The sequence below is a fragment of the Anabaena subtropica FACHB-260 genome (genome assembly GCF_014697105.1).
GTDB classification, from domain to species: domain Bacteria; phylum Cyanobacteriota; class Cyanobacteriia; order Cyanobacteriales; family Nostocaceae; genus Trichormus; species Trichormus subtropicus.
Map to the genome: position 1 here is coordinate 1 of NZ_JACJRF010000046.1, position 44,977 is coordinate 44,977.

Annotated in this window: 36 protein-coding genes and 2 pseudogenes; 19 read left to right on the forward strand and 19 right to left on the reverse strand. The window is 40.5% G+C overall.

Features of this window, described 5'->3' with window-relative positions; genetic code table 11:
- Positions 1-96: 96 nt before the first annotated feature.
- From H6G18_RS20240 to sat, 8 genes are all read right to left on the reverse strand, one after another.
- On the reverse strand, positions 97-729 hold the full coding sequence (locus tag H6G18_RS20240; RefSeq protein ID WP_242040420.1) for a TniB family NTP-binding protein: 633 nt from the start codon (positions 727-729) through the stop codon (positions 97-99).
- 37 nt (positions 730-766) lie between these two features.
- Positions 767-2,503, reverse strand: a complete 1,737-nt coding sequence (locus tag H6G18_RS20245) for a Mu transposase C-terminal domain-containing protein (RefSeq protein WP_190408933.1) — start codon at positions 2,501-2,503, stop codon at positions 767-769.
- A gap of 448 nt (positions 2,504-2,951) precedes the next feature.
- The gene (locus tag H6G18_RS20250; RefSeq protein ID WP_190408899.1) at positions 2,952-4,301 is read right to left on the reverse strand and encodes a DUF2254 domain-containing protein; all 1,350 of its coding nucleotides are present in this window, start codon (positions 4,299-4,301) and stop codon (positions 2,952-2,954) included.
- 11 nt (positions 4,302-4,312) lie between these two features.
- Positions 4,313-5,305 carry a mechanosensitive ion channel family protein gene (locus tag H6G18_RS20255; protein ID WP_190408900.1) on the reverse strand — a complete coding sequence of 331 codons (993 nt, stop codon included), beginning with the start codon at positions 5,303-5,305 and terminating at the stop codon, positions 4,313-4,315.
- A 59-nt stretch (positions 5,306-5,364) separates the two neighbouring features.
- Entirely contained in the window at positions 5,365-6,174 is an 810-nt protein-coding gene (locus H6G18_RS20260; RefSeq protein ID WP_190408901.1) for an ion transporter, read from the reverse strand.
- Between the two features lie 35 nt (positions 6,175-6,209).
- Complete coding sequence (locus tag H6G18_RS20265; protein WP_190408902.1) at positions 6,210-7,499, reverse strand: DUF389 domain-containing protein; 1,290 nt, start codon at positions 7,497-7,499, stop codon at positions 6,210-6,212.
- Positions 7,500-8,060: 561 nt separating this feature from the next.
- The gene (locus H6G18_RS20270; protein WP_190408903.1) at positions 8,061-10,184 is read right to left on the reverse strand and encodes a caspase family protein; all 2,124 of its coding nucleotides are present in this window, start codon (positions 10,182-10,184) and stop codon (positions 8,061-8,063) included.
- 230 nt (positions 10,185-10,414) lie between these two features.
- On the reverse strand, positions 10,415-11,593 hold the full coding sequence (gene sat, locus H6G18_RS20275; RefSeq protein WP_190408904.1) for a sulfate adenylyltransferase: 1,179 nt from the start codon (positions 11,591-11,593) through the stop codon (positions 10,415-10,417).
- Positions 11,594-12,097: 504 nt separating this feature from the next.
- Here sat and H6G18_RS20280 point away from each other — a divergent pair.
- The 10 genes and pseudogenes from H6G18_RS20280 to H6G18_RS20325 all read left to right on the forward strand — a co-directional run bounded on the left by H6G18_RS20280 (position 12,098) and on the right by H6G18_RS20325 (position 21,547).
- The gene (locus tag H6G18_RS20280) at positions 12,098-12,319 is read left to right on the forward strand and encodes a hypothetical protein (RefSeq protein ID WP_190408905.1); all 222 of its coding nucleotides are present in this window, start codon (positions 12,098-12,100) and stop codon (positions 12,317-12,319) included.
- Positions 12,320-12,422: 103 nt separating this feature from the next.
- On the forward strand, positions 12,423-12,641 hold the full coding sequence (locus H6G18_RS20285; protein ID WP_190408906.1) for a hypothetical protein: 219 nt from the start codon (positions 12,423-12,425) through the stop codon (positions 12,639-12,641).
- A gap of 159 nt (positions 12,642-12,800) precedes the next feature.
- Positions 12,801-13,064 carry a hypothetical protein gene (locus H6G18_RS20290; RefSeq protein WP_190408907.1) on the forward strand — a complete coding sequence of 88 codons (264 nt, stop codon included), beginning with the start codon at positions 12,801-12,803 and terminating at the stop codon, positions 13,062-13,064.
- Between the two features lie 104 nt (positions 13,065-13,168).
- Complete coding sequence (locus H6G18_RS20295) at positions 13,169-13,444, forward strand: hypothetical protein (protein ID WP_190408908.1); 276 nt, start codon at positions 13,169-13,171, stop codon at positions 13,442-13,444.
- A 72-nt stretch (positions 13,445-13,516) separates the two neighbouring features.
- Complete coding sequence (locus H6G18_RS20300; RefSeq protein WP_190408909.1) at positions 13,517-15,667, forward strand: peptidase domain-containing ABC transporter; 2,151 nt, start codon at positions 13,517-13,519, stop codon at positions 15,665-15,667.
- A gap of 17 nt (positions 15,668-15,684) precedes the next feature.
- Entirely contained in the window at positions 15,685-17,064 is a 1,380-nt protein-coding gene (locus H6G18_RS20305; RefSeq protein WP_190408910.1) for an HlyD family efflux transporter periplasmic adaptor subunit, read from the forward strand.
- A 708-nt stretch (positions 17,065-17,772) separates the two neighbouring features.
- Positions 17,773-18,432: a hypothetical protein gene (locus H6G18_RS20310; RefSeq protein WP_190408911.1), complete on the forward strand. Its 660-nt coding sequence runs from the start codon at positions 17,773-17,775 to the stop codon at positions 18,430-18,432.
- Between the two features lie 109 nt (positions 18,433-18,541).
- Positions 18,542-19,219, forward strand: a complete 678-nt coding sequence (locus H6G18_RS20315) for a response regulator (protein WP_190408912.1) — start codon at positions 18,542-18,544, stop codon at positions 19,217-19,219.
- Positions 19,220-19,606: 387 nt separating this feature from the next.
- A pseudogene (locus H6G18_RS20320) lies at positions 19,607-20,416 on the forward strand (CHASE2 domain-containing protein); the annotation flags it as partial.
- 90 nt (positions 20,417-20,506) lie between these two features.
- A complete protein-coding gene (locus H6G18_RS20325; protein ID WP_190408913.1) occupies positions 20,507-21,547 on the forward strand; it encodes a zinc-dependent alcohol dehydrogenase in 1,041 nt (346 codons plus the stop codon).
- A gap of 41 nt (positions 21,548-21,588) precedes the next feature.
- Here H6G18_RS20325 and H6G18_RS20330 read toward each other — a convergent pair whose 3' ends face one another.
- Both H6G18_RS20330 and H6G18_RS20335 read right to left on the reverse strand, forming a co-directional pair.
- Positions 21,589-22,578 (reverse strand): glycosyltransferase family 2 protein, encoded by a 990-nt coding sequence (locus H6G18_RS20330; RefSeq protein WP_190408914.1) that lies wholly within the window; start codon positions 22,576-22,578, stop codon positions 21,589-21,591.
- A gap of 12 nt (positions 22,579-22,590) precedes the next feature.
- A complete protein-coding gene (locus H6G18_RS20335; RefSeq protein ID WP_190408915.1) occupies positions 22,591-23,253 on the reverse strand; it encodes a TVP38/TMEM64 family protein in 663 nt (220 codons plus the stop codon).
- Positions 23,254-23,585: 332 nt separating this feature from the next.
- Here H6G18_RS20335 and H6G18_RS20340 point away from each other — a divergent pair, with 332 nt between their 5' ends.
- Positions 23,586-24,197: a hypothetical protein gene (locus H6G18_RS20340; RefSeq protein WP_190408916.1), complete on the forward strand. Its 612-nt coding sequence runs from the start codon at positions 23,586-23,588 to the stop codon at positions 24,195-24,197.
- A gap of 175 nt (positions 24,198-24,372) precedes the next feature.
- Here the strand turns inward: H6G18_RS20340 and H6G18_RS20345 are convergent, their stop codons facing one another.
- The 6 genes from H6G18_RS20345 to H6G18_RS20370 form a co-directional block, all read right to left on the reverse strand.
- Positions 24,373-24,717, reverse strand: a complete 345-nt coding sequence (locus H6G18_RS20345; RefSeq protein ID WP_190408917.1) for a DUF760 domain-containing protein — start codon at positions 24,715-24,717, stop codon at positions 24,373-24,375.
- A 242-nt stretch (positions 24,718-24,959) separates the two neighbouring features.
- Positions 24,960-25,916, reverse strand: a complete 957-nt coding sequence (locus H6G18_RS20350; RefSeq protein WP_190408918.1) for an RNA polymerase sigma factor, RpoD/SigA family — start codon at positions 25,914-25,916, stop codon at positions 24,960-24,962.
- A gap of 771 nt (positions 25,917-26,687) precedes the next feature.
- Positions 26,688-29,957 carry a carbamoyl-phosphate synthase large subunit gene (gene carB, locus H6G18_RS20355; RefSeq protein WP_190408919.1) on the reverse strand — a complete coding sequence of 1,090 codons (3,270 nt, stop codon included), beginning with the start codon at positions 29,955-29,957 and terminating at the stop codon, positions 26,688-26,690.
- 707 nt (positions 29,958-30,664) lie between these two features.
- The gene (locus H6G18_RS20360; protein WP_190408920.1) at positions 30,665-31,219 is read right to left on the reverse strand and encodes a DNA starvation/stress protection protein DpsA; all 555 of its coding nucleotides are present in this window, start codon (positions 31,217-31,219) and stop codon (positions 30,665-30,667) included.
- Between the two features lie 642 nt (positions 31,220-31,861).
- Positions 31,862-32,725 (reverse strand): fructosamine kinase family protein, encoded by an 864-nt coding sequence (locus H6G18_RS20365; RefSeq protein WP_190408921.1) that lies wholly within the window; start codon positions 32,723-32,725, stop codon positions 31,862-31,864.
- A 91-nt stretch (positions 32,726-32,816) separates the two neighbouring features.
- On the reverse strand, positions 32,817-34,100 hold the full coding sequence (locus H6G18_RS20370) for a M16 family metallopeptidase (protein ID WP_190408922.1): 1,284 nt from the start codon (positions 34,098-34,100) through the stop codon (positions 32,817-32,819).
- Between the two features lie 229 nt (positions 34,101-34,329).
- Here H6G18_RS20370 and crtD point away from each other — a divergent pair, with 229 nt between their 5' ends.
- From crtD to H6G18_RS20410, 8 genes are all read left to right on the forward strand, one after another.
- Entirely contained in the window at positions 34,330-35,844 is a 1,515-nt protein-coding gene (gene crtD / locus H6G18_RS20375) for a C-3',4' desaturase CrtD (RefSeq protein ID WP_190408923.1), read from the forward strand.
- Positions 35,845-35,936: 92 nt separating this feature from the next.
- The gene (locus tag H6G18_RS20380; protein ID WP_190408924.1) at positions 35,937-36,296 is read left to right on the forward strand and encodes a Dethiobiotin synthetase; all 360 of its coding nucleotides are present in this window, start codon (positions 35,937-35,939) and stop codon (positions 36,294-36,296) included.
- Positions 36,297-36,372: 76 nt separating this feature from the next.
- Entirely contained in the window at positions 36,373-36,816 is a 444-nt protein-coding gene (mutT, locus tag H6G18_RS20385; RefSeq protein WP_190408925.1) for an 8-oxo-dGTP diphosphatase MutT, read from the forward strand.
- 101 nt (positions 36,817-36,917) lie between these two features.
- Positions 36,918-37,376: a CBS domain-containing protein gene (locus H6G18_RS20390; protein WP_190408926.1), complete on the forward strand. Its 459-nt coding sequence runs from the start codon at positions 36,918-36,920 to the stop codon at positions 37,374-37,376.
- A gap of 76 nt (positions 37,377-37,452) precedes the next feature.
- Positions 37,453-38,115, forward strand: a complete 663-nt coding sequence (gene nblB, locus H6G18_RS20395) for a phycobilisome degradation protein NblB (protein ID WP_190408927.1) — start codon at positions 37,453-37,455, stop codon at positions 38,113-38,115.
- A gap of 540 nt (positions 38,116-38,655) precedes the next feature.
- Positions 38,656-40,428 (forward strand): C2 family cysteine protease, encoded by a 1,773-nt coding sequence (locus tag H6G18_RS20400; RefSeq protein ID WP_190408928.1) that lies wholly within the window; start codon positions 38,656-38,658, stop codon positions 40,426-40,428.
- Between the two features lie 972 nt (positions 40,429-41,400).
- Complete coding sequence (locus H6G18_RS20405; RefSeq protein ID WP_190408929.1) at positions 41,401-42,096, forward strand: PEP-CTERM sorting domain-containing protein; 696 nt, start codon at positions 41,401-41,403, stop codon at positions 42,094-42,096.
- A gap of 329 nt (positions 42,097-42,425) precedes the next feature.
- Complete coding sequence (locus H6G18_RS20410) at positions 42,426-43,115, forward strand: PEP-CTERM sorting domain-containing protein (protein ID WP_190408930.1); 690 nt, start codon at positions 42,426-42,428, stop codon at positions 43,113-43,115.
- Between the two features lie 160 nt (positions 43,116-43,275).
- Here H6G18_RS20410 and H6G18_RS20415 read toward each other — a convergent pair.
- The 3 genes and pseudogenes from H6G18_RS20415 to H6G18_RS20425 all read right to left on the reverse strand — a co-directional run.
- Positions 43,276-43,404, reverse strand: a pseudogene (locus H6G18_RS20415) (DUF456 domain-containing protein); the annotation flags it as partial.
- Between the two features lie 74 nt (positions 43,405-43,478).
- A complete protein-coding gene (locus tag H6G18_RS20420) occupies positions 43,479-44,336 on the reverse strand; it encodes a DUF4351 domain-containing protein (RefSeq protein WP_190408931.1) in 858 nt (285 codons plus the stop codon).
- Positions 44,337-44,347: 11 nt separating this feature from the next.
- A complete protein-coding gene (locus H6G18_RS20425; RefSeq protein WP_190408932.1) occupies positions 44,348-44,866 on the reverse strand; it encodes a DUF456 domain-containing protein in 519 nt (172 codons plus the stop codon).
- Between the last annotated feature and the right edge of the window lie 111 nt (positions 44,867-44,977).

A 44,977-nucleotide genomic window follows, 5' to 3' on the forward strand; every position in this document is an offset into this window, starting at 1 on the left:
TTAGATTGTTAGTTTATTATCTTAAACATCGTTGTATTCCAATGCCGAGGCTTTGCCCCCCTGAGAATATGGCGATCGCATAATTCATATTGTGATTCAGCAACGCCGCTTAAAATCTTCGCCTGACATCTTGCCAAAGCGATGACAAGCCCGAAAACGGTTATAAACCTGCTCATCTCGCTTAATTACAGCATCCAGGCGGTCTGTTCCCACCAAAATCACGGCAATTTCTAACTTGTCAAAAATATCGCGCACCTCTGCAAACGTTTTCGGCTTCAAACGGTCAGCCTCATCAACAATCAGCATCTCTACCCCGCAACCCTTGAGAACCCGAAACGTGCGATCGCGAATCTCTGCAACTGTTCCTTTTGTCACCTGATACTTCAAATGCTCCAGAATCACGCCAAACAATTCCTTAGCACCACACTCTTGAGGAATTTGAATATAAGCAACAGGCACAGTTGGCGGTTGTCCTGGTTCTTGCTTGGGTTTATGTCTGAGTCTGTAGGCATCACAACCCATTGTTTTACCAGTTCTTGACTCTCCCACAACCCGTCCAGACTGACGTGCTTGACGTTTTCCCTCCAGCCAGTCATGGAGAATTTTGACTTGTTCGAGTGGAACAAAACTTTTACGATTCAATCTTTGAATTTCTGCTTGTAATTTGTCATCAGTGAGGGCAATATCGCCCAATTCTTGAGCGACTGCTTGGGCTTGTTTTAAAGTCATTTTTTAAAATCCGTAGGGCTTGTTTTAAAGTCATTTTTTAAAATCCGTAGTCTTCGCGCATTTGTTCGTAATCAAATACCTCTGGCATCTCCAATTCTTCCTGAGATTGGGGAGATGCTATTTCTAGCTGTTCTACTTCAACAAGCGATGGTTGTTTAGCTTTTTTAAGTTCCATCTGTTCGGCTTTTTGACGTTCCTTCTTGGTTGGCTTTTGGTTGACAAAAGTTTCACGCTCCCTGAATTCTGCCAAAATTGAGCGATTGCTAATTGTCTTACCAGCCTCTCGAATCTTACGACTACTGGCTTTGGCTTCATCTAAAGACAATTGCTCTGTCTCCAAATCTTGAGCAAATGCCCTAGCAACAAACTCCTCCCGATTTCCTTGTTGGCGGTAAACCAATATAGTTGTGATATCTCTAGGGTCGAATCGTAAAATAATACTTTCCCCTGCGTATCCTGCTAAAAGTTCACCTCGATACATGATGTTTTCAAATTGCAGGTAGCCTCCTCTTTGAATCTGCCGTCGTGTTTGTTTCATGAGGCAGATATCCAAGTCTCGCTCTGATATGGCATCTGGAACTGCAATCAACCCAGATTCCCAGCGTTGAAATCGAGTTTGCTCGCCCATACGTGCATCAATTCGCTGGTTATAGTGATTGACGATATAACGTACTAACTGCTGCTCTAGCTGTCTTAAGGTAAGACAAGCTTCTTTTTCTGCTTCTTCTGGTCGCTCTTGCACATTCGACCCAGTGTATCCTGGTAAATTAGAGAATAATTCGGTGTTAAAGGTCTTAAAAGGACGCTCGACAATACCCCCTTCACTGGGGCGAAGCTCCTTCGGAGCCGCTTCGCTAACGCGTAAATGACAAACAAAACCTAGTTGTACTGCAATTTGTTGCAAGTGATTAGAACGAAAATCTTTACCACCATCTGTATAAAAATGTTCCGGCAAACCATAAGTACCCCATTCTTGATGGAGTCCATATTCTGAACCATACTGTTTGGGCAAAATGGCATGACGCAACGCCAAAGCTACTACCTGAGAACTAGGTGCGTCATAGCCCAAATTAATACCTATAATGCAACGGGAGTAACTATCTACAACTGTTGTCAACCAGGGACGACCTAGAATTTTGCCATGCTGGTCTACCAATAAAGCATCTACACGGGTATGGTCACACTGCCAAACATGGTTACTGTAATCTACAGATAAATCTTTTCCATCACGGGTTTTCATTGCTAGGCGTGACCCCCGCCAACCGGGACTGCGAACGCTTTTAGCTTTCTCTTGCTTCTCAATTAATGGTTGCAAAATGCGGTATACCGTCATGTGAGACGGAGGCTTGACACCGAGTTCATCAGCCCTTGCTCGGACTCTTACAGCCACCTGCTGGCGAGTCATTCTTTTACTACCTTTATTGCCTTCTTTGTAGGTTTTTAAGATAAATTCTTGCCAATTTTCGTTAACTCGGTGTTTTCCTTTGTCTGCACGTTGAGGTTGAGTTAGTCCCGCTAACCCTTCTTGCTCCCATTTATCAATTAGTCGCCGTACCGTTCGCACAGATTTACCCAGCTTTACTGCTGCTTGTTGGAGCTTTTGAGCATATGTTTTGCGATCGCCTGCTTCCAGAAGACTTTGAATCACCTCCATTTTTAACTTTGCCTCATCCGTAAGTTCCGAGACAATTACATTTGCTTCGGTGATACTGCTGCTTGAGTCTGTAATGCTTGTCTTGGTTGCAGGTATGTCAGAAAAATCAGCGTCCTGCATAAACATAATTGTTTCATTGAAACATATATGTATATTGTACCTACACAGTGACATTTAATCTGTTAATTTTTCTAAAATTCAAGAATTTTCTTGTTTCTGTGAAGTGACAGTTAAATTGTGAAATTTCAGGAATTGGACATTTAATTTGTGAATACAGCCAAAATAAAGTTATGAGAATTGAGCTAATCAAAAACCTGCCATAACCTTTGTTAGGAAAGGCTTTTAGCTATTTACCTATTTTGTGACAAGATTTTGTTAATTAGACAAATAATTAGTTAATGTACAACTTGCGGCTTTCTTAGGGTCTTTCTCGATAAGACAAAGAAGTTTATCTACCATCGGATACAAGTGTTTAATATTACTTATATCCACCTTATTTACATTTAAGGGCTATGTTAATGATAATATATTGCTACCCCAGTTATCAATTCAATACCTGTGGTTTCCATTAATCTTTCCAATTTTTAATATCGCTATCATTTTCTAAATTTTGAATAACTCGGTGATATCTTTCTGCTACATCTTTGCGGTCTTGTTCTTGTGAGAGTCCCTCATGACTATCTTGTAAAATCATGTCAGCATGATGCCGTAGGACTGCTTGATAGTGGGAATTTTTAGTATAAGTTGCAATTAAAGCAATAGCTTCTAACAAACGCATAATTACTGCAACATCAGAACGTCCATACTGGCGAATTTGGTTAAAAGCTGTATCCATTAATCCAGTAAACTTTACACCTTCAGCAATGACGCGTAGCTGATTATGATCGTAGCGATAAGGTGAAGGAAACTTTCTTTGCACAAGATGACAGAACCCTGCACCTAATTGATCAATACAGCGAATTGCAGTGAATGGATCATTCACCCCAGGAGAAATAGCACGTAAGGCAATTTCTACTAACTGATTGATGGGAAATTCTACATCCTGTTGTTCTGTACGTTCTTTATCGATAATGAAGGCATTATTAATTTTTTTAGTCAGTTTTGAATGCGGTTTGTGACCAGGGAAAATCAAGACTAAATCACTACCTTGAACTACAAATTTTCCTGGACGAATTTGTAAATGTATGAGTAAATTATAATGACAAGCAATTTTCATTAATTCTTCATTATCAATTGCTTGTAAATAACCAGTGCTATTGGCTCGAATCGGTACAGCTTCTTCACTAAAAGGCGGAGGAATTTCTGCAACTCCAAGGCTGTCCTCTGGTTCACCACGCCCTATTTTTTCGGGAAATAGTCGTTTAATTGCTGAATGTAAATCTGCACTCACATTTTGAATTACATGAGACGCTTGAATGATTGTGGAAGCGTGATGAATAAAATAAATCAAAATACCAATGCTAATAATTGCCAGTAAAATGCCGACTGTCACCGCCAGTTGTGGCACAAATTGGCTGTATCCATCTCCTTCACCTCGAATGGTGCGCAGTACAAATAAGCAGTAGATGAAAGTACCAAGGAATGTGCCAAGTACAACTTGATTTCCCGTATCCTGCATAAAATTACGCAGAAGTCGGGGGCCAAAATTGGCAGCAGCCAATTGCAGTGCGACGATGGTAATTGAAAAGGCTGTAGCAGCAACACTTACCATTGAACCTGCTACAGCTTCTAGGAGCGATCGCGCTCCATCAGCTCCACCAGTATAAACCCACCAATAATCAATTTCTACCTTGTCTGTACGGTCAAGATTCAGCATTGTGAAAGCTAAAGCAGTAGCTAATACCGCCATAACTGCTGGTATGAACCAATAACTAGAGTGGAGCTGATCCCACAGTTTGCTAATCTTGACGTTTTTCATCGTTTGGTGGTTTAAGAATCTACTTTGCCGTTACCATCTTGTGAGGCGCGCGCTTGAGCAAGTAACCTGAGCGAATCACTGACACGGCGAGGCTTTGGTACTTCGCTTTTCCCGGCTGGCCAACCTTCACGCTGACGGGAGCGGTTTCCATCTGTCTCTTCAGTTTGGTCGTGAAATAAAATTTGTTGTGTTGGGAAGGGTAAATCAATGCCGTTAGCAACAAGCGTTTTCTTAATTGCAGAGATTACCTTGTCCCGTGAAGATAAATCATCTGCCCTGCGTGGTGGTTTTATCCACCAGCGCACACGAATGTTGACCGTACTTCCAGCAAGTTCCATCGCCAGTACATCAGGCGCAGGATCTTTTAAAACTTCATCTATGCTATGCACAGCATCTAACATTAACTGCTTGGCTTGGTCAATATCATCGCCATAGCCAATACCGACATCGTACTCTAGTCGGCGGTTATCAAAAGCCGTGTTAACAGTTACAGAATTAGTAAACAATTCCGAGTTAGGAATAACAATCCGCCGACCATCATAAGTTCTAATTGTCGTTGCCCGTGTCTCAATATTCTCTACAGTCCCCTCAAAACCTTTAAATACAATTTGGTCATCAATTTGAAAAGGTTCAGTTAGCAGAATTAAAATCCCAGCGAGGAAGTTTTGCAGAATATCGCGGAAGGCAAAACCAATGGCAACACCACTAATTCCTAACAGTTGCACCAAATCACCGGCTCTAAATGTAGGAATCACAATGGAAAGGGCGATAAATAACCCAATCAAAATTGTTACACCTTGCGCTAACCTTCCTAATACTAATCCTAGATTTCGAGCATAACGACGATGGCGAGTTAATCGCTTGACTAGTGCCTTAATTCTGCTAGCAATAAACAAAAAGAATATAAAGACAATCAACGCTAAGACAATATTGGGTAGCAAAGCGATGAAACCGTTAATCATGCTTTGAACCTTGTCCCACGCTGTGGATATTTCTGCATTCATGAACTTTCCTCACTCAATTTGGGATTTTAGACTTATTTGGTCAACACTTTTTATGATTCTCATTGCTGTGAATTCTGATGCAATAATTGTTGAATTTCCTCCCGTAAGGCTACGATTTCACTCTGAAGTAGTTGGATAGATTTTGCTCCAGCTAATTCGGCTTCATCATCATCAGCATCTCGATCAATAAAGAATGTCGCCAGAGTAGCAGTTACATAACCAAACACAGCAAAGGCATACAACGCCAAGAAAAAACACAGCACCCGACCTTCAGGGGTTTTTGGCCAATAATCAGAACCCATTGTGGTGATGAGCATTGCTGTCCACCATAAAGCAGTGCCGTAGTTGTGCAGTCCAGATTCCACAGGCACTTCATTCTCAAACGCATACATCCCTGCTGCTCCTAATAAAGTAACAATCATGGTTAACGCCACAACATAACCAAACCCGCGACGGCTCACACTTGCTGTTAAAACCCTCATTCCTCGGTTAGCACGGGTCATGACTCGCAATAGTTGTAGTCCTCTTACAGCCCGTGCTGTTCGTAATATTTTGATAACTCGGATAATCCGAAAAGTCCGCAGTGCAGGCAAAAAGAGAGAAATAACTGTTAGCCAGTTGCTTTTGATATAGGAAGGTCTATGAGGAGCGATCGCTAGTTTCAGTAAAAAATCTAATATAAAAATAATCCAGATAGTAATGCTAACGGCTTGCAGTAAAGAATTTAACCCCCAGATAATCTCAATAATGAATAGTGCTAGCCACACAAAACCCAACACCAGCATCGGCGTTTCTAGCCAATCCTCCAACTGTTGCAAAACTTCGCTGCGTTCTTTTTCTAGGGCTTGTTTTTCTGAAAGCATAGTCATTAGTCATTAGTTTTTTCTCTTAAACCCCTACACCCCTAAAGTTCCGTATTTCTTAGAGGAGTTTCTAGCACGTTGACATCAACTAAAGGTGTGACATTAAAATCTTGCTTTAATAATTGAGTTTGAATAGCTTGGGTGAGGCGATCGCGAATTTCTTCACTAGATGCTGTAGCTTGCGGTTGACGCTGCACATAAACAACAGATAGTAAGGTATCTTGACCTGCAATATTGGCTCGTGTGAAGCGTACATTCGACTCGACTAATTTTGCTAACCCAACTTGTTCTACAGTTTTTTGGACTTGGGCGTTAGCACGTTGGGCTAGGCTGGAACGTTGGAGATTAGGAGAATTAATAAACTGCCATGTGAGTAAAGCTGCTAATGCTATGACAGTGATCACTAAGGCAGAAAAGAATACCCGTTTTTTACCACGCTGATAGCGAGTTCCTTGAGCAGACAGCCCGAACATACGAAACAAGAGGGTTGCTGATAAATTGATGCCGCATAGTTGCAAAAACAGCAAAAACACCGCAGAAATTACCATATCCCACCTGCCAACCGCACTGGCCATACCGACAATTCCCGCAGGTGGGGCTAGGGAAGCGGCAACTAACATTCCTGTTGCTGCACCAGATACTAAACTACTGCGCTCTGACTGTACCAAATTGAGTGCGCCTGCTGCTCCGGCTGCAAGTGGTAAAATTACTGCCACGGCTGAAACTTGGCTATTGTCTAACATTAAACTTGTTGGAATTTCTTGCCTGAGTATCAGACTCAGTAACCAAGTAGTAAAAATTGTGACTGCTAAAGCGGCAAAATATCGTAAAATACTCCGCCCTAAGAGTGAGCGATCGCCCCAAGCAGTAGCAATGGCTGTATTCATGGCTGGGCCTGCAAATGGCGCAATCAGCATCGCCGCTACCAGCAAGTAACTTGTATTAGTGTACAAGCCAATCCAGACTACAAAGCCCGCAAGTGCTGCATAACCAAGAAAGCCTTGCCATGAGCCAACGCTTTGTAGCCCGGAAAGCAAAATCTCAATCGGACTACGTTCCTCCACATCCACAACCTGTTGTGGTGCTTCCGATGCAGGTGGTTGTAGAGCTATCACACCAGTTGGTATCAGCGTGATATGTACTTTGGGTAAGTCTTGCAATTCCTCTATAACTTTCCCTACTTCTCGATTAGAAACGTGAACCATCACTATATCAATCGGTTCGTCTGCATTCCCTTCAAATCGTGCCAAATTTGAGCCGTTATGGGATTTGGCAATGTCAATCACTGCTTTTCCGTCGCTTCTTGGCACTTGGATAATAAGTTGACGCATTTTCACCTCCTGCCGCTAACCATCTTGCTTTTTCAGGTAATAACTCTACTATCCAAAGAGATATTTTCTGAAACAGAACATTCGCTCCTCGTTAGCAATGCGTAGATCAAGCAGATTATGCTCAAAGGATATATTGAGTTATTTCCTCGGCTTAAATTAACCCTAGCTGGGTGAATTTTTCTGAAGAAATTAGCTATATTCCTAATTTTTAAACATGATATCTGGAATGAAAAAGGATTTATAATTCGAGCAATTATGGATGCGTATGCTTGTAATTATTGCATTTTTATCATAATTAATTCACCATTAATAGACTTAGCTTTTGATTATGTATGAATTACGTCTAAAGAAATAAGATGATTTCATTCGGTGGTATTAATTTACTTTTTAAAAACCCGAATCCACCAAAAATCCACTATTGACTAATAACAATGGAATCATTAGAAATCAATCGGTATCAGTAAATAATTTTCGGCTTGAGAAATATTTGATAATTTCAATTTCATCTCAAAATTTCTTAATATCTTACTTTTCCACGTTTTCCAGCCATTATCTCTGTGTTTAAACTACTTGAAAACTAAAGTTGAGACTTGCCCAGTTATTGACGTCTAAGACATAAGAATCGGTAGCTGTGGTAGTTATTTCAGATGTGATTGCACTCCCATTGTGCAAATCTTGCAGTAGTGCTTGCCCAATTTCTAGGGGATTTACCAATGTAGCTATCGGTTGTTGGTCACCTGTGGAGTATTTGGCAGTTTCCAATGCTTTTAAGGTAATGCTAAAAGGTGTGGTGCTGAAAATCAACTGGTGTTCGCATTCGTAGCTTGGGCCTGAAATCACCCATCCTGATGCAGGTTTCGCTTGTGGTAAGGTGACAGTCTCATTGGCGGGAATAACTATTTGTCTGAGTTGGGGTTGATTATCTGGATTGTTCGGTTCTTGAGAAGTTTGCCAAGGATAGAAAGCGATCGCAGTTCTATTATTTTTTAATCCCAAGAGCATAAAATATACAGGGCGATCGCCTAAATTCTGCACGCGGTATTGTATCCGGCTACCAATAGGGACAATGTGACTACTGAGTGCTTTTTTCGTGACAGTTTCACTGCGGAGAGTCCGTGATGTTTGCTGCTGCATCACTACCCGTGACGAGATACTATTGACAATCTCTAAATTTACCTTGATGGGTAAGCGGGAAGAGCCTTGATTTTCTGTAAGTCGCCATAACTTTGCTGCTAGGAGCGTTGATAATTTTCCTGATAATCTCTGTGCTGCTACTTTTACAGCTTCCCCAACTCCCCCATCTGTGTTGGGAATTAGCTCACCACCCAAGGTAAAAAGACCGTAGCGACTGGGTATTTGGGTTAGTTTACCAAACAAGTAATCGGCTGGTTGTTCTCCGGCTACTACAGTGGAAATGTGACCAACTCCCGCAAAAGCACTTGTCGCGTCTACTCGCTCAATTCTTTCTAGTTTAGTATCTAAGGCTAGTATCAAATTAATACTTCGGGGTAATACCCGCATAGTTTCTTGAATCAGTTGTCCAACTTGGATAGGAGTCGGATCTCCAACTTGAGAAATTTGGGCTTTTGCTGTTAATCCTGCAAGCGATCGCAATACTAATTGCGCTCCTGTTGCTAGAGTAAATCTAGAATTAACACTGTAATATGGCAAAACTTGAGCAGGTAGTCCCCCTAACCAGATTTGCGCTGTTTTACCGTCTTCTTCTGTAGCCAGTATCGCTCCCTCTGCACCAGTACGGCTGTTTGGCAGTAAATTCTCAACAGTAACTACTTCCTGTTGATTCTTCTTTTTACTCAATAACCCTGGCTGCTGGTTACTTCCCAATTGGTGTATGGAACTTTCTATATGGGAGAGGCTAACTTGAATTGTTGTTGCTGGGGTTGACTCCCAAAGTTGTTGTGTTAAAGCATAGGTCAATAAACCTGCACTAAACCCAGACATCAGCACTTCCCTAGCAGCCTGTTGCGGGTCTGAAGTAGCAGATAGGACTACAGTAGGACTGAGTTCAGGATTTTGGGTTTTGATTTGTTTGAGAAAATCGATTTCAGCTTGTACTAGTTGAGTTTTTGTAGATTCCTGACGGGCGCGGACTCGCAAACTAGTAGGCTGGGTTGTGTTGGGAACAGAGTAACTAGTATCCAATACTGCTGTGACATGATCTGTAGGGAGCGATCGCAATAATTGCAATAAAGTATCTTCTAATAAATAATTAGCTATTTGAGAATTTTGTGGTTCTTGATTTTCATCCGTTGTCACTAAAGCGTTTTGCAGTGTATTTGATTCTACAGCTAACTGAGTACCGTAGCCGCTAAAGTGAAAAACCACCACATCCCCTGGTTTGGCTTGTTTGAGGAGGTGATCTAAAAAAGCTGCTTCAATAAATTCTCTGCTTGCTTGTTCCTCAGTTAACGTCAAAATATCGGCAGCTTGAAAGCCAAACCGATGCACTAACAGTTCTTTTTGCAATTCGACATCGGTGAGACAACCATTAAGTGAAGAACTGTTCCGGTATTGATTGATGCCGATTAATAATGCTAACTTTCGCGGTGTGGGTTGTGCTAAAGCTTGATAGTAGCGATCGCCCATAGTCAACCACTCAGCTTCAGTTAAACCCAACACTGCCAGTATTGAGCCAATCCGTTGTACAAAAGTCCGACGTTTCATAAAAACAATCAGTCCTCAGGTCGTCAGCTAACAGCTTATAGGGCTGAGGACTGGAGTGTAAACATACTTTGCCGATAATCCTGTTGGGGTAGGAAGATAGATGTTGCTGAATAGAGGGATTAAAATTTCTCCCCCTGCTTCCCCTGCTTCCCCTGCTTCCCCTGCTTCCCCTGCCTGCCTTAACCAACCGTACTGGGAGTAGGGGGAGTCAAGAATGTCTCCCCACTCTCCTAAGCTAAGACCTGTACTCGCATTGCCCGCGCTAATTCTGCTGCTACTTCGGGACGGGAAAATTCTGGTGGGGGTAACTCACCGCGACGCAGCATTTCTCTGACTTTAGTTCCAGATAGGTGGACTCTTTCTTCTGGTTTGCTGGGACTGGTTTTGGTTGTCGCCATTTGTTTAGTGCGGGTGCAGTAAAAGGCGTGTTCAAATTTCATGGGTACAATGCCTAACTCACCAGGCTCAAATTCATCAAAGATATATTGAGCATCATAAGTTCCGTAGTAGTCACCCACCCCGGCATGATCTCTGCCGACGATAAAGTGGGTGCAGCCGTAGTTTTTGCGAACTAAAGCATGGAAAATTGCTTCGCGGGGGCCTGCGTAACGCATAGCGGCGGGATTAATTGCCAAAATCACCCTGTCTTCAGGATAGTAGTGTTCTAGCAAAATTTCATAACAGCGCATCCGCACATCGGCGGGAATATCATCTTCTTTAGTTGCGCCTACCAAGGGATGTAAAAATAAACCATCCACCGTTTCTAAGGCACACTTTTGAATGTATTCGTGGGCGCGGTGAATAGGATTGCGGGTTTGAAAGCCGACGATGGTTTTCCAACCCTGCTCTCTAAACATCTGCCGTGAAGCAGCTGGGTCAATTTGATAATCGGGGAATAGAGGATGAGAATTGCGTTCTAGTAGCCAGATATCACCAGCCAGATTTACAGCGCCTTGGTTATATACTACTTGCACCCCTGGATGTTTGGCTTCATCTGTGCGATAGACATTGATGGCTTCACGGGTTTTATCGTAGCTATATTTTTGCGTGAGTTGCAAAACCCCGATGTATTCGCCTTTGGGGTTATCCAGACGAATTAAGCTACCTTCCTGTAAAGGAGAAGCCACTTCTTCGCTGACTGAGAGTGTAATTGGTATTGACCATACAAGACCGTTAGCCAAGCGCATTTCTGCAACCACGCGATCGTAGTCTTCCTGGTTCATAAACCCTGTCAGTGGGCTAAAACCACCGATTGCAATCATTTCTAAATCAGAAACGGCTCGTTCATCAAGTTGCACGCGGGGCAAGAAATCAGATTTGGAAAGAAACTCTGCTTTTTGTTCTGGTGTGGCTATGCGATTAACCAACTGTCCACCGTGTGCGGCAATGGCATCTGGATGCTGACTCAAATTCAATCCCCTCTTAGCGATAACTACAATTGTTGCAAACTATGTACTCACTAACTTATCAAAATGCTGTTACACAAAGAAAGAGATTTTGGCAAGTGAAAGATGATGCTTGTCAGAATAACCTATGGAAAACTTTGATTTTCTCATCATCATGTACTCATACAGGAAAAAATCTCATCTCTCCGTGGGTGTGATTTTGCTAGCAGTATGGTGATTGTAAAAGAAAAATAATTCACAAATAGATAATTAATTTCATGTAGAGATGTGATTCTCTCAATTTAGAGTAAGACGTGAATTCAAATTGTATTTTTCAGAAAAATCACTGACTTAATTGAGTATTTGCGTCTCCCAAGTCAGGCAAGCAAATTTACACAAATTGCGAATGAATTAACTATTGACCACTCGATATTGTAGTAAGCAAGCAAGGAGTTGAACAGCCAATAAGAGGCAATCAACTAGGAGCTTACCGAGTGCAAAACTATTTTATCAATGGAGACAAGTTTCATGCTAGCTATTGTACAAAATAACCTGTTCACAGAAGTTGCTATTGAAGAATCTGCTACTGTTAGCGGTGGTCAAACTGATGTTAACTTTGACCTCAACGCATATTTGTTCATTGTAGGTGCTGGTACAGTTTTCGGCGCACCTGGATTAGCTGCTGATGAACTTCAGTTTGCTTTTGAAACTGCCGTTTCTATTGGCGATAACAACAACGTAGGTCTGTAGATTTTCCGCAATAATTGCCTTGAAAAGCTCAGGAAATATTCCTGGCTTTTCAGGCTAGTTTAATCAATAGTTCAAACCTATCTTATCAACGGAGACAAGTTTCATGCTAGCTATTGCACAAAATAACCTGTTCACAGAAGTTGCTATTGAAGAATCTGCTACTGTTAGCGGTGGTCAAACTACTGTTAATTTTGACCTCAACGCATATTTGTTCATTGTAGGTGCTGGTACAGTTTTCGGAGCGCCTGGGCTAACTACTGATGAACTTCAGTTTGCTTTTGAAAGCGCAATCTCTATTGGCGATAACAATAACAACGGCTAAATCGTGTAGTTTTTCCAAGTTATATCAATAATACTTCAGGGTTAATTCATTAAGTATGAATTTACTAAATACTGGAACATTTTTAATAGTTCCAGTATTTAGATTAATACCCTAAGTAGAAATGAATTGAGCTATTACTTTTTTCAAGGAGAGAGACTAATGAAGGAAAATAGCCTTTTTTTTAAAACACTGAGTGCTGAAGAGTCTTGCGCTGTTAACGGCGGTACTAGTACGCCAATGTTTGTTTTAGATCCTACAAATAGAAATCAAGGAGGTCAAATTCTGAACGTAGACGGCCGTGGTAATTCAATTACTATGTCTGGCTCTGAAAATGCTAATGGCAATAATAATAACACTATTAATCCCTTGCAATTAGCTTTACCTATGCCAGAGGTAGCTATGCAGAACAACAATTCAAAGTAATTAGTTGAAAATTAAATAACTAATTACTGAAAAACATCATTGTTTAATTAATGCTCCAGGTTTGTCAAATATCTGATCGTTAAACCTATCCTTAAGAGGAAGCGATGAAAGAACAAAACCCACTTTTTACAGAACTATCTTCTCAAGAATCTGCTGTCGTCAGTGGAGGGAGAAGAGTTAGTTTTGACTTAGATACTTACTTATACATTTTGGGTGCTGCTGTGTTATTTGGCAACCCTGGACTTACTTCAGAAGAGATTCATTTTGCTTGGACACAATCATTCATTTTTTATGATGATACATTAAGTGATAATGATAGCAGTATAGGTAGTGGTATAACTAGAAGAAGTTCAAGACGATCAACCAATTTTGGATTTTAGTTTGATGGAATAAATCACGAATCAAGAGCAAGATTTTCAAGTTTTTAATCTAAAAAATAAGCATTTTGCTTTATGAAATACATTCACGTTTTACAGCACACTCAAGAAGATTGTGGTGCTGCTTGTATTGCGGCGATCGCCAAATATTATGGACGCAATTTAACTCTCAGTCGCATTCGTGAAGTTGTCGGTACAGGACAATTTGGCACAACTTTATTAGGACTACAAAGAGGAGCGCAATCCCTCGGTTTTAAAGCTCACTCTGTGAAAACTTCGCCGGAACTTTTAAACAGGATAAATGAAGCGCCTTTACCAGCTATTATTCATTGGAAAGGTAATCATTGGGTGGTTTTTTATGGTAAAAAAGGTAAAAATTATGTAATAGCTGATCCAGCCGTAGGTGTTCGTTATTTGTCACCACAAGATTTAAGTGAAGGCTGGAAAGATTGGTTAATGCTTTTACTTGAGCCAGATCCAGAATTATTTTCCCAAGGTGAAGCAGATCGTGTTCCTAGTTTTTGGCGTTTCTTCAAGCGTGTCTGGAATTTTCGCTCAATTTTAGCTCAAGCTTTACCACTCAATTTGCTTCTGGGAGTTTTATCATTAGCTTCCCCTTTTTTACTGCAAATTCTCACGGATGATGTGCTAGTTCGTGGTGATACAAGACTACTGACAACTATGGCGATCGCTGTCGTAGTGATGAATATTATTTCTAGTAGTCTTGGTTGGGTACAATCTAACTTAATTGCTCACTTTGCTCAACGCTTGCAATTAGGTTTAGTCATGGATTTTGGGCGACAAATTCTGCAATTACCTCTAAGTTATTATGAAGCGCGTCGCAGTGGAGAAATCGTTAGCCGTCTACAAGATATTAATCAAATTAATCAATTAGTTGCTCAAGTTGTTATTAGTTTACCTAGTCGTTTTTTCATTGCATTAATCTCTTTCGGTATCATGGCTTTCTATAGCTGGAAATTAACTATAGTTGCTATGTTCTTAGCGGTCATGATGACAACATCTACAATTGTCTTTCAGCCGACTTTGCGAAATAAAACCCGTGAACTTCTAGTCCAAGAAGCAGAAACTCAAGGTGTTTTAGTAGAAACTTTTAAAGGGGCTTTAACTGTTAAAACTACCACATCAAGTTCACAATTTTTAGATGAATTTCATAGTCGATTTGGTCAATTAGCTAATTTAGCATTCCGTACCATGCAAATTGGCATTATCAATAATAGTTTTTCTGGATTTGTTTCTGCAATAGGTAGTGTGTTCTTACTCTGGTATGGTGGAAATTTAGTAATTAATCCGGTGGAGAATTTGAGCATTGGTCAACTATTAGCATTTAATTCAATGAATGCTAACTTCCTCGGTTTAATTAGTACTGGAATCAGTTTTGTTGAAGAATTTACCCGTGCAAAAACATCTGTGCAACGTTTGACAGAAGTTATAGACGCTACACCAGAAAATGAAGGTGATGGTAAAAAGCCTTTTGCTAAAATTTCCGGCAATGCTGATATTATCTGTACAAATGTCAATTTCCATTATGCTGGTCGGATTGATTTACTAGAAGACTTTACTTTAAAAATCCCTGGTGGTAAAGTCACTGCTGTTATTGGTAAATCTGGTTGTGGTAAAAGTACTTTAGCTAAACTAATAGCTGGGTTATATACCTTACAATCTGGTAATATTCGCATCGGTTTATATAACCTAGAAGACTTATCTCTTGATTGTCTCCGTCAACAAGTAGTATTGGTTCCTCAAGATGCTCACTTTTGGAGTCGTTCGATTGTCGAAAACTTCCGTTTAGGTGCGCCATACTCTACTTTTGAACAAATAGTTAGGGCTTGTCAAATTGCTCAAGCTGATGAATTTATTAGTAAATTACCAGATAAATATCAAACGGTGTTAGGAGAATTTGGTGCAAATATTTCTGGTGGACAAAGGCAAAGATTAGCCATAGCACGAGCAATAATTACAGAGCCACCAATTTTAATTTTAGATGAATCTACTGGTGGTCTTGATCCAGTCAGTGAAGCGCAAGTTTTAGAGCAATTATTGCAGCATCGCCAAGGTAAAACCACAATTTTAATTAGTCACCGTCCGAAAGTTATTAGTCGGGCTGATTGGATTGTTTTACTAGAGCAAGGTAGGTTAAAACTTCAAGGTTCATTACAAGATTTACGTACCCAAACTGGAGAGCATTTAGATTTTTTAATTCCTTAAATATCACTTGATAAAATATGCTGTACATTCAAAATAAAAAATATATCCCACCACTTCAAGATGATGATGCTTTACCACCAGTTGGTATTTGGACATCTTTATTAGGGTTATTTCTGGTAGCGTCTGTTGGTTCAGCGATCACCCTATCTTCTTGGGTGAAATACAATGTCACTGTCAAAGCACCTGCGGCTTTCCGTCCTACAGGTGATGTACGGTTAGTCCAACCAGAAATGGAGGGGACTATTCAAAATATTTTTGTGACAGAAAATCAACTTGTCAAACGAGGTGATGCGATCGCTTCTCTGGATACAGATCAATTGCAAATCAAAAAGAGTCAACTGGAAGGTAATATTCAACAAAGTAGATTGCAACTCATCCAAATTGATGCTCAAATCAACACTTTAGATAGTCAAATACAAGCTGAAACTAACCTGATAGAAAGAACAATTGCTTCGGCTCAGGCAGATTTAGCACGAAACCAACGAGATTATCAAGATAAACAAATTACCACACAAAGCGAATTTTTGGCTGCTCAGGCAAGTTTGCAAAAAGCCACAGCCAATTTACGCAAAGCCAAGGCTGATTTAAATTTTGCTCAAGTAGACCGCGATCGCTATCAGCAGTTAACAGAAATTGGGGCTATTGGTAGACGGGAGTATGAACAGAAAAAACTTGTTGTAGAACAGACTCAATCAGCATTGGAAAGCGAAAAAAGGTCTGTGGAAATTGCTCAAGCCCAATTGCAAGCAGCCCAAGCTGTAGTTAATCCTAGCATGGCAACGGTGGCGATCGCTCAAGCACGAGTTGCCCAGGAACGTGCTAGGGGTGCATCTAACACCGCCATATTAAATAAAGAGAAACAAGCTTTAATTCAGCGCCGAGTGGAAATGTTGTCCCAACTCAACCAATATCAAAAAGAATTACAACAAGTAGAAAAGCAATTGCAAAGTGGTATGATTCGCGCTACCAGCGATGGAATTATCTTGAAGCTGAATTTGCGAAACTCTGGTCAAGTGGTACGCATCAGCGAAGCGATCGCAGAGATTGTACCACAGAATACTCCTCTATCAATTAAAGCTATGGTTTCCACCGCAGACATTAAAAAAGTGGAGATAGGGCAAAAAGTCCAATTACGAGTTAACGCTTGTCCCTATCCCGATTACGGGACTCTCCCAGGTGTGGTTAGTGCTATTTCTCCCGATGCGATTACACCCCAAAACCAAAACGCAGCTAACTATTTTGAAGCAACCATCCAACCCGAAAAGATGGAATTTGGCAATGGCGATCGTCAATGTCACATCACATCAGGTATGGAAGCAGAAGCAAATATCATTTCTAAGGAAGAGACAGCACTGCAATTTATACTACGAAAAGCGAGACTCATCACTGATTTATGAGTAGGGAAGTATGCAGTGAATACAACACTTTTTATTTGGATGGAGTACACCACTTTAGCCTTTTTTTCCTATGAATCTGTACTGCAACCAGAGAGAAGCTTTATCTGACAGGTGTAACGGCGTGGCAAAAATAAAATGATGCAATAGATTTAGGGACTTCCAGATAAAAAAATATCCAACTAGGTTGGGTGCGTCAGTGCGAGAAAACTTAGCTGTAACAAGAAGTTATTCATACTGACGCACCCTACTAACCGTCAATTTGGAATAATTTATTTTTTGGTGTTCCCTTAAATAAAATTTACCACCCATGTACGCAGATAAATGTTGATAATAAACATTAAAAAAAGAATACCTCCAACTAAGTATTGTTTCAGGGAAAAATATATTTTTCCCTGAAACATCTTATTTTGTCAGCATAAATCGACGGTTAATTTACTTTGTATATTTGCGAATATACCAAAAGAAATAAATTCTCTAATTAATATATAGGGTAAAAAAGATAAAAATTACATTCACTAATTAAAATATTATCCATAAAAACTACAATGACATTTTTTGATAAAAAAATGTAAATTTTAGACACTTGATTTGTCATAAATATATCGTGAATTACTTAATATTTTTCTCCTATTATATAAAAACAGCTAACACATCAGTTTTGTATTTATAAACCTGAGTAAACAAATTATACTTTTAAGTGTCTGAGTTATGACCATAATTCCTTTTATGACATCCTACCATCGAGTTCAAAAAGCATTACAATGGTGGTCTTATAGGCAGTCAGCCAAGCTATTATTGGAAGCTGAACAAATTCGGGATGGTCTGTTACAGGAAACTTTCACAATGCGGCGTAACTTAGATTTGTTATTTTTAGATAATATAAACTTACCAAATGACAAAGCCCAAGACTCTTTAAAAAGAATTGAAAACTTTCATCATTCTTTAGTAAAATTAAGCGATCGCTTATTTCCCGAATCACTTCAAGATAGTTTTCCTTTAGCAATTGAGTCTTTATTAGAATCTTGGTTGGCATCTAATCCCCACATATATTTTCATATAGATATGCCAATTTATTGGCGATATGAACCAGGTGAGAGAGGTTTAATAATTTTAACTTTATTAGAAGAGTTTTTGACAATAAGTTTGTCAGAAATATCCATACCTACTTCATTGTATTTAAGCTTAAAATTAAAAGATAATACAGGGATATTAACTGTAAAAATTACTTACTCTCAAACATCATCATTTTTTGTAACTTCTGGCTTGACAGAATTAGATTACCTTTGCCAGACTTGCCGACTATTAACATCAGGCAAATGTTTTTATCATGCTCATGATTTTACAATTTCCTGGTCTTTCTCTTGGTAGAATTCGACATTATTCTATTAGGATAAACTTGAATAAATAGTTATGTAGCAAACAATTAACTTCAGACGAAAAGTAACAAGTTGTTTATCTAATTGATGTGGTGTGAATTATGGAACAAACTACACCTGAAAAAGCATTACTTAACTTCTTAGTAATTGATGACCATGAATCAGTTCTGAGTGGAACTGTCGAGATACTACGAAGACATTACCCAACATCTGAATTTGTTACTGCTATTAATGCTGAAAATGCTTATCATCAATTGACAAATTTACAGCCAAACCTCCTAGTTATGGATCTTTCTATTCCTGAAAAATCAGGAATCGTAGCACGTCCAGATACAGGTGTGAAACTTCTCAGAACACTGATGAAAAACTATTCCAGTTTGAATATCATTGTGCAGAGCGCTCATATTAGAACTTTAGTGAGAATTAGACCTGATATTGACACTCATAAAGGAGGATTTACAGTTGCAGATAAAAGCCTTTCTACTCAAGAAATGTTGACTAGAGTCGATTGGGCATTGCAGGGATTAACTCATACAAAAGACATTAAAGGAATCCATTCTGGATTAGAGATTAAACCAGAGTGGTTAAAAGTACTAATTCTTGCTTTTGAAGAAGGATTACAAGATAAGGCAATCGCTGAAAAAATGTGTATTTCAGAGCGCATGGTGCGCCATTATTGGAGTAAATTACAAGATGCTTTAGATGTTTACCCTGATGATGGAAAAAATATCCGCATTCAAACTGAGAAACGGGCTAGACAAGCAGGGTTGATTGATTGATTTGTAATTAACATTAAATGACTATGAGTTATTGATCAATGGTAACTAGTTTGTGTTTTCATGATTAAATAATCCCTACCACTTGCTAATATCAAAAGACTAGGAGAAAAGCCTATGCAACCTGGACTTTTCAGCATAATCAAAGCAGAAGTTTCCATCTGGCGTGTAAGTATATTACCAGAAATTGCATTAATTTGGCTAAGAATTTTTACACGAATTATTAGTGTAAGCCAGTCTTTAAAATTGCTGGTTTTTGATAAATTATTCCATTGGCGAACTAAGAAATGTACAGATCCAAAAATTATTCGGGTGGATATTCATAAAGAGAATAGACTTAAGCAGCTTATAAATGATGGAAAATCTCAAACTTATCAACCCAGACTTTTTGGTCTAGCCATTGTGAGTTTATTGATTATCAGCTATGTACTCTTAATATGGGGTTGGTGGATTCCCGTCATACCAGCAATGTTAATTTTGATTATCAATTGTATGCAAATCATGGCTTTATATCAATATGACCAAGCTTTGAAGTTAGGAATGGGAACTCGCCAATCTATTATTGAAAGTACTTTTGAAACAATTCATAATGGACCACTACAAAGTTTAGCTAAAGTGTTAAAATTAGTCAAATCTCAGGACATAAATACCCAAGAGTTACTACCCCAAATTGAAAAAGAGCTAGAAAAATTAAATTATGAACTTAGAGGTATTTATGAATTTTTACAACAAGAGTACCCAAGTCAAGACATTAAGCTTTATTTGGGAAATAATTTAGTATTAAATTTACAAGACCCACTGCATGAAGTTCTCTATCAGGTTTACAGCTACACTTTAGAGAGAGATTTTCCTTGTTTTAAAACTGTTAAAGTTGCCATTCGTAGTTTTGATCCTATAGACGAACGACACTTAAGTATTGAACAAAAACGAGGAATTTGTAGATTTTTAGAAGAAGCTTTATGCAATGTAGGTAAGCACGCCACGGGAGTAAGCAAACTCCAAGTTACTTGCTCATTAATACAAGGTTGGTACACTTTAAAAATTATAGATAACGGCTCAGGAGCAAATCTATATAAAAAGGGACGGGGAACCCAACAATCTATTAATTTAGCACAACAACTCCAAGGTAAATTTGAGCGATCGCCCGTTTTTCCCCAAGGAACTATTTGCAAATTATCTTGGCGCGTAGCCAACAATTAGGTTGACAGCACTTTTCATGGCAAATTGCGAATTGTTTTTCATCTCTACCTGATAAAATTGTGTAGAGCTAAATTTTATGGGTTAAAAGCTGTGTTAGCAGCCTTGCTTTATGGTCAAGAAGATTTACGCTTAGAACAAGTTGCCGATCCCTCTCCAGATTTTGGGGAAGTTGTGATTAAAGTAGGCGCAGCTACAACTTGTGGTACAGATTTAAAAGTCTGGCGGCGTGGTGGTCATGCAAAGATGTTGAAACCACCTACTTTATTTGGTCATGAAGCAGCCGGGGAAATTGTTGCACTGGGTGCAGGTGTGGTAGGTTGGCAAATAGGCGATCGCGTGGTTGCTAATAACTCTGCACCCTGCATGGAATGCTTCTTTTGTCAACATCAAGAATATTCCCTCTGCCCCAATTTGACATGGAATAATGGCACATTTGCCGAATATCTCAAAATTCCTGCACCCATAGTCCAGCATAATTTATTGCGGGTTCCTGATGATCTGCCCTTAGAATTGGCAGCCATGACCGAACCCTTGGCTTGTGTCCTACATGGGGTAGCCCGTTCTCAAATCAAACCTAGAGATCGGGTAGTTGTCTTGGGAGACGGGGCTATTGGGTTAATGTTTGTGGCTACTTTGGCTGATACCGTTGAGGTGTTGTTGTGGGGTGGTAACGACCAAAGGCTAGAAATTGGGCAGAAATTGGGCGCAGCGAAGACCTTTAACTATCATCAAAATCCAGATATTCCAGGGGTGGTGAAAGAACTTACCCAAGGCTGGGGTGCAGATGTGGTGATTGAAGCAACGGGAGTACCCAGTGTTTGGGAAACAGCGATCGCCTGCGCTCGTCCTGGTGCAACTGTTAACCTATTCGGCGGCTGTCCCAGAGATACAAAAATTACAGTTAATACAGAACAATTACACTACAGCGAACTCACCCTCAAAGGTGTATTTCACAACACCCCTGAATATGTACGAGCGGCTCTGGATCTGATAGCTAGTCGTCAAATACCTTTTGAATTACTGATTAGTCAACAGCGTCCATTAACAGAATTAAAACAAGTATTTGATGACATGAAAGCGCGGAAAGTAATTAAAGTGGCAATGGTTTGTAGTCAGGACTGTAGTTCTTGATGATTTATTCGCGCCAAATTTCTGAATGTAGTAGATTGCTTCTAATTTGATGAGCTGGAAGAAATATCTAATCGTTGCTGAACATCAGGATATTGCTGCTCAAAACCGCTAACTTCCGATAATGTATAAAGTGGTCTTTGTTTAACCTCTTCATAAATCCGCCCGATATACTCACCTAAAATACCAATACTTACAAGTTGCACTGCCCCCAAAAAGAAGATGGCTATGAGAATAATGGCTATGCCAGTTAGTGGAGAACTGGGGGTAAAAATTCGCCAATATAAAACTAGCAGACACATGAACAGAGAAACTATTGCAGCCAACAATCCTAAATAAGTTGAAAGCCTCAATGGCACTTTCGAGAAAGAAACTATACCGTTAATCGCCAATGCGAAAGACTTGCGGAATGTATATTTGACATCACCAGCAAAACGCGGATCACGCTCAAACCTCACTGCTGTTTGCTTAAAACCAACCCAAGAACGTAAACCGCGAATGTAACGATTGCGTTCTGGCATGGCATTTAGTACATCGACAACTTGGCGATCTAATAGACAAAAATCCCCTGTGTCTGTAGGAATATCCACATCCGCAAGTTGTTTCAAGATCCGATAAAAAGCATAAGCGGTGAAGCGTTTAAACCAACCTTCTTGACGGCGTTTAATTCTTTGGGCATAAACTATATGATATCCTTGTCGCCATTGTTCCACCATTTCCATGATTAACTCTGGTGGATCTTGTAAATCAGCATCAAGAATGACAACTACTTGTCCCCGAACAAAATTCAATCCTGCGGTGACGGCGATTTGATGACCAAAATTCCTAGCGAGACTTAAGTAAACTATACGCGAATCTTGGTGATGTAATTCTCTCATCATTTTCAGAGAGCGATCGCGGCTACCGTCATTTACCAAACACAACTCGACTGAACCATCCATTTGATCCATTACCTGGGAAATGCGCCGATACATTTCTTCAATTGTTTCTTCTTCGTTGTAGATCGGTACGATAAAAGAATATTTTGGTGGCATAGTTGAGCTATGTTAAGGTTTTTTACGAGACGGAAAAGAGCGACGACGACGATACCAAGTAGAACCGCCAACTAAGATTCCAATCAATGCCAAAGCACCCACTAATGGTAAAACTTCACCAGTGCGGATGGCTTTTAAGCCAGAACTCCCCAAGAGAACAAATGGCAAAATTCCGGGTACAGTCCCTAAGGCTGTGCCAATCAGGTAATCCTTGAAGCTGATAGATGTCAAACCGGCGGCAAAATTTACGAGTCCATAGGGCAGAATTGGCATCAACCGGATAGCAAACATATAAAAGATGGCTCCCTGTCTAACTTCCGCATCTATAGCTTGCCAACGTCCAGCTAGTTTTTGGGAAACAATGTCACGTCCTACTGTTCGGGCAAAAATAAAAGCGGCGATCGCTGCAATAATTGCGCCAACACTAGTCCAAAATGTCCCCATCCACGCGCCAAAAATCGCTCCCCCGGTTAAATTTAGCGCCGTTGATGGCAAAATTAGAATGGTTGCTATCACATATATGGCTACATAAGTGACAGGGGCCCAAATACCCGCAGCTTTCAACCATGATTGAATTAGCTCTGGATCAATTCCTCCTAGTAAATATCCTGTGACTCCAGTGGCTATCAGACACACAGCCATCAGTAAGGCAAAACTGGTTTTAGCATTCAGCATCAATTAAGGCTCCTAGTTGTTTAACCTGATACCCAATTACCAGAGTCCAACTAGTATCCTCACATATTTAGCCAATTAATATCTAGCGTCAAATCTACGTAATTATGGGTAAAAGTCTTATATGACGAATACCTATGACACTTATTGTTAAGATATTCACCCATTTCAGCATTCATCAATTTATTCTTTACTACTTGGGGATACTAAGTAGTTATCGGCAAGGGCTATACACAGCATTATTGAGTGGATGCTTGAAATAATTTTTCTGTAAAACGGGAAAACTATAGTCATTACCTTATGGGTAAATTTCTATATGAGTCCCGAATAGGAAAATGCTCAAAAAATTTCGGCTTAACTTTTTAATTTTGCCCTTGTCTCTGGTTTCCTGGCTATGGGTGGGAATGGTGGCTAACTCCACGGCTGATGCGTTACCAGGACAAAGTACAGAAGAAGTTGGTACTTGGATTAAAGCACATCCTACTCTACGCCCCAGGGCTGGGGAGAAATTATTTGTGCAGAAGAGTGATACAGCAGCCCAGCGATTCACTTTTCAAGCCTCTGTGTTTCCCCCTGGTAAGGTGGGTTTTATCAAAGACCGGAGTATGATTCGGAATGAACGCATTGCTATGTATGATGCTATTAATGGCATGACATTGCAGCGTCTGCAAGAATCCTTACGAATAATTTACGGCTTGGATATTTATCAAGATTTTAAACGCGCCCAAGTGCTGTATGAATATCCCAATGAAAGTGCAATTAATTCAGCACGGATGGCTAAAACCCCAATTAGAGAAGCTTTGAAGGGAGAATTAAGAGTAGGCGATCGCTACGCTTACTGGCTGGAAGTCGCCCAACCACGAGATGGTAAAGCTTTCACGGGACAAATGACGGTTTTACTCAAAAATGACTTAGATAAGCTAGAAGCAGAACTGCGAAATCGTTAGCGAGGATATGGCTTTTAGATTTTAGGATTGAAAACCACTTGGTGTATTTGGGTTTTCTGTGTAATAGCAATCTAAATAACAACAAAACTCGGCAGATATGTTGCATATCTGCCGAGTTCTGCCTAATACTATTCAGAAGCGGTTTTGAATTTTGTAGATTACTTACCAAAAGGTATTATTCAGGTTCGCTGTGATTATTCTCACTTCCTTGTAAGACTGTTTCAAAGCTCATGCGTTGTTCAGCATTCCGCAAGAAGTAACCACTAATCATTGCTGAAGCTAGCAATCGTCCTAAATTTTCTCGGTTGGTGGTGATGGTGACACCAAAATGTTCCGAAGGTAAATTCCCCAATAATCCAATGATATTGCGTTCCATCACCTGAAAAACTTCTGGTGATGTGGGTTTAGAAAGTTGGGTAACTGTCTCTGGACTTAATGACTTAACATATTGCCATAACAGATTCGCTGTTTCTGCGTCACCATTAAAAAATTCTGAGACTCGGTTAGATTGGTTACTCACTTTTTCCTCCTGCAATAACACTGCTGAGTGTGATGATAATGACTTTAAATATATGACTGATTTCTATCTACTACTTGACTTGTTTAACCATTTGGTGTTCCTGTCAAATAATGTAACAAAATTATTCACACATCAAAGTCGTTGTAACCGTACCATAACCAGGGGATTTCTCACCAATTAGTTAATATTCCATAGTCCACAGTAAAAACCCTCATCCTTGACTAATGACTATTAACCATCGACTAACTAGCCAAATACTCATCCATTTTGACTTTGGACTTACGCAGTTTGGTTAGGGCTTCTCTTTCGATTTGTCTGACTCGTTCGCGGCTAATATTGAGTATTTCGCCAATTCTGGCTAAAGTCAAAGCTTGACCATCGGTTAGACCAAAGCGGAGGGTGATTACTTCTTTCTGTTGGGGTGTTAATTGCTCCATCAGTACCTCTAGGTCGTTGGATAGGGAAGATTGCATCACAAAATCTTCAGGAGAAGCGCCTGGATCTTCCAACATCTCGCCTAGTTCGGTGTCGTAATTGTCTCCCAATCGTAAATCTAAAGATAGAGGCAGACGGGCTTTTTCTAAATATTCTCTGACTTGTTTGGGTGTGAGTTCTAATTCTTGAGCTAATTCCCCAGCTGTCGGCGCACGTCCTAATCTTTGGGATAGTTGACGCTGGGCTTTTTTAATTTTGTTCAGCTTCTCAGTAATATGGATGGGTAGGCGGATAGTGCGTGCTTTTTCGGCGATCGCGCGGGTAATGGCTTGACGAATCCACCAATAGGCATAGGTAGAAAATCTATAACCCTTAGTGGGGTCAAACTTCTCTACACCCCGTTGCATCCCAATACTACCTTCTTGGATCAGGTCTAATAAATCAACGTTACGTTTAATATATTTTTTGGCAACGGAGACTACCAACCGCAAGTTGGCTTCTACCATTTTGCGTTTGGCAATTTCGCCATCGGCGATCGCTTCATTTAATTCTGCTGAACTTATATTCGCCGTTTTTGCCCACTCTTCTAAGCTTGGTTCACGTCCCAACTGGGTTGCCAATTCTTCTCGTACTTCTTGCAACGTTGTTGAACGCTGTACTTGCTTACCATAACGAATCTCTTCTTCATGGCTTAAGAGTGGTACACGTCCTATCTCACGCAGGTAAGTCCGCACGAGGTCTGTGGCTGTTGGAGCGGTCTTCATGGCGCTACTCTTTGGTGATGATTGTTCTGTTGGTAGGGTCATTAACTGATAGATGCTCTTTGCCGTTGCCACCCAGTTAACCTGGGATGTTGTTTGATGATTTAGAAGCTATACATCCGATAATTCGGGTGCTATGGGACTTTAAATAAGAGCTTTAACTGCTAGAAGTTACAGTAATTCCGTATTCTGCACAACTCTCTTTGGTTAGATAAAAGGTATTGAACGTAACATTTTTTCATTGAACCTTGTATTAACAATTGTAACATTTATGAGAGAAAATGGTTAATCTAGAGGCTAGAAATTTCTGTTTGTCGTACAAAAGTAGCTTTTGTTACATAATGATGAGGAAAATTGACAACTTAACTCATCCATTATTTGGTAAGTCTTTTAGATTAAGACTAGGTTATGAGGAACTTATAGCAATAGTGATTGCGATTCAAAAACTCTCTAGAAGATTTTCCGCAACTGCTTCAGAGTACTTTTATTCTTGATACGAGACTTTTCCGAGGTACGGTAAAAAAACCCTTTGCTATTGATATAGCTTTCTAGAAGTATATTTGATTAGCTTTTCCGCAGAGAATGACTTTTGCCTCATATTTGTTAAAATATCGCAATGAAAACAATAATTATTTTTCTATAATAATTACTTAATTTTCCTTGTAAATACCGCTTAATGCAGATTTCAGGGAGTAGGGAGTTCTGAGAGGAGAGTTCTGAGTTAAAACTAATTCCTCTCCCTTGCTCTCTGCTCCCCGCTCCCTGTCCCTTACCCTAAAGATTTGGGCAATACTCCTGGATAGTTTTTACGTCCAAAGTAGTATTTTGCATGGAACGGATGGCGGCGACGGTTGCTTTAGCCCCAGCGATTGTAGTGATAATGGGGATTTTATAGGCTAAACCTGTCCGGCGGATTAATCGCGCATCAGTTTGAGCTTCTTCACCTGAAGGAGTGTTAATAATCAGTTGGATTTTTTGGTTTTTGATGGCATCAATGACGTGAGGACGGCCTTCATGAAGTTTTAGGACTAATTCGACATTCAAGCCATGTTCTAAGAGGACGCTACGTGTACCAAAGGTAGCCATCACTTTAAAGCCTAAGTCGATAAATTCTCTAACTACCGGGACGGCGGCGGCTTTATCGCGATCGCTCATCGACACAAACACCGTTCCCGTTAGCGGTAGACGTTCTCCAGCACCTAATTCTGCTTTAGCAAAGGCACGACCAAAGTCACTGTCGATTCCCATCACTTCGCCTGTAGAACGCATCTCTGGGCCTAATATTGTATCAGTTCCAGGGAATTTATTAAAGGGCAATACAGCCTCTTTGACTGCAATGTGATTGGGAATAACTTCTTGGGTAAAGTTTAACTCTTCAAGAGTTTTACCCGACATAATTAGGGATGCCAATTTTGCTAAGGGTATACCCGTTGCTTTAGATACAAATGGTACTGTACGAGAGGCGCGGGGGTTGGCTTCCAAAATGTAAACTTGGGGTGAATAAGAGCTAGCACCGACAACGGCGAACTGAATATTCATTAACCCAATTACAGATAGTGCTTGTGCTAGTTGTACTGTCCAAGTACGGATTTGGTTGAGAACGGCTGGCGGTAGGGAAATTGACGGTAGAGAGCAAGCAGAATCTCCTGAGTGAATACCCGCTTGTTCGATGTGTTCCATGATGCCACCAATTACCACTCGTCCTGTATGGTCGGCGATCGCATCTACATCGACTTCAATGGCGTTTTCTAGGAACTTGTCAATTAAAATTGGGTGTTCTGGTTCTACTTGCACCGCAAAGGTCATGTAGCGTTCTAATTCTGTATCAGAGTAGACAATTTCCATCGCCCTACCCCCTAATACATAACTCGGACGCACCACCACAGGGTAGCCAATCCGTCTCGCAACAATCAGTGCATCTTCGTAACTCCGAGCTATTCCGTTTGGTGGTTGGGAAATATTCAACTGTTTGAGGATTTTCTCAAACCGTTCGCGGTCTTCGGCGGTATCGATAGAATCAGGTGATGTTCCCCAAATTTTTGTGGGGATGGAGGAAGAATCATCCTCTAGCCGTTGCAAATATTCCTGTAAAGGTAACGCTAACTTTAACGGTGTTTGTCCGCCAAACTGGACAATTATTCCTACTGGGTTCTCAGCTTCGATGATGTTGAGGACATCTTCCTTTGTTAATGGTTCAAAGTAGAGGCGATCGCTTGTATCATAATCGGTGGATACCGTCTCTGGGTTGGAGTTGACCATAATTGTTTCGTACCCGGATGCTTTGAGCGCATAAGCAGCGTGACAACAACAATAGTCAAACTCGATTCCCTGGCCGATACGGTTGGGGCCACCGCCCAAAATCATCACCTTGGGTTTGGTGGTGGGGATAACTTCGGTTTCTACTTCGTAGGTGGAGTAGTAATAGGGTGTAAAGGCTTCAAACTCCGCCGCGCAGGTATCGACGGTTTTATAAACTGGGATAACTCCTAATTCTTTACGGTAGGCGCGGACTTCATCTTCAGTGGTTTTGGTAGCAAAGGCAATTTGGCGATCGCTATATCCATCGCGCTTGATTGCATACATCTGTTCTTGCGTCAACTGTTTTAGAGGTGTGCGCTTGAGGAACTTTTCCACCTCTAACAATTGCTGCATTTTGTCCAAGAACCAGGGGTCAATAGCTGTGAGTTCGTAGATTTCCTCAGGACTCATCCCTAACTGTAAAGCATGGCGTACTGCAAAAATTCGGTCTGGGTTCGGTGTCCGCAGTTGGGCGCGAATTTGTTCACCACTAGGTAATTTTTCCGCTTTGTCGCAACCCCAACCAGCACGACCAGTTTCTAGAGAACGCAGCGCCTTTTGGAAGGATTCGTTAAAAGTCCGTCCTATAGCCATTGCTTCCCCGACAGATTTCATTTGGGTAGTCAGCACTGGTTCGGAACCGGGGAACTTCTCAAAAGCAAACCGGGGAACTTTTGTAACTACGTAATCAATTGTCGGTTCAAAGGATGCGGGAGTTTTCTTGGTGATGTCGTTTCTAATTTCATCCAAGGTGTAGCCTACAGCCAACTTAGCCGCCATCTTGGCGATGGGGAACCCGGTAGCTTTGGAGGACAAAGCCGAACTGCGGGAAACGCGGGGGTTCATTTCAATGACAACCACATCCCCATTTACGGGATTAACGGCAAACTGGATATTAGAACCACCAGTTTCTACACCAATCTCGCGGATAATTTTCATCGCCATATCCCGCAGGCGTTGGTATTCCTTATCGGTAAGAGTTTGGGCGGGGGCGACGGTAATCGAATCCCCAGTATGGATACCCATCGGGTCGATATTTTCGATGGAACAGATAATCACAACGTTATCTGCTAAATCGCGCATGACTTCCAACTCATATTCTTTCCAGCCGAGGAGGGACTGATCGATGAGAATTTGGGAAACGGGACTTGCATCTATCCCGACTTGCGCCATTTCTTCAAATTCTTCTTGGTTGTAAGCAATACCGCCACCCGTACCACCCATAGTAAAAGCTGGGCGAATAATTAAAGGATAAGTGCCAATGCGCCGGGCGATCGCTTTGGATTCTTCCAAAGATGAGGCTGTACCACTGGGACAAACATTCACCCCAATTTTCGCCATCGCTTCGTTGAACAGTTTTCGGTCTTCGGCTTTCTCAATTGCTGGTAACTTAGCGCCAATTAATTCCACGTTATACTGATCCAGTACGCCGTTTTTGGCTAAGGCGACAGCGATATTCAACGCGGTTTGTCCACCCATTGTGGGTAGTAAAGCGTCTGGACGTTCTCTAGCGATGACTTTCTCTACTAGTTCCGGTGTTAGTGGTTCAATGTAAGTGCGATCGGCTGTTTCCGGATCGGTCATGATTGTCGCCGGATTGGAGTTAACCAGCACTACCTCATAACCTTCTTCTCGCAGTGCTTTACAGGCTTGAGTCCCTGAGTAATCAAACTCACAGGCTTGTCCAATCACAATTGGGCCAGATCCCAATAGTAGTATCTTCTGGATGTCTTGACGGCGGGGCATAGTCGTTGGGTTGGAGTACGAGAATACAAATCCTGATTATTTTAAGGGTCTTTCTCCCCATTCATGTTATTTATTATCAAGTTTTCTAGGTTTGATAACACAGCAGCTGCCAGCTAGTAGTCCATCAAGTTAGTTTTGATGGTTCGTAGTAAGGACTAAAGTCCTTACTACGAACTTGCTTATCCCTCAAGTCAAATTCGATGGCCTACTTATACAATCAGGCGAAAGTCAAAATAATCATATCTCTATATAGTGCGCTGGTTACTGACTGGAAAGTGCCTGTGTATTTTTGCTTTCGTTGTACTGAGTTATTTATTCATCCCTGAGGAGTTGCGAATACTACACCTTTGGCAGAGACATAAATTTTATATGTGTTGTAGTCAATTAAGTATTTCTATTTTTTGATAGAAATAATTTGTAAAAATATAGCAGTCCTAAATCATTTGTAAACTAAAAGACCCCCGACTTCTTAAAGAAGTCGGGGGTCTGAGTCTCTCAACATTCAGAAATCAAATAGGATTGCAATATTTCTATTTACTAGTTGACAATACCAATCAAATCCATAATACACATATTTCAAAAAACAATAAAAAATGGCAGATAAGCATTAGTAGGCTCTGCCATTTTTTATATTCTTTTAAGATTCAATCCTTTTAAGAATACTCTTTATCTACAGTAGACTCAGCTACATCTAGATTAATTAGAAGTTAGTTCTGAGCAGGCTGAACAAATCCCAAGGTTAAGCTATCTTTAGCTAGGAAGTGGTGTAGATGGTAAGCTCTTTCTTCAGTTTTCAACAGAATTTTTTCATAGAGATAGCGTGTACCGCGATCTCCCAAGCTTTCAGCCTGAGCCGCTTGGCGACGAATAACATTGATAATAGCCTGTTCTGCTACTAGGTCATTTTCTACCATTTTACGGGAAGAATATACGCCATCAGATTCTTGTTCAAAACAGGTTAGTTCTGCTAACTTGCTGAAAGAAGCAGCCGGTACACCACCCAATCCATTCAAGCGCTCGCCAATTTCATGAACGTGGTCTTGAACTTCATTGTAGCTTTCATTGAAAAATTCATGCAGTGAGTAAAATTCTGCACCTTCAACTACAAAATGATGTTTTTGGTACTGTAAATAAAGTGCTTGAAAACTAGCTAGAAGAACATTTAGTCCTTCTGTAACTGGAGCAGTTACACTGTGATCCAGTAGTACTGGATTGTCGTAAACCTGACCAAAATTTTGTAACAAAGTTTGTGTATCAGCCATTGTTCTCCTCGCTTTTGGGCAGTTATGTTTGCTAACTGCTTAGTTCCTACATATTAACATCTGAAAAATTAAAACAGGTCTAATCAATACCACAAATTTCTGAATTTTTTGTTACCAAAATGCCAATCTTTAGCTTTTAGTCCGATGAATTTATACTCATTTTTTAATGTTTAGTGATTACTCTTATTGAAATAAGTTCTAAACATTATGAAGCTATTTCATCTCCTCTGTGCCTTGCTAGTCGGCAAAAGAGGTCTGATTAATCATAGAGTGGCTGGAAATTACATCCAAATAAAACAGAAAAATTGTCATTTCTCAGACATCCCACTCTACACTCCGAAAGTGAGATACTCAGGAAAGATTATCAAAAACTTTTTCCTGTCAATAGTCCAGTAGGGTGCATTACAGCTGTGTAAAGATTTGGAGGTGTGAGCAAACGATATATAGCCGTAACGCACCTTATGATAAGTAGGTCGGCGTAAATAATTATTGTTGGAATAAGGCAGGGGGCAGGGGGCAGGGAGCAGGGGGAGAAAGAGTTTGAGCTTTATTTACTTTTCTTCACATAGTTTGGTTTTATTGCACCGACTTACTTAGTTGTGCGTTAAGCGTTACTTTTTATTGCTAATAGTGCTAATGAGGTTATCGTAAGATTTGCTCAATCATCCGGTTGGCTTGGGAGGTGTAACCACCGCCAAATAAATTGAAGTGATTGAGAATGTGATAGAGGTTATAGATTGTTTTTCTTCCTTCATAGCCTGCATCTAGAGGAAACTCTTGGTTATAACCCTTGTAAAAAGCTGCTGGGAAACCACCAAAAAGTTCTGTCATGGCGATATCAACTTCTCTATCGCCAAAATAAGTTGCTGGATCAAATATGACTGGTTCTCCCGATACTGTACACCCAGCATTTCCACCCCATAAATCGCCGTGTACTAAGGAGGGTTGGACTTCGTGTTCTGCTAAAAGTTCTGGAAGCGCTGCTAATAACTCATCTTGTTTAGGAAAACTACCACCCCGTCGCCTGGCTAACTGAAATTGATAACCAAGGCGATGTTGAGCATAAAATTCTGTCCAATCTGCTTTCCATGTATTGATTTGGGGTGTGGAACCAATGGTGTTATTGATGTCCCAGCCGTAACCTTGCTGGTTGGTGGCTTTGTGCATCTTCGCCAATTTGCGTCCCATCTGTTCCCAGGAAGTTGTGTTACCGCTTCCCATTTCTAGCCATTCTAGGACAATGTAGCCAGAATTATCAGCCGTTCCCCAACAAATTGGTTTGGGGACACGGATGCTATTTGTCGCCAACATTTGCTTTAATCCCAAGGCTTCCGCCTCAAACATGGCTACTTGAGATGCTTGGTTGAGTTTGACGAAGTATGTCAGCGTACCATCAGAGACAGCATAGCCTTGGTTAATACAGCCACCACTAACTGATCGCCTCTGTTGAGTCTGAAATTTTTCGCCAGTCACCCGGCTAATTTGGGTATCTATTTCAGTCCACATCTTGTAATTTTGAATTTGAGATTTGGTATTGGTAATTTACGCCTAATGTGAATTAGGAATAACAACTCATTACTCATCACTCATTACTCATTTAAGACGGTTTCAGTACGACTACGCCATAGGCTTCTGGACAGAGATACTGGTGAGCAGCTAAGAGTAAATCTGGTGCTTCTTGGGTTTGAATGTGGGCTGGGTAGTTAAATGCTGGTTCTAAATCCCCTACTAAGGATTGATAGAAACCATATAAGCCGGCGCGATCGCTTGGTGTTTCGTTACCGAAAATAAATCTGTTGGCTACACGCTTGCGTACACGGGCGATTTCTTTTTCTGTTACCAACTCTGTTTGTAATTTACGGATATGTTGAGCGATCGCTTCTTCTACTGCTGGTAAGTCTTCCACCGCACACTTAGCGGAAATATAAAACGTCCCTTGTAGGCGATTACTCATGTTGCTGACAGAAATTGAAGTTACCAGCCCCCGTTCTTCCCGTAAGTCTTGGACTAACCTTGATGTCCTTCCATGTCCCAAAATACCCGCTAAAACATCCAAGCCGTAAGTCTGTTCTAGCTGGTTCAATCCGGGAACTCGCCAAACCATTACCAGCCTTGCTTGCTGGAGACTTTCATCCACAAATTCCCGCCGCACAATTTCTGTAAATGCAGGTTCGGGAATAATAGTTGACTGTTGACTATTGACTGTTGAGTTTTGACGCTGAATAACTTGTGTAAATCCTTCAACAATAGTTTCAATTAATTCTTCTTCTGGCAAATTCCCTACAGCTACAGCCGTAATTGACTGGGGTTGATACCAAGTGGCGTGAAAATCTCGCATCTGTTGGGCTGTGAGTTGGGAAATTACCGATTCTGGCCCCAATACCGGACGGCGATAGGGTAACTCGGCAAATGCTGTTTCCATCGCTCGCCGGAAGGTGCGCCGACGGGGATTATCTCCAGAACGTTTGATTTCTTCTAGAACTACTAAACGCTCACGTTCAAAAGCTTCATCAGGAATACTGGCATTTAAAACTACATCTATTTGTAGTGGCGCTAACTTAGCAAAATCTTGAGGAGCAGTATTTATATAGTAATGTGTATAGTCTTGACTGGTAGCGGCGTTAGTCACAGCGCCACGCTCTTCTATATGACGTTCAAACTCACCACTGGCTAATCTCTCTGTTCCTTTAAAAATCATGTGTTCGAGAAAATGAGCCATACCGTTAATTGCATCAGATTCTACAGATGAACCAACATTTAGCCACAAGCTAAGATTAACAGCTTCCACTGGCATTTGCTCCACTATGATAGTCAAGCCATTGGAGAGTGTATGTAGCTTTGGGGAATTAAGCCGGGGAAGTTTCCGCAGGGTTGAGGTCATTGTTTAGTGGGGAGTGAACTTAATCTCTTACTTCTCTATCTTAATGTTGCTCGAATCAAGCATAAGGTCTATTTACTGTTGTGTTAATTGGCAGTTTTTACCCATTATTCAGATATCACTTGGACACAGCCATAATTTTAGGCTTCTTCTTCGGCGATCGCCCCAATATCACAGCAATTAACTTGTAAAATTATGAGTAGTAATATTAATTTTTGTAAAGCTAATCTTAATGTCTAATATTTTTGTTGATCAAAGTAAACCCAGTGTAGTCGTTATTGGCGGGGGAATTGGTGGGTTGACGGCTGGCGCATTATTAGCCCATCGTGGTTACAGCGTGTTAATTCTAGACCAAGCGATCGTTCCTGGGGGTTGTGCTTCGACGTTTAAACGTCAAGGATTCACTTTTGACGTGGGTGCAACTCAGGTTGCAGGGTTAGAACCGGGGGGAATTCATCACCGGATATTTTCGGAACTGGAAATAGATTTACCCGACGCAACGCCTTGTGACCCTGCTTGTGCAGTGTATTTACCTGGAGAAAATACACCGATTAATGTCTGGCGTGATCAGGAGAAATGGCGAGAGGAACGCCAAAAGCAATTTCCGGGGAGTGAACCATTTTGGCAATTAATGGCGACTCTGTTTGATGCTAGTTGGGAATTTCAAGGACGTGACCCAGTTTTACCACCGCGTAATTTATGGGACTTGTGGCAGTTAACCCAAGCAGTTAGACCTAGTACCTTAGTTACTGTACCCTTCACATTATTTACGGTGGGTGATGCTTTAAGGTTGTGCGGGTTGGGAAATGACCGGCGACTGAGGACATTTTTAGATTTGCAACTCAAGTTGTATTCGCAAGTCAACGCCGAGGAAACAGCCTTACTTTATGCTGCAACTGCGTTGAGTGTGTCCCAATTACCCCAAGGATTATTTCACCTCCAAGGTAGTATGCAGGTATTGAGCGATCGCCTAGTTTCAGCTTTAGAACGAGACGGTGGTAAATTATTGATGCGCCATACTGTCGAACAGATCAAAGTAGAGAATGGCAAAGCTTCTGCTGTCGTCATTAGGAATCAGAAAACCGGCGAAGTTTGGACACAAGCGGCTGATCATATAGTTGCTAACGTCACTGTGCAGAACTTAGTGCAGTTATTGGGAGAAAAAGCCCCATCTGGTTACAAACAGCGTGTGGAAAAATTACCCCAAGCATCAGGGGCGTTTGTCGTCTATTTAGGTGTAGATGAGAGTGCGATTCCCAGCGAATGTCCTCCCCATTTACAGTTTTTGTATGATGCTGATGGTGTGATTGGTGAGAATAACTCTTTGTTTGTTTCTGTCAGTCATGCAGGCGATGGACGCGCACCAGAGGGGAAAGCCACAATCATCGCCTCATCCTTTGTAGACCCCGAACAGTGGTGGAGTACCCAAGATTACCCAGGATTAAAACAGAAGTATACACAAGAAGCGATCGCCAAATTAGCTCAATATTTTTATCTCAAACCAGAGACAATTGTTTATCAAGAAGCAGCCACACCACGCAGTTTTGCTCATTACACCGGACGCGATCGCGGTATAGTAGGTGGAATTGGTCAAAGAATCCCCACATTTGGCCCCTTTGGTTTTGCTAACCGTACACCCATTCACCATTTGTGGTTAGTTGGTGACTCCACCCATCCAGGAGAAGGAACAGCCGGGGTAAGCTACTCAGCACTAACTGTAGTGAGACAAATTCAGGCTGAATCTTAACACAGATAAGGATATATTTATCCTAAACTTACACTCTAGATAGCGCATAACTAAGTATCTAATTGTGTAAACATCTACACTAGGCTGGATAGATGAATTACGAGACAGCTCACAAACTCCTGGTAGGCCAGACAATAGCAAGTGAGGAAAACCCAGATGCCTTGTTGATGCGAATGAAACATGGAAAACCACCAGTACCTGGTCAGATTACCTCAATTTTATTAGCGTTGAAAGTAGTGTTTGAGGCACTAAAAGATTCCCCCAGTCTAGACAGGGAACTAGTTTTTGCCCTTTATCAGTTAACGATTAAAGCTCAACAGCTATTTGTAGCAGGACGTAGAGCCGGCGTAGATTGGCCGCCACTACTCAAAGAAGATTTGCTGCGAATAGCTTTAGCCACCGAAAGTATTTTTTCTGGTGTTTGGCAAACCCTACCACCTGGAAGTTTTTAGAATAGGCATTCTCTAGAAAATCTAGACACGGTGGCAATTTTCTCTCATGATATCCGCAGGGACTATTGCAAACAAGATGAACACAATCACTACTCCACCACACAAAATTATCGGTGTTGCTGTAATTTGGAATGACCAACAGCAAATATTAATAGACCGTCGTCGTCCAGAGGGAGTGATGGGGGGTTTGTGGGAATTTCCTGGGGGAAAAATTGAACCAGGGGAAACGGTGGAAGAGTGTATTCAACGAGAGATTTATGAAGAACTGGGTATATATATTGAAGTGGGAGAACTTCTCATAACTATTGATCACACTTATACTCATTTGCGTGTTACTTTGACGGTGCATCATTGTCGTTTGCTTAAAGGCATTCCTCAGCCTTTAGAGTGTGATGAAGTTCGCTGGGTGAATTTGGATGAGTTAGAACAGTTTACATTTCCTGAAGCAAATACTGAGATCATTGCTGCATTGAAGGGAGTGGAGAGAAGAAGCAGGGGAGCAGAGGGAAAAAAATCATAACTATTGACAAGTACCGTAACAATCTATTAACCAAATTCAGTAGAGTCCCTGAATTTTCTACAATAATCCCAGAGACTTTGTAAAAGAATGTCAGCAAACCAATGTCTAAAACCGTTGCCGATGTGATGAGTCAGAACCCAATTGTCGTCAAACCAGAAACGCCACTACAGGAAGCTATCAAAATTCTGGCAGAACGACGTATTAGTGGTCTACCTGTTGTGGATGATGTCGGTAAATTGTTGGGCATTATCTCAGAGACAGATTTAATGTGGCAAGAAACTGGTGTGACTCCTCCTGCATACATCATGTTTCTAGATAGTGTCATTTATTTACAGAATCCTGCTGTTTATGAACGCGACTTGCACAAAGCGTTGGGACAAACTGTAGGCGAAGTGATGAGTAAAAACCCTGTCACCATTTCCCCGGAAAAGTCTGTAAAACAAGCGGCTCAATTAATGCACGATCGCAATGTCCATCGCTTACCAGTATTAGATGATGCGGATCAAGTCATTGGTATCCTCACCCGTGGTGATATTATCCGGGCAATGGCGGCTAGTTAGTCAACAGTTAATGGTCTTGGACTATTGACTTTGGACTACAAAACTTTTTAAACCCTTTGTAAATTAGGATAATTAAATGAGTATTACTCCTGAGTCTGTAAGAGAATCACTCAATTCTGAAGATTTGGGCGATCGCTTGCGTGCTGTAAATCAAATTCGGGAATTAGAAAGAGCGATCGCTTTTGAACTAATTCAAATTGCGGCTACTGATAGTAATTCCCGTGTTAGGTACTCAGCAGTAAGTCAGTTTGATACACTCGGTACTCAGGATTTGGATTTATCCTTAAAGATATTACGCGGTTTATTAAGTGACCCAGAAGCTGATGTGCAAGCCGCCGCCGCAGATTGTCTGGGTGCTTTGAAATTACACGCTGCTTTTGAAGACTTACAGCAGCTTTATCACAACACTTCTGAATGGTTGGTGCAATTCAGTATTATTGCTGCATTGGGAGAATTGGGAGACCCGCGATCGTTTGAACTACTAAAAGAAGCACTAGCTTCAGATGTAGAATTAGTCCAAACTGCTGCTATTAGTTCTCTTGGTGAGTTGGGAGATGTGCAAGCGGTTCCTCTGCTAGTTCCTTACGCCAGCAGTTCCGATTGGCAGATTCGTTATCGAGTTGCACAAGCTTTAGCGCGTTTAGGTGGTGCAGAGGCTAAATCTGTGTTAGCAACTCTGGTGAATGATGAAGTTGAAGCGATCGCCCTTGAAGCCAAACAATCTTTACAATCAGCTTAGAGTTATTCTTTATCTCAGCCAGTAATCCCAATTTCAACAATCTTGGCAACACATGAATGACTTGTAATAGTCAATGAAACTAAGATCCTACCAAGGTTTCTGTCGTCCTCTTTTTTTAAATTAGTATCACTTCAGAAATCAAAGCAGACTGTTATATGAAGTTAAAAAAGACTTGGATAGTTTATCCAAGTCTTTTTTCGTTGCCAATGAGAGACTGTCATCTACAACCATTACTGGATAAGAGTTTTCAATCATATTAATGATGAACAACTACTTATATATGTATCACAAAATATTCATTTGTCTCAGTAATACTTGTTTAATTAAAAAGATTATTTATAACTTTATTGCATATTTATTCCTAAATTACGTGGTTTTACCGCAATTTATATATTGCGTGATTTCACCCTGGCTAATTATCAATAATAAAGAGCAATATTAAACAAATTTCACATTTTCTTTTTGTTAAGAACTGGATTTTTTTAAATTTCATGGGTGTGATTTACCCAATTATCTTGACCATTTCACCAAGGGATATTTATGTCGCTAGATAAAGCAGGTAACACATTAAATACAGCTAGAAGTTTAAACATAACTTCTAATATTCAGACTTTTTCAGACTGGGTAGGTTCATCAGATTTCAATGATGTTTATAGTTTTAATCTAACTGCTCGCAGTAGTATCAATATCGCAGTTGATGGTTTGAGTGCCAACGCAGATTTACAGCTAATTAGAGATAAAAACAGCAATGGTTTGATTGACTATGGTGATGTTATAGCTAGTTCTTCTAAAAGTGGAACTCTCAGCGAATCAATTAACAAGGCTTTAGATGCGGGAAATTATTTCATCCGGGTCTACGCAAAAAGTGGTGACACTAACTACGACCTGAAAGTATTTCAAAACTTCGCTCCCAGCGCACTCAATTTTCAACTTAATAACACTGACCTAAACACAACAGATACTATCTCCATCAACAGTGGCTGGGTGTCGGATGGAAATAGTGTGAGCGATCTTTCCAGGGTAGATTTCCGCATCATCAAACCAGATGGAAAGTACTTAGATGTAGCTGATGCTATTACATTTACCGCCGATATTAGCAATCCAAATAAAGCCTATTTCGGTTACAGCTTATCCCTTACCGATTTGAATCTAGAGGCTGGTAAATATACTCTTGAGGGCAAAGCTTACGATAAAACTGGTGCTGGGAGCAACACAGTAAAACGCACATTTACACTAACAAATACACTTGCGGCGCAAGATTGGTTTAGTCAAAATCTACTCGACCAAGAAATCATTACACTGGCGAGAACCTTAGCATCTGACGGTAATTTAAATCGTCAAGATATGCTGGACATCTTCAGAAATGCTCAAGATAATTCAGTCATCAACGCTAACGAGGTAAAAGACCTCAGAGCTTTAGTCGCTGCAAGCACTCCTTTTAGCATGGACGAGCCTGTGAAATGGCTCTCGACACAGGTTGCTAATGGTGCGTCTGTAGACATGAGTGCTAGTAATTTTGAGTCTAGTTTAGTCGGTCGCTGGTTCTTAGGCACAATAGCACCAACACCAGTCTTTAATGGTAAGAATCTCACCTACACAGTAGTCACAGGTAATCTATTTGGTAGTGCGAACGAAGCGCGAATCGGGGATATTGACCAAGGTGTATTAGGTGATTGTGCATTCTTAGCTGCTTTGGGTGCTACCTTTGGTCGTCAGTCTAACGATGTAGGTAATGCTTCTAGTTCTGTAATTAATAGCATGATTACCGACAACGGCGATAACACCTACACCATGCGCTTTTACTCAAATGGTGAAGCAGAATATGTGACAGTTGACCGTCGCATCGCTACCAGTGTAGCTGCTAAAAGAAACAATGGTATTCTTTGGGTAGCTTTAGTGGAAAAAGCTTATGCTCAATGGCTCGAATGGAAAGAGAACACACCCGGATATAACCGCATTGGGAATGGGGACTCTCTCTCCCGTCCGATGAGATTTATCACAGGACAGCAGACCTTTACTATGCTTCCTACCAACATGAATATTTTTTCGATGCTCGATAGTTCTTTGGCAAGTGGTCAATCCATAACCGCAGCAAGAGTCGGTGCTGACACCAAATATATTGTTAGTAGCCATGCTTATTCAGTGACAAATGCCTATACCAGTACTAGTGGGGAACAACGAGTGGTAGTACGTAATCCTTGGGGGGTAGATGGTAAGACAATGAGTGGCGTTAACGATGGATTCATAGACTTATCCTATACTGAGTTTAGTCAGACTTTCAACTATGGAGTTAGTTTTGCTTATTCAGCCTAAATTCACTAGTAATAACTTTGTTAGAGTGCTAGACCTTTTTATCTTCTAGAATAACGTCATAGCAGTTCTACCTGATTTTGAGAATTGAAAACTTTATATCCCCGACTTCTTTGGCAAGTCGGGGATATTGTATTTCATGAATGATCTAGGATTGCTATAAACGATATATCTGTATCAATTTCAGTTCATAAACTTATCCACTAAACATTTGACTATATTTCTTAGCTCCCCCCAGTGAACGAGGTGGGATTTTAAGTGTAATAAAATAAAGTAAAAATGCTACCTATAATTTATATGTAAAAGCTTGATTATGCTTTAATAAATGTAAGTTTTAGAGGATTGTGCTTAGTATAATTTATGCCTATTTTAACATATTATAAAGCAGTAAAGCACCTCACACGTACCACCGATATTGATTATTTGCTTCACATTGTTACGCTATAGGATTAAAAATTATACCTTCCATCAATTTTTCAAGCATCCTCCAAAGGTGATAAGAAATACTCTAATCTAGGAAGAAAAATTATACTAAAGATATAGTTTATAACACTTAATAAAACTTCTATATACAACATTGACTGCTTTCTATGGATTCTCCATCAGAGCAGCACTTCTGTTTGAATATCAATTGAATGTATGGGTCTAAAGAGTAGGATAGATAACTATAATTAATATTTTTTCTGTGGAAAAAACTATACCACAGGAATTCACGCAAACTTAGTAGGTTCTTCATAGAAAACTTAATAACAACATGGGGTTTTTGTGTAATGATACTGAGGAGGTAGATTACATTAATAAATCTATAGACATCAACCTAGTACTGGCTCTTGTCATCTAATTAGGTGTTGTACGGTATGTACATAAAATTTTGATGTCTACAAGTGCCTGCGATTCATCAACAGAGTATGTACTACTCAGTTTGAAATCGTCCTTTGCATAAGACATCCACAAAATACTTACATGGTGAACAAAATGAAAACTTTCAATAACGTAGGTCGCGGAATAGCTTTAGCTACCAGCACTTTGGCTTTAGGTTCTGCCTTAGCTGTATCATCTAACATTTCATCTGCTCAAGCAGCAGTAATTGGTACCTTCAACGGTACTGGTACAGCTCTGATTGGCAATCTCACTGAGGCTTCACCCGTTACAGATACAATTTCATTTACCGGACCTTTCTCTCTTGACCCAACAAATAGTGGTATATTTGCTGGTCTGGGTATTGTCAGCATCAATACCATTAACGTAGACACTCCAACTTTCATAGCCAACGTTCCTGGCATAGGAAGCCTCACCAGCTATGTAGCTAATGGTGTTGGCACTCCACTGATTAATTTCACCGGTGGTTACAGCTTCGTAGCTACTGAACCTTTCGCTGCTTTGAGAACATTTAACCCCGCAGCTCCCGGTGGTACTAACGTGGGTTACTCATTTGATTTGGTGGGTCAATTGTTTAATGGGGCTGGTGAATTCGTAACATCAGGACTTTTAACTGCCAATGAAATCAATAATCCTGATCCCGAAAGAGGTAGCTTCTCCTTATCATTGACCGCTATCGAAGCAGAAAGAGTACCCGAACCTACAACCACAGTTGGATTGGCTGCTTTAGGATTGGGCGCGTTCTTCACCAACAACTTGGCTAAAAAGAAGAAAGCAAAAGTAAACGCTTAATAGAAGCTGTTTATTGAAACCATAGTCTTTTAACTTTCAGTGATTATGGTACCCATTATTCACTTTTGCAAGACACACTGACAGTGTGAGAAAGTTGCTTAAAATTATAAAACCCCTAAGATTTTTCATAATCATAGGGGTTTATTCATTTCTGGTAGTTTTAGATTGCTCTACTAAGAAGTACAAGCAAAGCCAATCTGATATTCAAGCTTCGGTAAACTTTTTATACATTTTCTGAGGACGTTACATTTTATATTACATTTAGTATTCCTGATATTTACTAGTATCGACAGTATCAGAATCGTCCTCAGATTTAAATGGTAAATAAAATGAAAGATTTCCAGAACATAGGCCGAGGCTTAGAATTAGCTACCAGCACTTTGGTTTTAGGCTTTGCCTTAGCTGTATCATCAAACATCCCATCTGCCCCAGCAGCAGTAATAGGTATATTTAACAGCAGTGGTACTGCTCTGATCAGCAATCTCACTGTTGCCTCACCTCTAACAGATGTAATTTCATTTACTGCTCCTTTTACTACTAATTCGGCAAGTGGTATATTTAATGGTCTGTCAATTAGTTCCATCTCTAAAATCAATGTAGATTCGCCAACCGTATTAGGCACAATTCCTGGTATTGGAACACTCACAACCTATACAGCTAAAGCTTCTGACTCACAATTTATTACTTTTAATGATGGTTCAAGTTTCGTTGTTGAAAATCCTTTTGCTGCTCTAAGAACATTTAACTCTGCGGCTCTTGGTGGTAACAATGTAGGATATTCATTTGATATGGCAGGTAACGTTTTCAATGCGTCTGGCTCATTCATCAGATCAGGAATTCTTACTGCAAATGAAATCAACAACCCTGATCTAGAAAGAGGTAGCTTCTTTTTGACCCTGACTGGTATTTGTTGTACCCCAATACCTGAACCTACATCTACAGGCGCACTTGCAATTTTAGGATTGGGAGCTTTAGCTTTTTCACAAAAAGTAGTTTTGCGAAGAAAAAGCGAAAAGTAGAATATTAATAATATGTCCTATATTGTAACTAGCCAATAAAATTCCTGGTTACACAGAAATACTACTCATCAGCAGAGTTTAAAAATACTAGCGATCGCCTGATTTCCAACACAGCAGATTTGGATTATTTATTTTTAGTGTTTCCTCGTTTCTGCAATTTTTATGAACCAAATACTTGTGGCCAGGTTGTAAATAAGAATACTGCAACAGTAGCGATCGCTAAAATTCCTTGAATCAAATTTCCTACCAAAGTATCAAAAACAATACTGATACTAATCTTCACTGCTAGTTAAAATTTACATTTATTTATAAATATACTCACCTAATCGCATCTATTACAAATCTACATGATAGACTCGCGCATCATACCTTCCCTAAATGCCCGTCTAACCACAAGAGTAAATCAGCCAGACTAGTAAAATCTAACAGTGCTTCGCCCAGATTTTCTAATTGTTCTAGAGAGAGAGTTGCAATGCGATCGCTCGCATCCTGAGGTAATTCTCCCACCCGTCGTGTTAGTAGTCGGAGAACTAGCGATCGCTCTCGTTGTTCACCTATTTGTTCACCACGTCGTTCACCTATTTGTTCGCCCTCAGCCAGAATTTCTTGATAAATAACTGATTCGCGCATCATACCCTCCCGAAATAGTTGTCTAATCAAGTCCTTTTTATATTTTAACCCCGCCAATATTTGAGTATAAGCAGATATTTCCGGTCGTTTTGTTTCTTCAACTTGATTAACTTGCTGGACAACTTGTTGTAGTAATATTTGCGGCTGAGTTGTTGCTGTTAGTGGTGCTAATGGTAACAAAGCTGAATCATTGAGAAATAATTCTGGGTTTTCCTCCCACATCCGAATTACCCGATACTCATGACGTGTAGTTTCTACTGTAAAAGCAGTTTCAATGAATGTTTCTGGTGTGGGAGGAAGTAATAAGACAACAACTTGGGTGACTGGTAGACGGTATAACCGATACAACCTCACCCAATAATCCAGCATTCGTAGAGGTAATGGTGGTGTGGATTCGAGTTTAGTTTGAAATTCCAGATGGAGGATACGTCCTTGTAGTTGTAGGAATGTGACGTAATCAGCACGTATGGGTTCAATACTCAATTCCGTTTTGAGGACTTTGACTGTTGTTTGTGGCGTTCCTAAAACCCAACTAGCAAAGGTGACGGGATATTTTTCCGATAACAGCTTGCAGAGATTATCAAATGACATTGATGATAATTTTAATTACCAAATACTTGTGGCCAGGTTGTAAATAAGAATACTGCAACAGTAGCGATCGCTAAAATTCCTTGAATCAAATTTCCTACCAAAGTACCGACAATAATTCCCATACCGGCCTTAACTGCTAACCAAAATTTACGTTGGTAAATATACTCACCAATAATCGCTCCCAACAACGGCCCAAATAAAATTCCTAACAATGGCCCACCGAAAGGCAAAGCTGGCAATAATCCCAAAAATCCCAACACCAAACCAACAAATGCGCCAATTTGTCCCCACTTGCTAGCACCTGCTTGTTTTGCTCCCAAGTACCCAGCCAAGAAATCAACTCCAATACTCAAAATCAAAACAATCACTGTCACAATGAGGGGAATTTTAATGGCTGCGAAGGAACTACTAACAATTCCCCAAATGATCACGGCAATTAAAATTAAACTGGTTCCGGGGATGGCGGGAACTACAGAACCAATAACACCTACAATCATTAACGCAACTAGTAACCAATAAAGAATTTGCATAATTACGCCTAATGTGAATTAAGAAAAAAGGCGGGAGAAGTAAGAAGATGAAAGTTACCAGCTTCTCAAATCAAACTTCCCCCATGACTAGCATAAACTTTGGAACGCTAT

Bases quoted from the DNA above. Each gene is read 5' to 3' on its own strand.
- H6G18_RS20240 (WP_242040420.1), bottom strand. From the start codon at position 729: ATGACTTTAAAACAAGCCCAAGCAGTCGCTCAAGAATTGGGCGATATT.
- H6G18_RS20245 (WP_190408933.1), bottom strand. From the start codon at position 2,503: ATGCAGGACGCTGATTTTTCTGACATACCTGCAACCAAGACAAGCATT.
- H6G18_RS20250 (WP_190408899.1), bottom strand. From the start codon at position 4,301: ATGAAAAACGTCAAGATTAGCAAACTGTGGGATCAGCTCCACTCTAGT.
- H6G18_RS20255 (WP_190408900.1), bottom strand. From the start codon at position 5,305: ATGAATGCAGAAATATCCACAGCGTGGGACAAGGTTCAAAGCATGATT.
- H6G18_RS20260 (WP_190408901.1), bottom strand. From the start codon at position 6,174: ATGACTATGCTTTCAGAAAAACAAGCCCTAGAAAAAGAACGCAGCGAA.
- H6G18_RS20265 (WP_190408902.1), bottom strand. From the start codon at position 7,499: ATGCGTCAACTTATTATCCAAGTGCCAAGAAGCGACGGAAAAGCAGTG.
- H6G18_RS20270 (WP_190408903.1), bottom strand. From the start codon at position 10,184: ATGAAACGTCGGACTTTTGTACAACGGATTGGCTCAATACTGGCAGTG.
- H6G18_RS20280 (WP_190408905.1), top strand. From the start codon at position 12,098: ATGCTAGCTATTGTACAAAATAACCTGTTCACAGAAGTTGCTATTGAA.
- H6G18_RS20285 (WP_190408906.1), top strand. From the start codon at position 12,423: ATGCTAGCTATTGCACAAAATAACCTGTTCACAGAAGTTGCTATTGAA.
- H6G18_RS20290 (WP_190408907.1), top strand. From the start codon at position 12,801: ATGAAGGAAAATAGCCTTTTTTTTAAAACACTGAGTGCTGAAGAGTCT.
- H6G18_RS20295 (WP_190408908.1), top strand. From the start codon at position 13,169: ATGAAAGAACAAAACCCACTTTTTACAGAACTATCTTCTCAAGAATCT.
- H6G18_RS20300 (WP_190408909.1), top strand. From the start codon at position 13,517: ATGAAATACATTCACGTTTTACAGCACACTCAAGAAGATTGTGGTGCT.
- H6G18_RS20305 (WP_190408910.1), top strand. From the start codon at position 15,685: ATGCTGTACATTCAAAATAAAAAATATATCCCACCACTTCAAGATGAT.
- H6G18_RS20310 (WP_190408911.1), top strand. From the start codon at position 17,773: ATGACCATAATTCCTTTTATGACATCCTACCATCGAGTTCAAAAAGCA.
- H6G18_RS20315 (WP_190408912.1), top strand. From the start codon at position 18,542: ATGGAACAAACTACACCTGAAAAAGCATTACTTAACTTCTTAGTAATT.
- H6G18_RS20330 (WP_190408914.1), bottom strand. From the start codon at position 22,578: ATGCCACCAAAATATTCTTTTATCGTACCGATCTACAACGAAGAAGAA.
- H6G18_RS20335 (WP_190408915.1), bottom strand. From the start codon at position 23,253: ATGCTGAATGCTAAAACCAGTTTTGCCTTACTGATGGCTGTGTGTCTG.
- H6G18_RS20340 (WP_190408916.1), top strand. From the start codon at position 23,586: ATGCTCAAAAAATTTCGGCTTAACTTTTTAATTTTGCCCTTGTCTCTG.
- H6G18_RS20350 (WP_190408918.1), bottom strand. From the start codon at position 25,916: ATGAAGACCGCTCCAACAGCCACAGACCTCGTGCGGACTTACCTGCGT.
- carB (WP_190408919.1), bottom strand. From the start codon at position 29,957: ATGCCCCGCCGTCAAGACATCCAGAAGATACTACTATTGGGATCTGGC.
- H6G18_RS20360 (WP_190408920.1), bottom strand. From the start codon at position 31,219: ATGGCTGATACACAAACTTTGTTACAAAATTTTGGTCAGGTTTACGAC.
- H6G18_RS20365 (WP_190408921.1), bottom strand. From the start codon at position 32,725: ATGTGGACTGAAATAGATACCCAAATTAGCCGGGTGACTGGCGAAAAA.
- H6G18_RS20370 (WP_190408922.1), bottom strand. From the start codon at position 34,100: ATGACCTCAACCCTGCGGAAACTTCCCCGGCTTAATTCCCCAAAGCTA.
- crtD (WP_190408923.1), top strand. From the start codon at position 34,330: ATGTCTAATATTTTTGTTGATCAAAGTAAACCCAGTGTAGTCGTTATT.
- H6G18_RS20380 (WP_190408924.1), top strand. From the start codon at position 35,937: ATGAATTACGAGACAGCTCACAAACTCCTGGTAGGCCAGACAATAGCA.
- mutT (WP_190408925.1), top strand. From the start codon at position 36,373: ATGAACACAATCACTACTCCACCACACAAAATTATCGGTGTTGCTGTA.
- H6G18_RS20390 (WP_190408926.1), top strand. From the start codon at position 36,918: ATGTCTAAAACCGTTGCCGATGTGATGAGTCAGAACCCAATTGTCGTC.
- nblB (WP_190408927.1), top strand. From the start codon at position 37,453: ATGAGTATTACTCCTGAGTCTGTAAGAGAATCACTCAATTCTGAAGAT.
- H6G18_RS20400 (WP_190408928.1), top strand. From the start codon at position 38,656: ATGTCGCTAGATAAAGCAGGTAACACATTAAATACAGCTAGAAGTTTA.
- H6G18_RS20405 (WP_190408929.1), top strand. From the start codon at position 41,401: ATGAAAACTTTCAATAACGTAGGTCGCGGAATAGCTTTAGCTACCAGC.
- H6G18_RS20410 (WP_190408930.1), top strand. From the start codon at position 42,426: ATGAAAGATTTCCAGAACATAGGCCGAGGCTTAGAATTAGCTACCAGC.
- H6G18_RS20420 (WP_190408931.1), bottom strand. From the start codon at position 44,336: ATGTCATTTGATAATCTCTGCAAGCTGTTATCGGAAAAATATCCCGTC.
- H6G18_RS20425 (WP_190408932.1), bottom strand. From the start codon at position 44,866: ATGCAAATTCTTTATTGGTTACTAGTTGCGTTAATGATTGTAGGTGTT.